Source organism: Shewanella sp. SM29 (genome assembly GCF_025654245.1).
Taxonomy (GTDB): Bacteria; Pseudomonadota; Gammaproteobacteria; order Enterobacterales; family Shewanellaceae; genus Shewanella; species Shewanella oncorhynchi.
On the sequence record NZ_JAKKRN010000008.1, the window covers coordinates 115,343 to 160,839 of the forward strand.

General features: G+C 47.6%; 39 protein-coding genes, 1 tRNA gene and 1 pseudogene (1 of these 41 cut by a window edge). 16 read left to right on the forward strand and 25 right to left on the reverse strand.

The features are described 5' to 3' along the window. Positions 1-279, forward strand: the 3' end of a protein-coding gene (locus L5L77_RS07770) for a hypothetical protein (RefSeq protein ID WP_263147194.1). The gene continues 414 nt to the left of window position 1, outside the view; the window shows 279 of its 693 coding nt (coding positions 415-693); its start codon lies off the left edge, out of view; its stop codon occupies positions 277-279. Between the two features lie 66 nt (positions 280-345). Here L5L77_RS07770 and L5L77_RS07775 read toward each other — a convergent pair whose 3' ends face one another. The 7 genes from L5L77_RS07775 to L5L77_RS07805 all read right to left on the reverse strand — a co-directional run bounded on the left by L5L77_RS07775 (position 346) and on the right by L5L77_RS07805 (position 8,745). Continuing rightward, positions 346-894, reverse strand: a complete 549-nt coding sequence (locus L5L77_RS07775) for an HPP family protein (protein ID WP_131524567.1) — start codon at positions 892-894, stop codon at positions 346-348. A 123-nt stretch (positions 895-1,017) separates the two neighbouring features. Further along, positions 1,018-1,428 carry an acyl-CoA thioesterase gene (locus tag L5L77_RS07780; protein WP_168826862.1) on the reverse strand — a complete coding sequence of 137 codons (411 nt, stop codon included), beginning with the start codon at positions 1,426-1,428 and terminating at the stop codon, positions 1,018-1,020. Positions 1,429-1,554: 126 nt separating this feature from the next. Beyond that, the gene (locus L5L77_RS07785; protein WP_263222504.1) at positions 1,555-4,011 is read right to left on the reverse strand and encodes a toxin-antitoxin system YwqK family antitoxin; all 2,457 of its coding nucleotides are present in this window, start codon (positions 4,009-4,011) and stop codon (positions 1,555-1,557) included. A 142-nt stretch (positions 4,012-4,153) separates the two neighbouring features. Further along, positions 4,154-5,962, reverse strand: a complete 1,809-nt coding sequence (locus tag L5L77_RS07790; protein WP_198573882.1) for an AMP-dependent synthetase/ligase — start codon at positions 5,960-5,962, stop codon at positions 4,154-4,156. 192 nt (positions 5,963-6,154) lie between these two features. Then, a complete protein-coding gene (locus L5L77_RS07795; RefSeq protein ID WP_263183923.1) occupies positions 6,155-7,471 on the reverse strand; it encodes a VIT1/CCC1 transporter family protein in 1,317 nt (438 codons plus the stop codon). Continuing rightward, a complete protein-coding gene (locus tag L5L77_RS07800; protein ID WP_263185053.1) occupies positions 7,468-8,331 on the reverse strand; it encodes an ABC transporter ATP-binding protein in 864 nt (287 codons plus the stop codon). The genes L5L77_RS07795 and L5L77_RS07800 overlap by 4 nt, the downstream gene beginning before the upstream one ends. A 42-nt stretch (positions 8,332-8,373) precedes the next feature. After that, positions 8,374-8,745, reverse strand: a complete 372-nt coding sequence (locus L5L77_RS07805) for a GntR family transcriptional regulator (protein WP_131524556.1) — start codon at positions 8,743-8,745, stop codon at positions 8,374-8,376. A gap of 93 nt (positions 8,746-8,838) precedes the next feature. Between L5L77_RS07805 and L5L77_RS07810 the strand changes: the two genes are divergently transcribed. The 4 genes from L5L77_RS07810 (at position 8,839) to L5L77_RS07825 (ending at position 12,785) form a co-directional block, all read left to right on the forward strand. Beyond that, positions 8,839-10,458: an alpha/beta hydrolase gene (locus tag L5L77_RS07810; protein WP_263222506.1), complete on the forward strand. Its 1,620-nt coding sequence runs from the start codon at positions 8,839-8,841 to the stop codon at positions 10,456-10,458. Positions 10,459-10,461: 3 nt separating this feature from the next. After that, complete coding sequence (locus L5L77_RS07815) at positions 10,462-11,196, forward strand: ATP-binding cassette domain-containing protein (protein WP_263185055.1); 735 nt, start codon at positions 10,462-10,464, stop codon at positions 11,194-11,196. 82 nt (positions 11,197-11,278) lie between these two features. After that, positions 11,279-12,427 carry an ABC transporter permease gene (locus L5L77_RS07820; RefSeq protein WP_263185056.1) on the forward strand — a complete coding sequence of 383 codons (1,149 nt, stop codon included), beginning with the start codon at positions 11,279-11,281 and terminating at the stop codon, positions 12,425-12,427. Between the two features lie 109 nt (positions 12,428-12,536). After that, positions 12,537-12,785 (forward strand): hypothetical protein, encoded by a 249-nt coding sequence (locus L5L77_RS07825; protein WP_131524549.1) that lies wholly within the window; start codon positions 12,537-12,539, stop codon positions 12,783-12,785. 73 nt (positions 12,786-12,858) lie between these two features. Here L5L77_RS07825 and mog read toward each other — a convergent pair whose 3' ends face one another. The 4 genes from mog to L5L77_RS07845 all read right to left on the reverse strand — a co-directional run bounded on the left by mog (position 12,859) and on the right by L5L77_RS07845 (position 18,621). After that, positions 12,859-13,392, reverse strand: coding sequence for a molybdopterin adenylyltransferase (gene mog, locus L5L77_RS07830; protein WP_131524547.1), 534 nt, complete (start codon positions 13,390-13,392; stop codon positions 12,859-12,861). A gap of 254 nt (positions 13,393-13,646) precedes the next feature. Then, complete coding sequence (locus tag L5L77_RS07835; protein ID WP_263222509.1) at positions 13,647-14,606, reverse strand: carbohydrate kinase family protein; 960 nt, start codon at positions 14,604-14,606, stop codon at positions 13,647-13,649. 119 nt (positions 14,607-14,725) lie between these two features. Next, entirely contained in the window at positions 14,726-17,122 is a 2,397-nt protein-coding gene (locus tag L5L77_RS07840) for a TonB-dependent receptor domain-containing protein (protein WP_263185058.1), read from the reverse strand. Positions 17,123-17,400: 278 nt separating this feature from the next. Further along, the gene (locus L5L77_RS07845) at positions 17,401-18,621 is read right to left on the reverse strand and encodes an MFS transporter (RefSeq protein WP_263192170.1); all 1,221 of its coding nucleotides are present in this window, start codon (positions 18,619-18,621) and stop codon (positions 17,401-17,403) included. A gap of 261 nt (positions 18,622-18,882) precedes the next feature. On the opposite strand from L5L77_RS07845, the gene gtfA reads away from it, so the two are divergent. Further along, a complete protein-coding gene (gene gtfA, locus L5L77_RS07850; protein ID WP_212601158.1) occupies positions 18,883-20,361 on the forward strand; it encodes a sucrose phosphorylase in 1,479 nt (492 codons plus the stop codon). A 114-nt stretch (positions 20,362-20,475) separates the two neighbouring features. Here the strand turns inward: gtfA and L5L77_RS07855 are convergent, their stop codons facing one another. From L5L77_RS07855 to L5L77_RS07885, 7 genes are all read right to left on the reverse strand, one after another. Continuing rightward, entirely contained in the window at positions 20,476-21,507 is a 1,032-nt protein-coding gene (locus L5L77_RS07855) for a LacI family DNA-binding transcriptional regulator (RefSeq protein WP_131524537.1), read from the reverse strand. A 92-nt stretch (positions 21,508-21,599) separates the two neighbouring features. Continuing rightward, positions 21,600-23,063 carry an MFS transporter gene (locus L5L77_RS07860; protein WP_263147234.1) on the reverse strand — a complete coding sequence of 488 codons (1,464 nt, stop codon included), beginning with the start codon at positions 23,061-23,063 and terminating at the stop codon, positions 21,600-21,602. 58 nt (positions 23,064-23,121) lie between these two features. Further along, the gene (locus tag L5L77_RS07865) at positions 23,122-23,586 is read right to left on the reverse strand and encodes an NlpC/P60 family protein (RefSeq protein WP_006083761.1); all 465 of its coding nucleotides are present in this window, start codon (positions 23,584-23,586) and stop codon (positions 23,122-23,124) included. Positions 23,587-23,722: 136 nt separating this feature from the next. Next, complete coding sequence (locus L5L77_RS07870) at positions 23,723-24,460, reverse strand: sulfite exporter TauE/SafE family protein (RefSeq protein ID WP_261272024.1); 738 nt, start codon at positions 24,458-24,460, stop codon at positions 23,723-23,725. 235 nt (positions 24,461-24,695) lie between these two features. After that, a complete protein-coding gene (locus L5L77_RS07875) occupies positions 24,696-25,940 on the reverse strand; it encodes an MFS transporter (protein WP_263192174.1) in 1,245 nt (414 codons plus the stop codon). A gap of 107 nt (positions 25,941-26,047) precedes the next feature. Next, complete coding sequence (locus L5L77_RS07880) at positions 26,048-26,779, reverse strand: LytR/AlgR family response regulator transcription factor (protein ID WP_263147244.1); 732 nt, start codon at positions 26,777-26,779, stop codon at positions 26,048-26,050. Further along, positions 26,773-28,446 (reverse strand): sensor histidine kinase, encoded by a 1,674-nt coding sequence (locus tag L5L77_RS07885; protein WP_317629578.1) that lies wholly within the window; start codon positions 28,444-28,446, stop codon positions 26,773-26,775. The genes L5L77_RS07880 and L5L77_RS07885 overlap by 7 nt, the downstream gene beginning before the upstream one ends. Positions 28,447-29,030: 584 nt before the next feature. Here L5L77_RS07885 and L5L77_RS07890 point away from each other — a divergent pair. From L5L77_RS07890 to L5L77_RS07915, 6 genes and pseudogenes are all read left to right on the forward strand, one after another. After that, entirely contained in the window at positions 29,031-29,954 is a 924-nt protein-coding gene (locus L5L77_RS07890) for a pirin family protein (protein WP_263192175.1), read from the forward strand. Positions 29,955-30,251: 297 nt separating this feature from the next. Further along, complete coding sequence (locus L5L77_RS07895) at positions 30,252-31,298, forward strand: ATP-binding protein (protein WP_105250906.1); 1,047 nt, start codon at positions 30,252-30,254, stop codon at positions 31,296-31,298. Next, positions 31,299-31,972 (forward strand): annotated as a pseudogene (locus L5L77_RS07900) (response regulator transcription factor). It abuts the gene before it with no gap. A 32-nt stretch (positions 31,973-32,004) separates the two neighbouring features. Then, positions 32,005-32,706, forward strand: coding sequence for a potassium channel family protein (locus L5L77_RS07905; RefSeq protein WP_105250904.1), 702 nt, complete (start codon positions 32,005-32,007; stop codon positions 32,704-32,706). 1 nt (position 32,707) lies between these two features. After that, entirely contained in the window at positions 32,708-34,072 is a 1,365-nt protein-coding gene (locus L5L77_RS07910; RefSeq protein ID WP_263164149.1) for a TrkH family potassium uptake protein, read from the forward strand. 151 nt (positions 34,073-34,223) lie between these two features. Next, on the forward strand, positions 34,224-35,435 hold the full coding sequence (locus L5L77_RS07915; RefSeq protein ID WP_263222513.1) for a DUF5677 domain-containing protein: 1,212 nt from the start codon (positions 34,224-34,226) through the stop codon (positions 35,433-35,435). A 309-nt stretch (positions 35,436-35,744) separates the two neighbouring features. On the opposite strand, the gene L5L77_RS07920 is transcribed toward L5L77_RS07915, so the two are convergent. From L5L77_RS07920 to L5L77_RS07935, 4 genes are all read right to left on the reverse strand, one after another. Beyond that, positions 35,745-36,929, reverse strand: coding sequence for an NAD(P)/FAD-dependent oxidoreductase (locus L5L77_RS07920; protein WP_263222514.1), 1,185 nt, complete (start codon positions 36,927-36,929; stop codon positions 35,745-35,747). Positions 36,930-37,114: 185 nt separating this feature from the next. Beyond that, entirely contained in the window at positions 37,115-38,131 is a 1,017-nt protein-coding gene (gpsA, locus tag L5L77_RS07925) for an NAD(P)H-dependent glycerol-3-phosphate dehydrogenase (RefSeq protein ID WP_220591593.1), read from the reverse strand. A 4-nt stretch (positions 38,132-38,135) separates the two neighbouring features. After that, entirely contained in the window at positions 38,136-38,621 is a 486-nt protein-coding gene (gene secB / locus L5L77_RS07930) for a protein-export chaperone SecB (protein ID WP_006083777.1), read from the reverse strand. Between the two features lie 295 nt (positions 38,622-38,916). Continuing rightward, positions 38,917-39,351: a rhodanese-like domain-containing protein gene (locus L5L77_RS07935; RefSeq protein WP_105253030.1), complete on the reverse strand. Its 435-nt coding sequence runs from the start codon at positions 39,349-39,351 to the stop codon at positions 38,917-38,919. Positions 39,352-39,618: 267 nt separating this feature from the next. On the opposite strand from L5L77_RS07935, the gene gpmM reads away from it, so the two are divergent. The 4 genes from gpmM to L5L77_RS07955 are packed head-to-tail and all read left to right on the forward strand — an operon-like array spanning position 39,619 to position 44,313. Further along, positions 39,619-41,163, forward strand: a complete 1,545-nt coding sequence (gene gpmM, locus L5L77_RS07940) for a 2,3-bisphosphoglycerate-independent phosphoglycerate mutase (protein WP_263222518.1) — start codon at positions 39,619-39,621, stop codon at positions 41,161-41,163. Positions 41,164-41,173: 10 nt separating this feature from the next. Next, on the forward strand, positions 41,174-42,307 hold the full coding sequence (locus tag L5L77_RS07945) for a murein hydrolase activator EnvC family protein (RefSeq protein WP_113941204.1): 1,134 nt from the start codon (positions 41,174-41,176) through the stop codon (positions 42,305-42,307). Between the two features lie 32 nt (positions 42,308-42,339). Then, positions 42,340-43,548 (forward strand): S41 family peptidase, encoded by a 1,209-nt coding sequence (locus L5L77_RS07950; RefSeq protein WP_263222520.1) that lies wholly within the window; start codon positions 42,340-42,342, stop codon positions 43,546-43,548. A gap of 9 nt (positions 43,549-43,557) precedes the next feature. Next, positions 43,558-44,313 carry a divergent polysaccharide deacetylase family protein gene (locus L5L77_RS07955; RefSeq protein WP_263186874.1) on the forward strand — a complete coding sequence of 252 codons (756 nt, stop codon included), beginning with the start codon at positions 43,558-43,560 and terminating at the stop codon, positions 44,311-44,313. Here L5L77_RS07955 and L5L77_RS07960 read toward each other — a convergent pair. The 3 genes from L5L77_RS07960 to L5L77_RS07970 all read right to left on the reverse strand — a co-directional run bounded on the left by L5L77_RS07960 (position 44,288) and on the right by L5L77_RS07970 (position 45,432). Next, positions 44,288-44,743, reverse strand: coding sequence for an Rrf2 family transcriptional regulator (locus L5L77_RS07960; RefSeq protein ID WP_105250838.1), 456 nt, complete (start codon positions 44,741-44,743; stop codon positions 44,288-44,290). The two genes, L5L77_RS07955 and L5L77_RS07960, sit on opposite strands and share 26 nt — an antisense overlap. A 22-nt stretch (positions 44,744-44,765) precedes the next feature. Beyond that, positions 44,766-45,020 carry a YkgJ family cysteine cluster protein gene (locus L5L77_RS07965; protein WP_131525655.1) on the reverse strand — a complete coding sequence of 85 codons (255 nt, stop codon included), beginning with the start codon at positions 45,018-45,020 and terminating at the stop codon, positions 44,766-44,768. Positions 45,021-45,355: 335 nt separating this feature from the next. Then, positions 45,356-45,432, reverse strand: a tRNA-Asp gene (locus L5L77_RS07970). Positions 45,433-45,497: the final 65 nt, after the last annotated feature.

Here is a 45,497-nt window from a genome sequence, read left to right on the forward strand (position 1 = left end):
GGTGATGCAACTCTGAATCTTTCGCCTCAAGGCCAAGCCGTGCTCGAATATGAGAGGCCCATTAATGATAATTTTGAATTAGAACAACACACAGGAACTTGGCAATTCGATGGTGCGCAACTCAGTGTCACATTAAACCGAGCCCAGCAGGTGTTTAAGTTAACCCACGAGCAAAGACCTATTTGGCGTGGTCTCAGCCCTGCGGATATCTACACGCCAATCCAAGATTCTAATTTCAAAGTGCTTAACTGCACCTTTTTGCTTATCTATCTTGAGTAGAGCCTTAAGCCGCATCCGAGCTTAAGCCTTTATTTTTACATTTAAAAACACTTGTACTGTACAGAGCTAAATCCAATACACAGGGTAATGGCGCTTGGGATCGGTGGAGAGGTTATTGACCACCAGCGCGACCAGTAAGAGTAATACGGAGCCGAGGAACACTGGCATTAACGCGTAAAGAAAGCCGAGTTGATGCACGTTTTCACCGCCAATCACGGCAATCAATGCCGTTGCGCCGCCCGGAGGATGAAGAGTGCGAGTCAGGTACATGAATGCGATAGACAGGGATACCGCTAAGGCGCTCGCCAGCACCACATAATCGCCACACACTTGGTACACTGCGACCCCAATTAAGGCCGATAACACACTGCCACCAATCAAGTTACGCGGCTGAGAAAACTCCGCCAGCGGTGCACCGTACACTAGCACTGCCGACGCGCCGAACGAGCCAATGACAAACATAGTGTCGACGAGGTTTTCACTCATATAATTTGCGAGACTCGCGACCAAGTAAATGCCACAGAAAGCCCCAACCCATGACCACACAATCTTTTTAAGTGGCTGTCTTGGTGGACAAATGTCCTTCGATCGCATGCGGGTAAAATAGAATCTCATGGTTAATCCGAACCGATAAAAATTAAGTGATACAGATAAGTGATCTGCATCACAGTTAGCGGGTCGACAAATTAACCCTTCAGCAGCGCAATTGCAATTACGCTGACCGAAAGAGTAAGCAGACTAAGCACTTTCACCATTCAGATTAGCGAGCATTTCGCGGATATCTTCAGGAATCGGGCGGCTTTTTTCACTGCTGTAATCGTAATGTACGAGTGTAGTTTTTACTTCGGCGGTCTTGTTGCCCGCTTGCCAACAGGTTTGGGTCAGCTCGAAGCTACTATTACCGATACGGCTGACATAGGTTTTTACTGTGACACTCTTGCCATAGTAAGTCGGCGCGATAAATGCCACGGTAAACCCCGCGACGATTAAGTTCCACTGATGCAAATCTAACTCGGGATTAAAAATCTCAAAGATTGGCGTGCGCGCCGCTTCGCACCATACGGGGATCACAGTGTTGTTGATATGGCCGAGGCCGTCGGTTTCAGTAAATCTTGGATTGATTTCGAGACTGTATTCTGTGGCTGACATGCAAACTTCCTTTTTATTATTTTATGAATGGAAGAGCGTGGTGATTATCGCAATGAAACCACACCACCAAACTCATCCATTATCCTAAGCCAAACAGGTTCTAGCCACTAGCCCAAACCTAGCATTTTAAAACTGACAACTCGCCGTTTCTGGGGTTTGCTTGCCGTTAGCATCGTACTTTTTAAGGCATCCAGCCTTACCCATATCATACATTTTCTCGTATTCTAACTTGCCATTTTTATAAGACTTATACACCCCATGAGTTTTTGGGTTCTCTAAGTGATAAATCTTACGGCCCTTAGTGATATGTGAGTAATCGGCAAAACCCGGCTCTTCGGAATAGATGACACCGTTAATGTAGCGCTTGTGTACCACATGCTGTTCATCGATACGCAGCATTTCATTCGCTATCTTGCCATTCATGTCGTAACACACTTTATCCACGGCATAATTGCTATCGAGGTCTTCAATACAACTCACGGCACCATTATCAAAGTACTCGCGCTGTATACCGCAGCGCGCAATGGCGTTATCCCAGAAATAAGGTTCACCGTTCCAGGTTTCGCCTTCTTGCTGGCAGTAGTTCCACAGGCTTCTTAATTGGCCATTAGGATAGAAACTGTAATGGGGGCCAGAGACACGGTTATTCACTTGGTGACCATATCGGGAGAGTGAGTAACCACCATCAGTGGAATAACTGATACTTGGGCCGTATTCCTTACCCGCTTTGTACGTTTTTAAATTTAATAAACGGCCATTGGAATCAAACTGATATTCTTTATCTACAGCGCCATTGGTGTAATAAGCCAATTTATACAAGGAGCCGCTACTATGATATTCGCGCTGCTCACCGTGTTTTATCGATGAAATTGCTTCATTTTTGCCATTAATCACCCCTTCACAATCATCTGAGTAGGGATTCTCACGCATAATACATTCATCGTGCGAAGGCTTAAGCGTCACCGCTTCATTGAATTTATAACTCGTTAGTTCAGTCAGCTCACCGTTCTGGGGATTAAAGCGCATTTGCTGGCCATCCAACTCTCCTTGGCGGTAATTAGCGATATCCACCACGACATTCGGACTTGAATACCAAATACTCTGACCATTAAGGCGACCCTGCTCATAATGACGGGTATTAAACATCAGATTATTTTTGTCGAATGATTTAGACTCTCCTTGACGTAAGCCATTGACATAGTTCACTTCGGTACGAGTCCCATCTTCGGCTTTAAATACCCAAAGGCCAGTGCGTTTTCCGGCAAGATAGGCGCCTTCACCAACTTGATCACGGAAATGTCCGCTCGTCACTTTATCGACCCAAGGACCTTGTTTGACACCCTTTTGATATTGGCCTTTGCTGCCATCAGCCTCAAGCCACTCGCCATCTTTTACGCCATTAAGATAAATACCTTTTGCCACTAATCGCTTATCGCCTTCTGCACTGGAGTCATAATCGGGCTCATAGACTTCGTAGGGGCCGTCGAGCACATCCTGATTGTAATGGGCAAAACCAAAGTTATCGGCCTCATCGAACATCGACTGTGCAATCCATTTACCTTGCTTTTTACCGTCAAGATATTCGCCTTCCCAATAAATGGCTTGGTTCTCTGTCTCCATCCACTTACCGACTTTTTTGCCCTGTTTGTAGTTACCAGAGTAAACCACGCTACCATTGCGACCATCGTAGGCCGCATACGGGCCATCAAGCACGCCTTGGGCATAATGACTTTCACTGGCAAGCCCTGCCCAAGTACTCGCCATGCTCATACTCATAAAATCGTAGGATGGGCCAGTTTTAGGGATCACGGCACCACCACTTTTAAGCCAATCAAAGTCATCGGCCTCAAAGGCCACGCTCACCAATACAAAACTGCCATCTTCTTCACTATATCCACTGCGATCAAAGGTGGTCACAAGGCTATATTGATGCTCATTACCTTGGGCATCTTTATCTTTACGAGTGAGTGGATAACGTAATTTATATTCGACGGCTGTCTTCACATCGACGGGGGAACCTTCGGAATTACGATAACCCACTAAGGTCGGCTTGAGCTTAGTAGAACCATCGACAATCGCTTTAATGGCGGGATCTTCAATCGCGTCAACATCATAGGTCATACGATATTGTTGCGGCGGAATTTGGCTTAACACTTTGCGAACGCTACCCACGGTAAACGAGGTTAAGGTTGGTGCCACTTCATCAAGCACAACCTGTAGACGGGGGAGTTTTGTGAGATCATCTCCTTCAAAACCATAGCCCCGTAAATGCTGACCATCGGCATCTTTAAGCATGACAACCACTTCTTTGGTGCCACCTTTATCAAAATCGAGGTAAAAAACCGCAACCACTTCAGCAGAACCATAATCATCAAGACGCACGCCGGGCGCATCGCCATAGAGCATTTCGCCCCACACTTTATGATCTTTTTGATAGAAATTGAGCCATTGCCCGTTAGGCAAGTCCACTGGGCCATGGACGATTTTGTCGTAATCCTCAGCGTCAGCTGCAGGAATGACAGTTAAAGAAGATAACAACACCGCACTCGCTGCAGTGAATAAACTACGAATCGAAAGTTCCATTTAACTACACCTTTTATACCGACGCCTCGCGCCTCATGCGCACCAGTAAACGGGGCGAATTTTAAGCGAAGAAAAGCACTTCAGGAAGTAGTAGATAAAAAAAAGGCCGCTTCTGCGGCCTTTAGCAACAACAAGTTAACAATTAGTTGTTGTACATAGCATTTATTTCATGGGCATATTTATGGTAAATCATCTTGCGGCGCAGCTTGAGCGTTGGGGTGATTAAACCCGCTTCCATCGAAAACGCTTCAGGCAACAGAGTGAACTTTTTAATCTGTTCAAAACCGGCCAACTCATGCTGTAACTGCTTTAAGCGTTGCTCAAAATGCTCAACCACATGACTATGGCGCAGCAATTCTAAAGGTGACTCATACTTCAGCCCTTTGTCCTTCGCCCACGCTTCCAGTGACTCAAACGCTGGCACAATCAAGGCGGTCACATAATTACGCGCATCGGCAATAATCGCCACTTGCTCGATAAAAGGACAACAGCCTACGGCGCCTTCAACCCTTTGCGGCGCGATATATTTACCGTTGGAGGTCTTCATCAATTCTTTAATACGATCGGTAATAAATAAATTGCCATTCGCATCGAAACGCCCTGCATCGCCGGTTTTTAACCAACCATCTTCAAACGCAGCGGCGGTATCTTCAGGACGATTGTAATAGCCGCGCATCACAGTCGCGCCGCGGACTAAAATCTCATCGTCCTTACCTAGCTTAATTTCGGTTTCCAGCAAAGGTTGTCCATTGGAACCCGGCACTCGATTACCTAAGGTATTGCAGGTCACAGTCGCGTTAGTTTCTGTCATACCATACCCACAAAGTACTGGAATATTAATCGCATGGAAGAAACTACCGACATTCACATCTAAGGCTGCGCCACCGCAAGGCATAAACTTCAAACGGCCACCAAGCACAGCCTGCAGCTTGCTATACACCAGCTTGTGCGCCAAACGCCATTGCAGCGACAACCACAATCCCCCCTTAGCACGACCTTGGCCAACTTCGAACTGACGTTGGCCAACGCGCATCGCCCAAGCAAACAACTTCTTACGACCGTCGGCTGATTTGGCGACTTTATCTTGTACGGCGCTATACACTTTTTCGAGGAAACGCGGCACCACACACAAGGTATGTGGACGCACGGCGCTAATCGCCTCTTTCACTCTTTGGGTATTTTGCAGATAGACGTTATGGCCGCCACGGCACAAGACGTAGAAACTCCAACTGCGCTCAAATACATGGCTCAATGGCAAAAATGCCAAAGACACATCGCCAGAATGGAAGGCCAGTTTTTGATCGTGCTGGCGTATGGTAGACGCCATATTACGGTAATCCAGCATCACGCCCTTAGGATCGCCCGTCGTGCCGGAGGTATAAATTAAGGTCAGTAAATCATCGAGATTTGCAGCTTGTAAACGCTGATTAAGCTCGGCTTCTTGCTCAATGTTTAACTGAGTGTCACCCGCCAGTAGGGTATCTAGATGCCAATGCTGATTGGCCTTATCGGCAGCGAGTGTCACGCTGGCATCGAATACAATCACATGCTCTAGGCTTGGGCATAAGGCTTGCAACTCACACGCCATGGCGTATTGCTTAGCGTCGTCGACAAAAATCACTTTAGCGGTGGCGTCGTTAACGATAAAGCTCGCCTGTTCGACGGTACTGGTGGGATAAATTGGCACTACAACGGCGCGAGTTTTGAGAGTGCCGACATCGGCACAAGTCCACTGCGGGCAGTTTTGCGCCAGAATAACGCAACGGTCTTGCACTTGTACGCCAAGTTCGATCAACACTTGTGCAATTTTACTGCTGATTTGGTCGAAGGCTTGCCAACTCACCTGATACCAAGGAGCGGCCATTTCAAAACCTTCCAGCGCTACTGCGTCTTTTAAAGACTCGCTCTGCTGCTGTAGTAGTCGAATAACATGATATTGATCGAGAGACATAAGAGACTCACCTTTTTAGCTTACAAGTGTACCGCTTTTGCAGCATTCTACCTGAAGGCCAAATAAAAACTAAGAGTTTTTGCTCTAATGTTGTGCAAATGTCGCCCAAATCACGCTGTAAATAGCCTTTAGCAGCGTACCACTCTTAGTAGCACTTACTTGCCAGAGCGAACAAAATTTAATCTCGAAACGTCAACATGCCCTCATAACATCGCCCTTCCAGAGGGTTTTCTTGCCCCAAATCAGTACCGCTTGCCCCAGCAGTATTAAGAGTAGATCCCATAGCAACCAATTAGTTAAATTGCCGCCATCACGTAAAGAGGTAAGGCTGATGGACACCCACAGGGAATGCCCCGCGACGACCATCATAGTAAGCGTGATATGCAAAACTCGGCGACACATACAGCCAAAACCTAACGTCAAAGCGCAGGCCCAGTAAGTGCTGAGCACGAGATGACCCACTAACTGCATATTCAGATCACCATTGAGCCAGCCCAACAGCAGACTACACGTCAGCATAATGCCGACGACCACATTCAGGAGTCTTTGCTGTCCAAGGCAAAATGCCGCTATGAGTCCTTTTCGACCATCAAACCCTGGCATCAACAATAAGGTTTCTGTCGAGCGCGAGCGTTGCACTCGGCTCCAATGCACCAACGAACAACTAATCACGCTGAACTGCGCCAAAAACAATAATACAGGGGCGTTCCAATGAAATTGATGCGACAACAGCCCAAGCACTAAGGCTAATATAGGCAGTAATAACAATAGAATGGTGAGCATAGGGCCAATAAAGAAATTGGTCGGATGCAAATAACGCTCGAAGCGACTCAAGATACGCATGGATTGCAGATTCGGCAGCCAAAACCAGCCCATTTCGAGACCATTGAGATATACCGTCCTCGCCTCAGCACGCCAAGGTAAAACACCGCATGCACGCGCAATCAGCATACCTAAAATCAGCAGGGCAATCGCACTTAGCCAAAGAGGAATGTGCTCTGCAATCAATGGGATAAATGGCATTAAGACAAAAAGTAAAAACGAAGCATAAAACCACTGAGTGCTGAGTAAACAAAGCCAAATAAAAGTTAAACTCATCACCAAAGCCAGCACTAAGCTCGCTAGGCTAGCCGTCAAACCTAAAGCCAAACAGAACAAGACTCCTATGCCAAAAACGCTGACTAAAACAGTGACACTTTGAATGTAGATATGGCGACGATAATGGGGAATTAACTGTGCACATTCATTCGCCATCAGACGTATGAGTTGCCATGCAACCGCCGCCGAGCTTGAGATAATCCCCATAGAAAACAACAGTTCAGCACTGTCATTTTTACCATAAACCGCGGCGATACAAGCTAAGATCACCCCCAGTATAGCCGTACCTAAAAAGCTCACACTGCCGATATCAAAACACCAAAAGCGCAGCATGCCCTTGAAAGGATTCATTCGTTGACTCGTTATTTTGCCCTTCGCGACTTGTATCTGCTTATGGTGCGCCGCACTCATCTGTGTAGCTCCATAAACAGTTGCTCCAAGTTTAAAGCTTCATTCTTTAACACGCCTGATATTGACGCGCTGTGCTCACCTAGATCCACCAGCACCGAATCGCCAACACGGTTCAGCACAGTAATTGACTCGGGCAAAACCGTTTCGGGCACGAGTGTTAACAAACGCACTTCTTCACGCAGGGCATCGATTTCCTTAAACAGCACTAACTCACCCTGTTTAATCAATGCCACATGGCTGGCAACTCGCTCTAAATCAGAGGTGATATGGGATGAAAACAGCACGGCAGAGCCAGATTCGAGGGCAAGATCGAACAAATCGACCATAAACTTGCGCCGGACTATAGGGTCGAGGCTGGCAACGGGTTCATCGAGGATTAACAACTCAGGGCGATAGGCCATCGCCATAATTAACGCTAATGATTGCCTTTGCCCAACCGATAAACGTTGCACCTGTTGGGTCACATCTAACTCGAAACGTACCAACCAATCTTGCTCTAATTGCATGTCCCAATTGGGATAAAAGCTGCGGTGTAAATCGAGGGCGCGTTCAATGGTAAAACCTTCATAACCAAAAGGTTGCTGCGGTACATAACCTAAACGCTCCTTTGCCTTTGAGGTTAAATTTTCGGGCGTTTCACCTAAGGTAACAATACTGCCAGAATCCGGTGTGAGCACACCCAAGGCACAGCGCATTAGGGTTGATTTACCCGCCCCATTTTGCCCCAATAACCCCACCACCATACCCGCCGACAAAGTTAACGATAAATCCTTAAGCGCCCACTTTTCACCTGCGCCTTTACCGCGAAAGACTTTATTCACTCGGTTAAATTCAAGTATTGGCGTGCGCTTTGGGTCCATCGAATTTCATCCTTTTTATGCTATTTATCGGTACATTACTTTCTAATCTTGCCAGCGCTCATTTAGCAGTTGCAGCAACTCGGGCAAGCTGACACCTAACTGCTTTGCCTGCGACAACAGGGCATAGATCTGGGGTTCGAGCAGGCTAATACCCGATGCCATAGTCTCAGTTCGCAACGCAACTTTTGTCGCTTGGCCGCGGCGACGTTCGAGCCAACCTTGGTCAACCAACTGTTGAATGGCGCGGGAAACTGTCATGGGATTTACCGCTAAATGCTCGGCAATCTGGCGCACTGAGGGTAATACGTCTTCCACTTGCAGTTGACCGCCCACAATTAAACGCACGACTTGTTCGTGTAATTGTTTGTAAATGGGTTCACCACTGCTGGGGTTGACATTTAAAAGTTCTAACATTAGCCTTTACACACTGTATTAATACATTGATACACCGATACACTGGTATTTAAATTAACACACTCGTCCTGAAATGCAAAAAGGAAAGCGCGCATGATACATAGCATGACACACAGGAAGTTAAGCAACACAGTTCAACGCCTTGTGCCAACTCAGCCACGGCATGGTGCCACATGGCGCACGCGTACTTTGAGAATGAGCGCCCTCATACTGGCAATGGCAAGTACGGCGACGTGGGCGAGTGATGTGAAAAGCCAACAGACACAAGCGACGGCAGATATCGCTAATAAGATCGAAACTTGTTATGTAGAAGGCGTTTCCGATCGCCTAAACTGCGGTTTTGTGACTGTGCCAGAAAACCCTAACAAACCCGATGGCAAACAGATCCAAGTGCATTACGTTGTTTTGCCTGCGGTGAAAAATGCCAACCATGAAGAAGCCTTGCTGGCAATTGCAGGCGGCCCAGGACAATCGGCCATAGAGAATGCGGCAGGTTTCGATGCCATGCTGAGCAAAGTCCGCCAACAGCGGGATATTTTACTGATCGATCAAAGGGGCACAGGCCGTTCGAATGTGCTGGCCTGCGATGAAGGCGCGCAATCTCCACTGTCATTCGATGATGACAATGCCGACACTTTAGCCGAAACACAAAAATGCTTAGCCAAAATCGATGCCGACGTCACCCAATACGGTAGCCTCAATGCGATTAAAGACTTCGAAGCCGTACGTGCGCACTTAGGCTATAAAAAACTGCATATTTACGGCATCTCCTACGGCACTCGCATGGCGCAACTTTACATGCGTTTATATCCAGAGCACTTAGCCACAGTGACCTTAGACGGCATAGTGCCCATGCAGCAAAGCGTATTAGAAATTGGCTCGGCGATTGATCGTGGCTTCGACTTATTGTTTAAGGATTGCCAAGCAACCGCCGCCTGTAACAGTCAATTCCCCGAGTTAAAGGCAGACTTTGAGCGAGTCGACGCTAAGCTCGCCACTGGCCCTGTGATGGAAAACGTTTACGATCCCGTCACGGGCGAAAAAACCATGTTGACCATGACGCGCGGTAAATTCTCTGGCTCGATCCGTATGGCACTCTATCAAGCCAATGTGCGCGCCCTCTTGCCCCATGCGATTCATCAAGCATCGAAAAACAACTTCCAACCCATACTCGGCCTATATGCCCTCACTATCGACAATGCTGGCATGGCGATGGGCATGCACGCCTCTGTGGTCTGTGGCGAAGATATGCACCGCATTACCCCAACCATGCGCGAGCAGGCCAAAAAATCCTTTATGGGCAGAACCATGCTTGAAGGCTTAGAGGCGACTTGTTCAGTATGGAAAGTCCCTGCGGTCGATAACAGCTTTAGCGAGCCCATCAACAGCAACATTCCGACCTTGTTGTTATCCGGCGAAATCGACCCCGCCACCCCACCAAGCTGGGGCGAGTTAGCCATGGAAAAACTCACCAATGCCAAGCACTTTGTCGCTCCTTATGCGACCCACGGTGTGGCCTATCAATCCTGCGCCAATAACCTGATCGCCGATCTCGTCCGCTCGGGCTCAGTCAACAATCTCGACGGCGAGTGTTTAAACAAAGATGTGCGCCGCAGCTTTTATTTAAATGCCAGCTCGGTGGAACCGCTTAATGCGACCAGCACAAAAACCACGACAACAGATGACCACGCCAGCACTGGAGCTAAGGAATAAGCCATGATTAAAGTATCCCATCTTTCCAAGCGCATCGGTGACGTGCAGGCGCTGAATGACTTAAGCTTCGTCGCACAAAACGGCCAAATCACAGGACTACTCGGCCCGAACGGGGCAGGTAAAACGACCTGTTTACGCACGATTTTTGGCTTGCTGAAACCCGATAACGGCAAGGCTGAAATCGAAGGCATAGATGTCGCCATCAACCCTATTGGCGCTAAGCAGCAACTCGGGCTATTCCCCGACCCTTTTGGTCTGTATGAACGCTTAACACCAAGGGAATACATTCGCTATTTTGCCGAGCTAAGCGGCTTATCATCCAAGGACGCCAAAGAAGCCACCAGCCAAGTGATTGCAAAATTGCGCCTCGAAGACATTAGCGATCGCCGCTGCAAAGGCTTCTCCCAAGGACAAAGAATGAAAACCGCCCTCGCACAGGCAATCGTCCACAGCCCGAGCAATATTATCCTCGACGAGCCGACCCGTGGGCTGGATGTGATGAGCACTCGCCTATTGCGTGACATTCTTATCGATCTTAAAAATCAAGGACATTGCGTGCTGTTCTCGAGCCATGTGATGCAGGAAGTCGCCGCACTGTGTGACCAAGTGATCGTTATGGCCCAAGGTAGAGTCGTCGCCATTGGCAGCCCCACCGAACTGTGCACCCAAACGGGTAAAGACTCGCTCGAAGAAGCCTTTATTCAACTTATCGGCACGGATGAAGGGATAGCGGCATGATGACTCAAACTAACAAGAATGCAGGCAGCATCAATGATGTACAAGCTCAGATAGATAAGATCATGGATAAGGGAATGACAGCATGAATAAAATAATCGCTATGGTTCGTAAAGAACTCATCGATGCCGCCCGCGATAAGCGCTCTGTGATGGCGGGTCTGTACTACGCCATAGGCACGCCGCTGATCATGTGCGGCCTATTTATGGTGTTAATTGGCCAATTAACCAGCCCCGATGATTTGAAAATCACCATTAAAAATCCCGATAAAGCACCGGATTTAGTAAGATTTTTATCAAATAAAGGCATCACTCAAGGCGCAGCCGATGGCTCTGACGCCAAAGACCTTAAAGCAATAGAACTGATCATCAGCACCGACTATGCCGCGCAAATGAACCAAGGCAAAAGCGCCGAGATCACTATCGTGGCCGATAACTCTGAGGAGAAACTACAGAACTCGATTCGCAGACTCGAGAAACAACTACAGGCCTACAGCGCAGAAATGGGCAGTTTACGTTTAATTGCCCGCGGTATCGACCCGCGCGTGGTACAGCCGCTTAAAGTGAATGTGCAAGACAAAGCCACCACGGACTCTAAGGGTGGAATGATCTTAGGTATCGCCATTTTCACTATGATTTACTCGGTATTTATCTCGGGGATGAACCTAGCTATCGACACCAGTGCCGGTGAGCGCGAACGTAACTCCTTGGCCCTGCTACTGAGCCATCCGCTGACCACTCGCCAATTAGTGCTGTCGAAAATCATCGCCGTGAGTCTGTTCGCTTTGCTCGGTTTAGTGCTGATTTTGCTGGTGTCTAAAATCGCTTACACCTTTGTGCCTTGGCAAGAACTCGGCTTTAGCGTCAACATCACCACGGAATTTATGCTGCTGATGTTAGTGGTCGGCATCCCCGTCGCGTTAATGGCCGCTTGTCTGCAACTGTTTGTGTCTTTTATGGCGAAAACCTTTAAGGAAGCTCAGTCCTATCTGACTATGGTGCTGTTTGTGCCCTTAGCTCTGTCGATGGCCGCCAGTTACAACATAGCGCCAGATATGCTGCAGTGGTTGCCCGTCTCGGGTCAGCAACAAGCATTAATGGACTTTATCAAAGGTAAAGACTTGCCCATGTTGCAGTTACTGGTTTCGACCTTAGGCACACTCGCCATTGCGATATTGCTCGCCTTTGGCATGGAAAGGTCGCTCAAGAGTGAGAAAGTGATCTTCGGTTTATAGGGCGCTTCGATTGATAAACTTGGGGACGACAAACTTAAACCGACAAACTTGAGGAGCGATAACTAAGTCGCTCCCAAGTTGAAAACCTCAATAGCTACGGGAGTTTGTTATGGAAAACGAATTTGTCTTAATGGTGATTATGGTCACCTTCATTATTGGCCTCAGCGCCACTGAAATGTTTAAACACTATCTAAAGGCGCGCCAACTTGGAGTGGGCACCGCAGACAATAGGCACCTTGAGGACAAAGTGACTCAACTCAGCCTACAAAACCAAACACTAATTGAGCGAGTACAAGTGCTTGAAAAAATAGTGACAGAGCCAGAGTACGAGCTAAAGCAGCAGATTAATCAGTTATGAACCCTAAGCTCCTCAAACAACAAAGCCACTGAATTTTCAGTGGCTTTATTTTTTTACAGGCTCGATAGCAAGATTACTTAGCCTTAGGCCTGAATGGTTTGATAACTAACTCATTGCACTCTAAATACGGGCCTTCCATCAAATCGATACAGTAAGGAATGGCGGGGAACACGGCATCTAAACATTCGCGAATCGATTTTGGTTTGCCGGGCAAATTCACAATCAATGAATCGCCACGTAACCCTGCAGTTTGGCGCGATAAAATGGCGGTAGGCACAAATTTTAATGACTCGGCGCGCATCAACTCACCGAAACCGGGCATCATGCGATCGCAGACGGCTTCTGTCGCTTCTGGGGTGACATCGCGTTTCGCTGGACCAGTGCCGCCCGTAGTGACAATCAAACAGCAATCCTGCTCGTCGGCCATTTTGATCAGCGTCGCTTCAATCACATCCTGCTCATCGGGGATCACTTGATAAATCGGCTCCCACTCGCTGGTGAGGTAGTCGTTGAGTGTGTCGATAATCGCCTTGCCTGAGATATCTTCATAAATCCCCGCGCTGGCGCGATCGCTTACCGTCACAATACCGATTTTTGCTTTGCTCATAGGAAATCCCCAGTGATGTTGAAATGAAACATGCCGAAGTGAAAATTGTCGACATCAAGCATGGAAGAAGCCGCTACAGCTTCGACCTTAAGCCGCAGCTAAAATAGCATAAATGCTCGGAAAAGGGGGCGACTAAAACGTGATGGGGTTCGCGCTATGCTATTGAAAAATGGTGGGCGGAAAATCTAAAAGATAAAAAATCCAAGGCAAACTCAACAGGCTCGCCTTGGATTTTATCGTTAATGCAGTAAAGTTTAGCTAACCTGCGCCAACGTAGGTAAGGAGGGAAACGCGCCCTTTTGCCCGCAGGTAATCGCGCCGCAGCGAGTAGCAAACACTACCGCCACCTCTAAGTGTTCTTTGCTTTCTAGCCTTTGTTTCAAGGTCAAATGGCTTAAATCGTATTCCAGATCTAAGCCTAAGGCGAACAGAAAACCTGAGATAAAACTGTCGCCTGCCGCCGTGGTATCGACGGCTGAGATTTTGGGAACGGGTACGCTAAACCTTTGCTGCGCTGTGATGCATTGTACTGGATTGGCACCATCGGTGACCAAAATCACCTCAACCCCTTGGGCGAGGCAAAACTGCAGATAATCTTCAAAACTCTTATCCCGCGCTAACGCTAAGTAGTCCGCTTCTTCGCGGCTCATTTTCAGCACTTGGGTGTAACGAAAACACTGCTCAACCCGCTCGGCCAACAAGGACGTGTCCTGCCACAGGGATAAACGCAGGTTCACATCGAAACTCACTAAAGTCGCGAATGCATTGGCACAACGCGCACCATAAAGGCTAGTGTTAAAGATGGCAGTTTCAGTAAAGGTATTAGAGCAAAGGTGAAAGATATCAATACCCTGCCATGGAATATGGTCGAAATGCTGATTGCTGTAGCGCATATCGGCGGTGCCATTTCGATTGAACTCAAAGGTGCGTTCACCCTGTTCTTCTAAATTGACCAGCACAGTCGCAGTAGCAGCGCCAGGCACTTCGGCAAGATAATCGGTCGCCACGCCCTGAACCGCTAAGGCTTGCTTTAACATAACGCCATAATGGTCCGCGCTGATGCCGCCGGCAAAATAACTCTTACCGCCGAGTTTAGCGTAACCCACGGCCACATTGGCGGGCGCGCCACCCGCAATCGGCTGATGATGTTTGCCCGTGGCATCGGTTGGCAGCAAGTCCACTAACACCTCACCAAAACTGAGTAATACCGTCATTTCCACTCCAACTTTGTATTCTATATTCTGCATTCTGTAGCAGGCAAAAAGCCCACTTTCATGGGCTGTTTTGGGCTTAGCATTTTTTCTGTAAAAACAGTTTCTGTAGCAAGATCCGCTTAGAACTCGTATTTAAGCGTCGCACTCGTGGTGTGGCCATTTATGGTACGGGCACGGATGATATTGTTATCAGGGATTGAGCCTTCTTCCGCTTCAGTAATACCTGTGACATTAAACAAGTTGTTGACGTTTAAAGACACACTCATGGCTTCGGTCAGATTGTAAGTTGCAAAGGCATTCACTTGGTTGTAGCCGTCGAAACTTAAGTCGTTATTATCTTGAGCATAAGAATCCGTGGTACCGATTAAGTTAACGCCCACTGAACCTTGGTCAAAGTTGTAACGGCCCATCAAAGAGTAGATAAAGTCAGCCTGTCTTCTTGGGGTGTTACCCACCACTTCTGGCGTCAATGCATCTTTAGCAATCTCAGCATCGGTCCAGGTTAGGTTACCTCTAAAATCGAAGTCACCGATGAAATAGGCCGACTCGATTTCAATACCTTTCGCTTTGTACTTACGGTCGAAGAAACGTTGGCTCGTGGCTTCAAAGTTTTGCTCTTCGGTTTCTGAGTAGAATGCCGTCGCAAATACAGACAAATCATCGTAACGGTACTTAACACCTAACTCGTACTGGTCAACGATATCAACCGCATCTTCCTTCGCCACTGAACCATCGGCACGCACTTTACCAAATAACAGACGGTCGGCATTGGCGCGTCCACCGTGACTCAAGCGACCGAAGGCGGCTAAGTCACTGGCAAATTGATAGTTAGCGCCTAATGAGTAAGAGGTGTAGCTCCAATCGTAATTTACTGGCTGAGGATTCGCATTGTCGATAGAAGACACGCTCTGCTCAGGGATTGAAATCACCCCATCGAGATTCATATCCACTTGCGATTGCACGCTACCGGCGTAGTTACCGCTCGCATCACCGCTGTCATAACGCACACTGGCATCAAGCGATAAGTCACCAAAACTCGAGGCTAACGCGAGGTAAGGCGCTTTAATGCTGTAGTCGGTATCGTAATTGCGTTGGCAACAATTTCCCCAGTAAGGCACGCCATAACCATAGAGGCCATTGTCAGAATAGGCAGTGCCATCGGTGGCAACCACATCTAATAGCGCGGCATTATCACCTTTAACTTCCATCAGATAAGAGTTCCACATCCAACTCATGCCGATGTTTTGGGTGGCATTGTAATAGCCTAAGGTCACGCTGGTATCGTCGAAGGTTTTAGTCAATTTAAAATCGTTTACGATTGAGCCAAAGTCATTCATCTGCACATCAAAGGTATTGATACGCATGGCTAAACCGTCCATCTGACTACCCGCATTAGGGCCATTGGCGTAAATCAACTTAGCGCCAGTGCCTGCAATACTGGTGGCAATGTCGCTACCGTTAGCCACTTCGGCTGGGAATGGCGCGATGAAGTTGCCGCTCACGTCGGAGAAACGGAAACGGTTTTCAACCTGCCAATCGTTACCTAAATCGAAGGATGCCTCTAAGCCGACAGAATCGACCACTGGATTCATGCCATCGCGCATATCGCCACGGCGACGTTCGCCATCGGCACCTAAGCTCAAAGTTGACTGGAAATACGCGGATTGAATCGCATCGGATTTCGCATCAAAACCTGGGATTGAACTGCCATCCGAGTACATAGGCATAGGTAAGTAACCAATGCTTTTATCGTCTAAATGTTTGAAATACAGACGAACATAACCTTTATCAAATTCTTTGGTTAAGTTAGCTTTGATCTGGCCGCCTTTGTTTGCGTTATAGCCAGCGTCGCGTGGGCCTTCACCCGTACGCACAAAACCGCCCACATGGAAACGCAGGCTGTCGTTGATGCTAGTGCCGTATTCAAAGTCGGTACGGAAAGTGTCGTAATCCAGCCCTAAAGTAGTAGCAACACTGCCCGAATCCGAGGTGCCCGTTTTACTGATCACATTGATAATGCCGCCGGGCGCATTACTGGCCGCAGTCGATGCCGAGCCACCACGGATAGATTCAATGGTTTGCACTGTTGAATCTAAGCGTAAAAAGATGTCTGCATTACCAAAGGCGATATCGCCAAACTGTAGGATTGGCAAACCATCTTCTTGAATTTGCAGGAACTTAGCACCACCAGACGCCACAGGTAAACCACGCACAGCTATGTTAGCGTTACCTTCACCGCCAGTAGACTCGACCTTCATCCCCGGAATAATACGGAATGCTTCGGCCGATGAACGCGGCGTACTCACTTCAAGCTCAGCCAGTGACACACTGCTGACTGACACACTCGAATCCATAACACGAGTGCCACGGGCAACACCAGTCACGGTAATTCTTTCTAAACCTAACGCGTCTTTCTTGGCTTCTTCCTGTTGTGGTGCGTCGGCTGCCCAAAGGTGAGAACTCACCAACACGGCCAATGTACTTAACAAGAATTTCTGTGATGTGCTTTTTATCATTTTTATGTCCCCACCCATATTTGAGATGCAGCCCTATCTCCCCATAGCTACATCTACCGAATTGTGATTAATCGAAGAACCATCTTAGTGATTGCTCAAGGTCATATTGAACTGAACCTCGAATCAACTTAATCGATTAAGTTAACAAGTTAGCAACTTAATAACAAAAAGCAAGTGTGTTTTTTGCACAATTTTGGTTCGCACTCTGGGTGTAACATATCAACATATTGATTAATTGAATAAATGTGACAGAAAAATATTTTCTGTCACAGCCCAAATTAGTGCGCATCGAAAGTTAACAAATGACGGGCAGGATCTTTAACGAGATTAAATCCGCTCAGAAAGCACAACAAAATGGCAAAACCAGTGGCGAGGTAGAAGCCATATTTAACATGACCGAAAATATCGCCCACTAACCCCATCAACAAGGGCCCAACGGCGGCGGACACGGCAGTAAAAAACAGAATCACCCCAGCCACAGAGCCGTGCTGATCCACGGGGAAACAGCTAATCCCCTTAGAATTAAGCGTGGGATACATCATGGACATAAACAGCCCAGACAAGGGCAACAAGACGACTGCCGCTTCAATGCCGTAGATCATAGAACCAAGATAACAAGCACTTATCGCGAAGCTAAACCAGAACATCACTTGCTGCCATGGGAAGCGATCGAGCACCCAGCCACCTAAAAAGCGCCCACCCGCACGCAGGGTAAAAAAGATCGTCAAGGCATAAGCGGCCAGTGTGGTGTAATCACCTTGATAGCTTTGCAGCAAGGTCGGCATCCACACGTAAATCGCCACTTCGGTGGCAACGTATAAACCTATCGCAAGCGAGAACCCTAATGCATAAGGGTTTTTCATCATCTTAAAGGTGCTGGCAAGGTTAATGGCATCCGTCGAGGAACGTTTGATTTGCGGATAATCCGCCCGATAAGCTAACCAACACAGTACTAAACAGAAGCAACCCGCGCCAAAATACAGATACTTCCAAGAGACGCCGCTGATCAGTAAATAACTAACGATGGCCGGCCCTATCATGGCACCGACACCAAAGTAGCCCTCTACCGTATTCATAGTGCTCGAATGCTGTTTTGAGGAAGTCGAGATATCGCCAATAAGCCCCAGCGCGCCGGTTTTAAAGACGCCAATCGCCGTGCCGACAAAGGCGAGTAGGAACAAGAAATAGTAAAACGATTCCCCCAGCGCGAACATGAAGCAGGCGAGCGCGAATAACAATAACCCCAATAGAATTGTTAACTTACGCCCTATCTTATCCGCCAAGAAGCCTAAAAACAGTCCACTCACCGCGATAAAAATCATCGGCATATAATGGAAGGCACTGGCCTGCGACATGGACAAACCAAACTGGGATATCAACTCAGGAATAATGACGCCCACGGCATCAGAGGTCATAGCGAACATGAAAAACATTAAATATGTGAGTACCCGAATACGGGTATGATTGCGGTTATCGCAACCTTTTGAATCACTTACCATACCATTTCACCTTATCGTTATTATACCTACTCGCTCTCAGCAGCTCAGTGACAGCATGCTGAAAAGGTTTCGGCTTTTGTGTACAGCAGTGAGCCAGCCTCCCCCAAAACTTGAGACTAACTCAAAAATCCAACAAACCACTTGAATAATGTTTCATATTGGTTAAATATACAACTTAATCGATTAAGTTTAGTTGTGCAATCAATTAAAGGATTGCCATAAACCTTTACTCTAAAAAGACAACTCAAGCGTGGGCAAAGTATGAAAAACCAAGTGCAACTGATCACCTATGTCGACAGAATTACCAATGCCGGGCTCAAGGAGCTCAAAGCACTACTCGATGACGAGTTGCAAGGTCTATTCGGCGGCGTGCATCTTTTGCCTTTCTATTTTCCCATTGACGGCAGTGATGCGGGCTTCGATCCGATAGACCATGTACAAGTCGATTCACGCTTAGGCAATTGGGATGACGTTAAACGCATTGGTGATGATTACGACATCATGGCAGACCTTATCGTTAATCATATGTCCGCCGAGTCACCCGAATTTAAAGACGTACTCAAGCACGGTAAGCAATCGGCTTACTGGGATTTATTTTTAACCAAAGACAAGGTATTCCCTGATGGATTAAGCGAGCAAGATCAAGCCGCTATCTATCGCCCACGTCCGGGAAGTTGTTTTAGCACTTACACCTTAGCCGATGGCTCGACCGAAGAGTTTTGGACCACCTTTACCCGCAATCAAATCGATATCGACGTTCATTCCACCGCAGGTAAAGATTATTTAAACCGAGTGCTGGCGCGTTTCGACCACAGTAAAGTGAATCTGATCCGCTTAGATGCGGCGGGCTATGCGATTAAAAAGCCCGGCACTAGCTGCTTTATGATTGAAGAGTCCTTCGAGTTTGTGGATAAGTTAGCCCAGCAAGCCAATGCGTTAGGTATGACAACGCTGGCCGAAATTCATTCGCACCACATGACTCAGGTCGAGATCGCCAAGCGGGTCGACATGGTGTACGACTTCGCCCTGCCACCGCTCATCTTGCACACGCTGTTTAGCCAAGATTGCCAAGCCTTGACCCATTGGCTGGAAATGGCGCCACGCAACTGCATTACCGTACTCGACACCCACGACGGTATCGGCATTATCGACGTCGGCCCTATGGATGGCTTGCGCGGATTATTGACCGAAAATCAAATCGATAATTTGGTTGAAACCATACATGGCAATAGCAAGGGCGAGAGTCTACAGGCCACAGGCGCGGCCGCCAGCAACGTCGATTTGTATCAAATCAACTGCACCTATTACGATGCACTCGGCCAGAATGACCTCGATTATTTGATGGCGCGGGCGATTCAGTTTTTCGCACCAGGGATTCCGCAGGTGTATTACGCGGGTCTGCTGGCAATCCCGAACGATATGGCGCTGCTTAACCGGACTCACGTCGGCCGCGATATTAATCGCCCTTATTTGAATCGTGAAAAAGTGCAGCAAGCCATGCACAAACCTGTCGTTAAGGCGCTAACGAAGCTGATTAAACTGCGCAATAGCAGCTCAGCCTTCGATGGCCGCTTTACAATGGCATCGGCAGAACGCACATTAACCTTGTCTTGGACAGCGGCCGATTCGCAGGCGAGCCTCACCCTCGACTTTGCCAATAAAGATGGCCAAATCATCCTTTTAGATAAGCAAGGTAAAGAGACACAAGTGTCGTTATCAAGACTGCTGGCTCAAGCATAAGCTTGCGTTCCTGTTCGGGCTTGAGCTTAGGTTTAAGTTCAAGCTAAGCGACATAGTTTTTAGATAGCAAAAAGGCGCATTGAATGCGCCTTTTTTAGTTAAAAGATGTAGCGATTAGCAGCTCTTACCGAGGCGTAATTCATAGCCCAAAACTTCCGCATGCACGGCATCACTGACAAACATTTGCGCCGCTTTTCGGCCCTTCTGCTCAGAGTATTGATAGACGGTCGTTAACGGCGGATTTGAACGTGTGCCTTCATCTATGCCATCAAAGCCCACGACTCGCACATCTTCGGGAACACTCAGCCCCATGGCCTGCGCCTCACCGAGCACACTCAAGGCGATTAAGTCACTCATACATAAAAATACATTCGGCCGCGGAGTCGAGTTCAGCGCTTCTTTTGCCGCTATCGCCGCATAGTCGGCATTGCTCTCGGGGATATTCCAAATGCGGTCCGGCCCCAGAACAACGCCCACTTCTTCAATCGCTTGCAAGTAACCCTGTAATCTTTGATGGGCAACAGAGGTATCGATTTCTAACAAATTTAAATCATACACGCGGCAAGTTAAGTGGGTATCGAGCAAACGTAACCCTAAAATGGCGACATTGTCTGCGGGCGATTGCAATGCCAGTTTTGCCACTTCATAGGCGGCTAACTTATTGTCTATGCTCACTGATGCATTGCGGTGGATATCAAAATCGACGGTGACGACCTTTTTCTTTACCTGCTTTAACTGCTCGGCTAACAGGGCATTGCGCGGGCGACCATAACAGATAAAACCATCCACAAAGTCAGCCACCGCATTCACACTGTCTGAGCTGCCCGAAAACAGCAGCAAATTGAGCTTTTCTTGCTCCAAGACAGAGGCCACGCCCTTCATAAATTTACTGGCGACGGGATCGGACACCATGTATTCCACGCTGTCCGACAATACCAAGGCGACAGTATCGAACTTGCCCTTACGTAAGGATTGAGCCGCTTTATTTGGTCCGAAATAACCCAACTTAGTGCAAGCCGCTAAAATTTCATTACGACGTTTTTCCGATAATTGATCGGGGCGATTAAACGCGTTAGACACAGTGGCATTAGAGACACCCAACTCGTTGGCTATGCTCTTTAGGGTCCAGTGTTTTGTTATTGTCATGCTTATGTCCTGGAATCGAATAAGGCCACAAAAATACGGCTCAGCGCAAATAGTACACGGCTTAAATGGGTCGTGCACCTGCAAATCTAGGCTTACTGCGCAGTTTCGCTATCATGATCTTTTAATGCCGTCGCAGGGGATAAAAAACCGACTATCGCGGCGCACAATGCCACACCCGCAGCGGCCATAAATCCATATTGGAAGGCGTGATGCACCACCTCTGTCGGCAGAGTTTTAATGGTGGCGATGCCAAGCTCTGAACCCTTGAGTGGCAGCAGACTATAAAGCAGCACACTAAATAACGCAGTGCCGATAGCGGCGCCCATAGAACGACATAGCGACACCATAGCCGTGATCTGGCTGAGTCGCGCCTTGCCCGACACGCTCTGCACCACGAGCTGCACACTCGGCATCACAGTCCCTAGCCCTATTCCGACCAATACACCTAAGCCGCCGATCACATTGGCATTGGGCGGAACAAAACTAATCAATAACAAGCCGATAAAAGCTAAGCTCATGCCAAAGGTCGGTAACCACTTAGGCGCCACATCTTTGCTTAACAGTCGGCCTGCTATCGTCGAGCCAGTGACGATACCGAAGGTCATAGGCAAGAGCAGTAAACCAGTTTTAGCGGGATTAGTATGTAAGCCCACCTGCAGATAAATCGGCAGGAAGAAGATCATCGCAAACAAACAGGCCGCAAACAGCGCCGCCGTTAGCAGTGGCATATACACGGCCTTCTTCGCCAGTAAATCTAACGGCAGAAACGGACTCGCCAATCGCCGTTCCCACAATAACAAGCCTAAAATGCCAACTACCACAAAGACGGCAAAACCTAAGCTGGTCGCAGAAAGCCAAGCAAACTCTTGCCCCGCCATAGATAACCAATACAACAGCGCGGTGATAATAGCCGGAAACAAGACCACGCCCACTAAATCAAACTTGCCTTGGCGAACGGGTTTAACGCTGCGCTTATGTAAGCCATTGAGCCGCCATACGGCCAGCATAGCCAGTGGAATATTCGCCCAAAACAGCCAATGCCACGAATAGGCATGCACCACAATCCCGCCAATCACAGGGCCGCCGACACTCGCGAGGGTAAACATAGCGGCAAAATAGCCTTGGAAACGCGCCCGCTGCCGAATGGGCACTAACTCACCAATTAAGGATTGGGACAAACTCATCAAACCGCCACCGCCCATGCCCTGCAAGATACGTCCGGCGATCATGTGGTCCATAGTGCCTGCACTCGCCGAAACGATAGAGCCCAGTGCAAAAATCACTAAGGCGATCATCAGGATTTTCGCGCGACCGAAGTTATCTCCTAACCAGCCATAAATCGGCACAGAAGCAGCCATCGCCAGCATATAGCCGATAGTGATCCACGAGGCTTGGCGCAGACCGCCAAGATCTTCAACTATGGCTGGCGTCGCCGTCGCGAGTAAGGTTTGATCAACCGCGGCCAAAAACATGGGCAAGAATACGGCGGAGAAAATGGCGAGGAAAACAGAAGTAGGTAAAGGGTCACTCTGGGATAACGCAGGCTCTAAGGACATATTGTCTCCGCTAACTCATCAGCCCAAGTGCAAAAAGAAAGTGCATAAAGAAGATGTGCTAAATTCGCCGTGCATTCCAATACTTAGACGCCCAATAACTGTTATGCAGGCTCGAAATCTTCACCCCTTGGCTAGTGGAAACATGGAGAAAATTATCGTCTCCCACATAAATGCCGACATGGTGTGTGCTCCAACCTGTCTTGAAAAATACCAAGTCGCCCTTGCGCAGTTGATTTCTCGGCACAGGTTTCCCTAGGGCTTGCTGTTCTTCAACCGTGCGCGGCAGTGTCATACCCAACATCTTCTGATAGGCGACCGACACAAAGGCCGAGCAATCTATGCCCCGCTTAGTGCCACCGCCTAAACGATAGGGCACACCGCGCCACTCAGAATGCAGTTCGGAGATATTGCTATCGTTCCAAACCGTGGCGGGTTCAACTTGCTTTACCACAGGCTTAGGTTCTGGCGCGCTAGCACAAGCGCCAAGGCCTAAGGCTAAGATAACTATCAGTAATCGTTTCATAGCTTCAAACTCATTGCAGGCAGATTTCACAGTAACGTAATTTTGAGTTTTTATCAGGTAAATTCAGGGCGGCTGGGGATCAAAATGCCCCAACACCCGCGCACTCTAGCAGACTAATGTAACCCAAAGCTTAAAACTATAACGCCGTCCACAATAAACGCACGCCCACCAGCACCATTAAAATCAAGATGATGCGCTTAAATAACCTGTCGTTAATTTTATCTTGAATAAACAAACCTAGCTTTACCCCTAGCCATGCCAGCGGCACCAGTAACAGAGAAACTAAAATATTCTCTTGGTTAATCTGCCCAAGCAAACTGTAGGGGATAAGCTTGACCAGATTTACCACAGCAAAAAACACCACGGCAGTGGCTAAAAATTCTGCCTTAGCCAAACGCAGCGGCAACAAATAAGCGTTGAGTGGCGGCCCGCCCGCATGGGCAACAAAGCTCGTAAATCCGGCGGTTAAGCCACACAAGCGCCCAACCAGAGGTGAAGGTGATGCTTGAGTTTTATCCCCAAGGATCAAACCATACAAACCAAAACCTAAGGACACACAGCCTAGAATCACCCGTAAGTAATCTTCGTTTAATCGATCGAACAACAGATAAGCGATAAAAATCCCCACAACCGCCGCGGGCAATAGTATCCATAAATGACGCGGATTATGTTGCCCCCACCATGATCGTACACTTAAAAAATCCATATAAATCAGCAGTGGTAACATGACTGCTGCCGCTGTAGCAGGGCTAATGGCCAGCGCCAATAGCGGGACAGTTAATCCGCCCACGCCACCCGCAAAACCTGATTTAGAAATCCCAGTAATCAATACTGCAGGTATCGCCACCAACCAAAAAAGAGGGTCCGTTAACATCAACACATCCTGAATAACGCTTTAAGGCTATCAAGTTACCTGTTGTTGGTGTGATAAAAAAGAGGCTGCACTGAGCTAACATCAAAAGTGTAATCACATAGATAAGTCAGCGAGCCTAAACGTGAGTAACAACCTCGCCCATAAAATACGGGATAAACAGTAAAAAATCCGCAGCCATTTGGCTGCGGATTTTTTATGTTAGCTTTTGGCTAAAGAAGAAAAGCTTAGCTTGCGCCTATGCAGATTCAGCCGTCATATTCACTAAGCGAGATGTACTCTTAGTCACTCTCTTAGCTGACGCAGGAATTTTGGGCTCTGGCATACGAATGGTTAATGACATGACTAACGCCACCACCAGTAGCACTAAAATCACGTTAAAGGTTGCAATAAATCCACCAAATAACGAGGCGACAATCGAACCGATAATACTGCCGATACCGAAACCTAAGTAGATAACGCCATAGTTTTTAGTCAGGTTATTCAGGCCGAAGAAGTCGCTCACCAGTGATGGATAGACAGTAATAGTGCCACCAAAGCTAAAGGCAACGCAGGCGACCGCGACGAAGAACAGGTTAGCATTCAAAGGAATGAACAACAGTAACACCATACCGACTAAGGTGATGATCTGCGCCAGCGAAATAACCCGAATGCGGGGGATTTTGTCCGACAGAATACCCAGCACTAAACGACCACTGAGGTTCGCCATAGCAATCACAGCAACAGCATTGGCGGCGACCAGTACAGGCAAGTCGACCATCTTCTCGCCGATATCTTTAGCCACACCAATCACATACAAACCACTCATACAGGCAGACAGGAACATCAGCGCCAGCATCCAGTATTGCGGCTTACGCATGGCTTCTGCGAGGGTGAAGTCGCGGCTTTCGGCCTGCTGACTTGCGGCTGATTGTGCAGGCGCATCTTTCATCAACATACCGCCACATAACACCAGCGCCATGGCGATCAGGCCCCACAGTTGGAAGGTGGTTTCAAGGCCAGTGTTTTCGAGTAACAGCACGTTAATGTATTTAAATCCGAGGCTACCTAGACCATAAGCGCCAATCGCTAACGCCGAAATCAGCCCTTTGCGTTCGGGGAACCACTTCACGCAGTTAGACAAGGTCATCAAGTAGCCAGTGCCATCGGCAAAGCCCACTAAAATCCCTGCGCACAGGTAAAGCATCATCAAGTTACTGGCTTGGGCAGTGAGTAAGAATCCAACGCCGAGTAACAGGCCTGCGCCTAAGGTGACATTACGTACGCCAAAACGTTCCTGTAATTTGCCCGCCATGGAAGATGCCACGGCCAAAGACAAACTCAGCAAACCAAACACAAATGCCACTTGGCTGACGGGTTCGTCGAGCTTAACGGCCAACTGCGCATTGAACAGGCTCCAAGTGTAAACTGAGCCGAGTGCAAACTGGGTGATAATAGTACCAACTAAGGTCAGGTACCGAGTACGGTTCATCTCTTTAGTCATGATGCATCTCGCTTTAGGGGATCAGGAATTGAGTCCACTATAAGAGAGATGCGATTCGCGCCGATCAATTAAGGCATGAAATACAGATCTGCAGGAATGAATGACAATTACAGCCTCATCAGCTGTCGAAAAGCCTTAATATTACTACGGCTAACGGGCACCTCGAACGACAAATCATGCAAGCGGATCAGGTAAGTACTATTGAACCAAGGCACGATTTCGCGGATCTTGTTGATATTGACGCAATAGGAACGGTGACAGCGGAAAAAGCCTTCAGCAGGCAAACGGCTGACAAACTCACTGATGGTCATCTGCATCACATAACGGTCGGAGCGGGTGTACACATAAGTGAGTTTTTCATCGGCCTCGGCATAATAAATTTGCTCGCAGGGCGTGACGATAATCCGCTCACCTTTGACTAAATTCACGGTTCGACTGGTGTTGCTCGCGGCCTCATGTTGCGGCTTTGGTGCTTGTCGTCCCACCTGTTCAATCTTCTGCAATAAGCTGATGATCCGCGGTTCATTGTAGGGCTTGAGAATATAATCGAAAGCTTCGAGCTCAAATGCTTCTACTGCAAATTCTTTATAGGCAGTAACAAACACCACATGGGGAGGATGGGTCGATTTATGCAGATTCTTCGCCAACAAGAGGCCATCAATGGACGGTATTTGGATATCCAAAAACACCACATCGACCTCGTGATCCTGCAAATATTTAAAGGCCTCTAAGCCATCCTCGAAGCTAGCCACTATGTCTATCTCACTGTGGCTCTTCACTAAATACTCTAGCTCCTCACGGGCGAGATATTCATCTTCAACTATGATGGCTTTTAACATACTTGCGCCTCATTTTCCGGTAAGTAAAAACTGACTTCAGTCCCCGGCTCGAGCCGTTTAAGCTGCAAACCTTCGCCGTACAATAACTTCACTCTCTGGTGCACATTCATCAGCCCGATACTGCTGCTTTCTACACGGCCAGCAGCTACACCATCAATCACCTCTTGGCGGATCCCATAGCCAGTATCGCGCACGGCGACGCGAATGCCTGCATCGAGTTTTTTCACTTCTATCGTCACTCTGCCCGGTGCACTACGCGGCTGAATGCCATGCAAAATCGCGTTTTCCACCAGCGGCTGTAACAAGAGGCAAGGTACACAAAAATGCACATCGTCGACATCGAAGATCACTTCAAGCTTGTCGCCAAAACGCGCCTGCTCGATCGCCACATAATCACGGACTTGCTTCACTTCTTCTTGGATATCAATCAGCTCATCGCCTTTAGCCAAGTTATAGCGCAGATAATCGGCCAGATTAGCAATCAACTGTCGCGCCTGCTGTGGCCGAATACGGATCAAAGAAGAAATCGCATTGAGGGCATTAAATAAAAAATGTGGATTAATCTTGCTCTGCAACGCCGTAAACTCCGCCTTGCGGGTCATCTCTTGCAGTTGCTCGATACGCGACACTTCCATCTGGGTCGAAATCAGCTGCGACAAACCCACAGCCATCTCCCGCAACGAGCTAGTGATACGATAGGTATTGCGATAGTAAATCTTCAGCGTGCCACTCACAGTGCCGTTTTCGCGCAGCGGGATTATGATGACCGAATGAAAATCCGATAAATGATATTGGCGTAAGTCATTGTTAATAATGTTTTGATCTTGCTCTATCGCCCTTTGAGTCATTTCGCTAATCGCTTGATGACCATCGACCTCGTAGTAATCTTTGCCAACGCCCATATAGGCTAATACATCGCGAGTATCGGTAATGGCCACGGCATCGGCGTGGATTTCATTACGGATCACACCGCACACTTGCTCTAACGCATGACGATCAATTTTGCGGAAGAAAGGTAAGGTTTTGTTGGCAATATCCAGCGCGAGCTTGGCCTGCTTGGCGGCAATGAGCTCTTTCTCATCGTCGAGGTCTTGCACTAGCTTGATAATCAGTCCGATACACACAGTGCCCGCAATCATGGGATAGGCAATGTGACTCACAATCTCTACACCCACCTGGTGCGGCTCTGTCAGCAGCCAAATCAACAACATGGTCAGTGTTTCACACAACATGCCAGCCACAATGCCATAAATCCATAACTTAGATTTGGGGCATTTGTAGTAAATCCAGGTAGCCATTAGACCGGCAATAATGCTGGCGATTAAACACGGGATAGAAGTATCGCCATCCATATCAATCAGATATCTATGCAGCCCCGACAACACGCCCGCGGGAATGCCGACCCAAGGGCCAAATAAAATCCCGCCGGAAATAATCGCAATAATCCGCACGTTAACCAGCGCGCCTTCAACCTCAATACCGGTATAAGTACTGAACACCGCAAATAAGCAAAATATCGCCGCCACAGAGACCAGCTCTGCGGGGGTGTGATTACGCTTTTGGAATAAACGCTGGAACGGTCGAGTGCGGGTTAAAAAGAACAAGGTCATCAGCATCAAGGCCGCCCGTTCAAATACCGCCAGTAACATCATTTGATTTTCGAGCACGCTTTCCCCTTGATCTATCACGCTGAATCACAGCCCAACGTTATATTTACCAATGATATATTTATGAGTGTTAAGCCTGTACGCTGAATGGATTAGGGTGAAGACAGGCTTTGCCGCCAACACAAGCTCCCATAAAAGATAGACTCGATTTTGCAGATCCAACGTAAGACATGGATGATAAAAATCACCGAGCCCCAAACTTGTCAAACACTCGTATTTAGGCTCGAGTAAAACATCAAACGCTAATGCCCACATAAATACAGGCTTGCTAAAGTAAAGGACAGATAAAAGTCCCATTCACGCGGGCTCAGTCACACATTCGTACTTGAATTAGGCTATCAAAGTGTATCGAAGGACAATTTGAAGATCCTAAAACACGTTAAGTTAACCACTAAAAAGTGCAATTGCCCTCTATCAGGTCACTGCCACAATTTGCAAAATCGACTGGAATACCCGAAGCTAAAACCTTCGGCTCGAATGCAATATGAGATCACCCCCATGCGAGATTCTAGGTTCACACTTAGCTGCGCTGAACCGAGCCAAACTGAACTGAGCATGCCCTAGTAATGGAATAAGGAGCGAACATGAGTGAACTACAAGCACAGTTTTATGGTGGCCCTAAGGAATGTCCTATTGAAAATGGCCGCATTCAAGCTCAACGGATAGCCCCTAAAATCAGTGATGTCGGCGGCATACCTGTCGCACGGGCTATTCCACAAAAAGAGCGCCGCCTTATCGGCCCTTGGTGCTTTCTCGACCATATTGGCCCAATCACCGACGGCCCGCAGTTAAACGTCGGCCAACATCCACACATTGGATTGCAAACCTTTACTTGGATGCTCGAAGGCGAAATCATGCACAGGGACAGCCTCGGCAGTGCTCAAGTGATCCGCCCAAAACAAGTTAACCTGATGACAGCCGGACACGGCATAGCCCACACCGAAGAGTCGATAGCGGGTCATCACACTATGCACGCAGCCCAACTATGGATAGCCTTACCACTGGAACACAAAGATACCACTCCGAGATTCGATCACTACCCAGAGCTGCCGACTTGGCACGAGTCAGGCGTCGAATTCACCCTACTGATTGGCAGTTGGCATCATAAACAGGCGCCCACATTACACTTCTCACCTATCGTTGCTATCGATCTGTTTGCCGCCCATGACGCTGAACTCACTCTGAATCTCGACCCTAGTTTCGAATATGCCCTCATGCCACTGGAAGGCCGCTTCCAAATCGAGGATGACAGTTTTGATAATAACCACCTCGCCTACCTTGGCATGCTACGCGAAACCATTACCATAAAACTCGAGGCGGGTTGTCGAATACTGCTGATTGGTGGTGCGCCACTGGCTGAGCCTGTCAGCATTTGGTGGAACTTTGTCGGCCATAGCAAAGATGAAATAGTCAAAGCACAGACAGATTGGGAAGCCGAAGATCCCCGCTTCGCCGCTGTTACTGGCTATAGTGGCAAACGCTTAGTGCCCCCACCAATACCTTGGTGATGCTTAACTCAATGACGGACAACTCAATGACAGGCAGGTCAATAACTCTGGGTTAGTGGTGGATAAGCGCTTTGGCATCTTACGTAATGGCCTGCGCCAGGGTTAAGGCTTACAACATAAGTGTATGCGGTAAGCCTTATCATTCACCCAAAGTGTGATGTGAACAAGCTCGATTTGCCTAAGCTAAGTGCAAGCTAAACCACTCACAAGGTTACAAATTTTACGACATTTTTACGCGCTATCTTAAAATGCCTTTGCTAAAGTACAGGCACTTTCTTTATATGCGTCTTTCTATTCATGACTTCATCCATAGCGGCTCCCATGACACAATACTGGCGCTCGCACCCGACTTTATTTACCTTCATAGTGCTAGTGACGGCCATTTTCAGCAGCGCCTTTATCGATCACTTTTCAAACTCGACTATCGCCGTACTGCTGATTTTACAATTGGCCGTAGTGGCCGTAGCCCTACAATGCAACGCCAACTTGGCCTATTTTGCAGCAGTGTTTGAGGCGACCAGCTTTAATTTTCTATTTACCACACCACGTTATTCACTACAGATGTTTAATCTTGAGGACATTCTCAATCTCAGTGTGTTTCTGCTTGTCGCCCTCACCACCAGCAAATTAGCCGAACACTATCGACGTCAGCAAGATGCTCTCGAACAAGCTCAGTTACGCAACAGTATTTTGCTGTCGGTTTCCCACGATTTACGCACCCCACTCGCCACTATCATAGGCACGCTCACCACCTTAAAGGAATACATGCCTAAGCTCAGCCCAGACCAAAAGGATGAGCTGATTGATAGCGCGGCCGCCGAAAGCCATCGCCTGCACCAATATATCGAAAACCTGCTGCAAGCCACTAAGTTACAACACGGCGCCCTCAAGTTTAGCTTGAGTGAAGACGCAATAATGAATGTATTGCATCAAGCTATTGCCCGTTTTCCAGCCACGCAGCCGCGCATTATCATCAAGAGTGAGGCCGATCTACCGTCACTGATGATCTGCAGCTCATTGATTGAGCAAGCTATTTTTAATGTATTGGATAATGCGCTGCGCTATTCGCCTTCTGATAAGCAAGTCATAGTAAAGGCGTATCAGCAGGGCGATGCGTTACTGTTAGATATCCAAGATGAGGGTCTTGGCATAGAACCCGCTCAGGCGCAGGCAATTTTTGAACTCTTTTATCGCCAGCATCCCTCAACCGATAGCGGCTCGGGCCTTGGGCTTGCTGTTGCTAAGGGCATAATTACCGCCCATGGTGGCCAGATCAGCGCCGAACCTGTCGCTCATGGCAGCCTTATTCGTATCGCATTGCCGATAAAAAAGGGAGAGGAATAAATGGCTTATAAGGTGCTGGTCGTCGATGACGAAGCGCAAATCCACACTTTTATGCGGATATCGTTAGAAGCGGAAGGATTCGAATATCATGGCGCCGCCTCGATTGCGTCAGCCCTAGCGCAATATCATGCGCAGCAGCCACACGTGTTAGTGCTCGATCTTGGACTACCCGATGGTGATGGCATCAGCTTGCTGCAAACCCTACGTCAGAGTGACAAAGTGCCGGTGCTTATCTTAACCGCCCGCGATCAAGAGGAAGAAAAAATTCGTCTTTTGGAAGCAGGCGCCAATGACTATCTCAGCAAGCCATTTGGGATCAGGGAGTTAATCGCGCGCATCAAGGTTTTAGTCCGCGATTTAGTCGATGAACCGCCATTAAGTGATTTACTGCAGTTTGGCGCACTTAAGTTGCAAAAAAGTACCCACCAGCTTTGGCTCGATCAGCAAGAAATCGCCTTAACCAAAAAGGAGTTTGCCCTGATGGAGACCTTAATGTCTCACCCTGGTCAGCTCGTTAAACAAACTGAGTTACTACGGGATATTTGGGGTAAAACCCATCAAGAAGACAGTCATTATCTGCGGATCTTAGTCAGTCAGTTACGTAAAAAACTCAATGACAGCAGCTCATTAAGACAGAAGCGGGCCTAGGTTATCGCTTAACAAACAATAGATAAGCATTTGTTATAAAATAGAAAAGGATATTTTAATGGCACATTTTACCGTTATTGGCTTAGGGCGATTTGGTGTCGCCGCTAGCCTAGAATTGATCCACTTAGGCCACACGGTCACTGGCGTGGATAGTGACCCTAAAATGGTGGAAAAATACGTAGAAGACTTAACCGAAGCGGTTATTTGTGATTGTTCCGACGAAGCCGCACTACGTGAGCTAGACCTCGCAAACAGTGAAGCCGTTCTGGTCGCAATTGGCGAAGATATGCAATCAAGTTTGCTGTGCACCTTGGCACTGAAAAATCTGGGAGTAGAAGTCATTTGGGTCAAGGCCAGCACTAAAGCCCATCACACTATCGTCTCTAAACTCGGCGTCGCCCGCATCATACATCCAGAGGAAGAAATGGGCATACGTGTCGCCCAGTCACTCAACTATCCTATGGTGAACAATTTCCTGCCGATTGGTGATGGTCTCTATGTAGTCGAAATCCATATCAAGCCTCACCTTGATCAAACTACTGTCAGCCAACTACTCGGCGCTGCACAGGATGATGTTAAAGATGATGCAAAAAGCAATGTGATACGCAATCCTAAAGGCAAAGTCGCCGCCATTATGGTTAAGCGGGATCTGACGGTTTTCAGCAAAATTGATAGTCAATTTATCCTGCAAACGAATGACGCCTTACTGCTCTGCGGTAGCCGTACTGAGCTCAAATACCTAGCGCCAAGGTTGGTGTAACTTGGTTCAATGGCATCCCTCCATCATGGCGATTGAGCATAAACCCAAGTCGACTAAAAAGCTGTTAGGCGCACCGCCCTTCATCCTAAGCGTGAGCTTTGCATTGTTGATCATCTTAGGCACTTGCTTACTCAAACTGCCCATAGCAACCGAATCGTCTATTACGTGGCTACAAAGTCTGTTCACGGCCACCTCGGCAGTAACAGTTACAGGGCTGGTTGTTGTCGATACTGGCACTGTTTTTACGCCCTTTGGGCAAATCGTCATAGCGCTGTTAATTCAATGCGGTGGACTTGGGCTGATGACCTTTGCCATTGTCACCTTGATCGCCATTGGCGGCAGAATTGGTTTTTTACACCAAACAGTCGCAAAAGAGGCTTTTAATCAAACAGATACATCTACTCTAGTGTCAACGGCAAAATCAGTGTTAGTGTTTTCCTTATTGGTTGAAGCCGTAGGCATGGCCATTCTTTCCGTGTACTGGAGTCAGGAACTCGGCTGGCAAACCAGCTTATTCCACGGTTTTTTCTACACCATCAGCGCTTTTAACAACGCAGGTTTTGCCCTCAGTGCCGACAGCCTAATGCCCTATGTTGCCGATCCTGTCATAAATCTCACCATCACGGGCCTGCTCATCATAGGTGGCCTTGGATTCTCGGTGTGGATAGATCTTCGTAGGAACAAACGTTGGTCAAAACTCAGCGTTTACAGTCGTATGATGATCACAGGCACTATAATTATCAACGCCGTCGCCGTAATTGCGATTTACTTTATTGAGTACAACAACCCCAATACCTTGGCGCCCTTAAGCGAACTCGGTAAATGGTTAGCCTCATGGTTTCAAGCCGTTACACCGCGTACCGCAGGCTTTAATACACTAGCAATTGACCAACTCGAAGATGGTACAACGCTACTCATGCTGGTATTGATGTTTATCGGCGGCGGCTCCCTAAGCACTGCCAGTGGCATTAAGGTGGTCACCTTTATGGTGCTCATCTTGGCCACTTATGGCTATTTACGCCGCGACGAAGCCATTTATGTGTTTAAGCGCGAGATCCCCAAAGACACTGTCAGCAAAGCCTTGGCGCTGACCATGATCTCCATTGGCGTCACTTGGCTAGCCATCTTCGCACTGGTATTAAGTGAAAACGCACCGTTAATTGATATCGTCTTTGAGGCCGTATCGGCACTGGGCACAGTCGGTTTGTCCCGCGGTTTAACCGGCAACTTAACCACTCTAGGCCAAGCCATCATCATTTTTATAATGTTCATGGGTCGCCTAGGCCCACTCGTACTCGCCTACTTCCTCGCCAGCCCAAGGACCAAGAAACTGCGCTACGCAGAAACCAAATTGGCGATTGGGTAAGGATTGATTGGTGGCACAACAAATTCAATAATCGCCCACAAAAAATGGCATAAGGTAAAAATCCCCGAATAACAGATGTTGTTAACCAGACGAGTACATGCTGTGATATCGAAAGTACCAGAAGATATTTCTAATACTAGGAGTAACTTAAGTGACAGACGAAACACCAACAGCCCTAACACACGATGAGATAGTTAATTTATCCTCCCTAGGTGACGAGCCAAGCGATGACTATATGCGCATTGTCGATATGTTGGACAATGTTGTTCGAGAGTGTATGTACGTGTCACGGAGCTATAGTGGGATAGCATCCCCAAGTGCCAAACACTACTATTCATCAGTCTTATTCACGGCACTTGTGACCAAGGGAGTGACTCTTGCTCAAATCATGCCCTTCACTCCTTGGGTGGATAAAAAAATTGAGCACTGGGATTACGCTTCTGCTGCTGGAATTACTCGAACTATGCTAGAGCTTAGGATCGCGTTTTACTATTTGTGCACTGAAGAATGTGATGAAAAAGAATGGGAGTGTCGTTGGAATATATTTAATCTCCACGACTGCACCTCTCGTATTCGCATGTTCACTGCGAGTGAAAGCAATGAAGAAGTAGAAAAGTTGTCGCAGGTGGCCGACGAAATACGTGAGCGAATAAAGGCGAACCCATTCTTTGAAACCTTGCCAGAGAAAAAGAAGAAAACTGCTTTGCATGGGCAATCAGCTTATCTTTTTCCGCTTGAGGACATAGCTGAGAAGGCTGGAATTGAGAAGGTCCTATTTAGGTGGTTGTACGTTCTTCTTTCATCTCACGTCCATGCGTTGCCGATGTCGTTCTTTCGCATCGGTGAGGAGCGCGGCAGAGGATTGCCTACGCCAGTAGAGGAAGGTTATACATCAATATGTTTGTCACTTGCATCCACATTCCTCGTGAAGACGCGTGATGAGGTTCATTCCTTGTTCCGAGATTACAAAGCAAGGGCTGATGAAATAATTGAGCGCGAAAACCGGAAAGCTATAGAAGCCATAGAAACCTTGGAGGCTAAGACAAAGGCCACAGCTTCTGACGGCATGAAGGTCGGCGAGACGAAATTATTGCTCTCCACTAAAACAATGACCATTGAAGCTACTCTAGTGCAGGAAGATACAATAGAGGTATATTATCGAGATGCTAAAACAGGAGCACTTGTGCTGCAAAGCACCGAGACGGAAGCGGGAACATATCTCGACCTTTACGATCTCTACTACTGGACGTTCATGTTGAATGGTGAACGAGTAAGCAATGATCAAATGGGCTTCATTGACAGTAATGATTTTGCGTTCAAAGCTGACCCATACACAAGAACACTACATTTCAAGTGGGGCTAAATATCAACCGCTTTCCATGCTTCGGTGGGGTAGATAGCTTTTAATCAACACTGATAACTATGTTTTTTAAGTAAATTATCAGTTCAACAGTTGCTAAGATTGCAATTGTTGAAACAGTGACCGTTGGCGACATGGATGACGCCGTCGAGCCTATATGGACACATTCACGGCGTGTCACTAAGGGAACAGTGGCAATTCATCCTGCACACCTAACGACAACGTTATCTGGCTTTTGAGTTGGCCAGAAGATTGGCTTTGATGAGTTCAAACAGTCAGAGTTTTAAACTCATTACTCTTGCAAGTTAGAGACTAAACCGCTTGTCCTGCAGCCACGCCAGATGCCCAGGCCCATTGAAAATTAAACCCGCCTAACCAACCACTTACGTCCATGACTTCACCGATAAAGTAGAGTCCTGCGACTTTGCTGGCTTCCATGGTTTTGGATGACAACTCATGACTATCGACGCCACCTAATGTCACTTCGGCGGTGCGGTAGCCTTCAGTACCGTTCATCAATACTGTCCAGCGGTGGAGATCATCCACAAGTTTTGCGCGCTCGGCGTGAACTAGCTGATTTAAGGCTTTGTTCAACAAAGCTTCATCGAATAGCACTTCAACCAGCCGTTTAGGTAACCACTGGCTGAGGGTGTTACGCAGGCTTTGCTTAGGGTGCGCGGAGAATTGTTGCTCTAGCAATTGCGCCAAATCCATATTCGGCAAGAGATCGATTTCTATGGTTTCGCCCGCTTTCCAATAGTTGGAAATCTGCAAAATTGCAGGGCCAGATAAGCCACGGTGAGTGAATAGCAGCGCTTCGCTAAATGCAGTGCCATCTTTGGCGGTAATGCGGCTCGGTACAGCAATGCCCGACAAGGGTTCGAAACGAATTTTATCTTCACTGTGCCATGTAAAAGGCACCAGACCAGCGTGAGTTGGCAATACTTTTAGGCCAAACTGCTCGGCCAGTTGATAGCCGTAAGGCGTGGCGCCGAGTTTAGGCATGGATAAGCCACCCGTGGCGATAACCAGTGAGTCGCAGCTCAGTTCGCCGTTAGAAGTATTGAGCTCAAAGCGCCCTGCCTCGGTCTTTTTAACGGCCAGAATATCGGTGCGCAGCTTAATCGTCACGCCCGCCCATTCACACTCGGTCAATAGCATAGTGACTATCTCTTTGGCCGAGTCATTGCAAAACAGTTGGCCGTGATCGCGTTCATGGTATTCAATGCCGTGACGCTCGACCATTTCAATAAACTGCTGCGACGGATAACGCGCGAGTGCCGATTTAACAAAGTGGGGATTACCACAGAGGAAATTAGCGGGCTCAACTTTAAGGTTAGTGAAGTTACAACGGCCACCACCGCTAATAAGAATTTTACGCCCCGCTTGCTTAGCATTATCAAGTACGAGTACATCACGGCCTCGGTAACCCGCTGTCGCTGCACACATTAATCCCGCGGCGCCGGCTCCGATAATAATGACATCATGATGTTTCACGCTCTTACTCCACACAGATAAATTGATTGGTATTGGCTGCCAACAGGCAGTTTGCTGACTCACGAACCTTTAGCAAGCAAGTCAGTAACCGCTAAACGGAGCAAAGATAAGCTCAAACGTTAGGCACAAAAAAGGGCGCTATTTTAGCACCCTTTCCTTTATTCAGCATCATCACGGCTCGCGGTTTATTGCGCCGGCGTTTCTGATTTCTTTTCTCTGCTGAGCAATTCTTTCGCAGCATCGACGGGCGATTTACCTTGGTACAAGACTTGGTAAATCTGCTCAGTGATTGGCATTTCAACCCCAAGGCGTTTCGCAAGCGTAAACACTTCCTTGGTATTGCGATAACCTTCAACCACTTGGCCGATTTCAGCCTGTGCCGTCATCACATCACAGCCTTTACCTAAGGCTAAACCGAAACGACGGTTACGGGATTGGTTGTCGGTACAGGTCAATACTAAGTCGCCTAACCCCGCCATGCCCATAAAGGTGGCCGCATTGGCACCTAAGGCTTCGCCTAAACGCGTCAATTCGACTAAACCACGGGTAATCAAGGCTGTTCTGGCATTCGCACCAAAGCCGATACCGTCGGACATGCCCGCGCCAATCGCGATCACGTTCTTTACCGCGCCGCCCAGTTGCAGTCCGGTAAAGTCGTCATTGGCGTAAACCCGCAAACGTTTAGGGCTGTGTAACAGCTCGACGAGATCGTTGGTGAATTTAGGACAAGTGCCCGCGACCGAAATGGCCGTAGGTAAACCCATGGCGAGTTCTTTCGCGAAGGTCGGCCCAGATAACACCGCCAGCGGATATTGCTCACCTAACACATCACGGGCCACATCTTGCAGCAAACGTCCGGTTTCAGGTTCGAGCCCTTTCGTTGCCCATACGATACGCGCATCGCTACGGAGTAACGGTTTAGCTTGCTCAAGCACAGTACCAAACACATGGCTTGGCACGACCACTAACACATTGTTGCTGGCGGCTAAGGCCTTGGCTAAATCGGCTTCGATCTGTAAACAATCAGGAAACGCAATACCAGGCAAAAAAGCTTGGTTGCACTTGTCTTGAGCGAGCGTTTGCATGTGGGCAGGATCGTGTCCCCATAACAAGGTCTTATGACCGTTGCTGGCTAAAGAAATGGCAAGGGCGGAGCCATAAGAGCCCGCCCCTAATACCGTGATATCGGCAGAGTTTTTCATGTAATTAAGCGTTAGCTTCTTCGGCAGCTGGTGCAGTCGCAGCAGCTTGACGTTGTTGCACGTATTGGGCAAACAGCGCGTCGAAGTTAACAGGTGCTAAGTTCAGTTGTGGGAAAGTACCACGACCAACTAAGCTGCCCACGGTTTCGCGAGCATATGGGAATAGGATGTTAGGGCAGTATGCACCTAATGAATGCGCCAGTTGTGGCTCAGTCAGACCAGTGATAGAGAAGATACCGGCTTGTTGTACTTCACATAGGAAAGCGGTATCGCCACCGTTTTGTGCAGTCACAGTTAAAGACAGGACAACTTCATACACATCATCAGCTAATTTAGCGCTGCGCGTGTCTAAATCTAACTTAACTTCTGGGTTCCATTCTTTTTGGAATACCGCTGGGCTGTTAGGCGTTTCGAAAGACACATCTTTAGTGTAAACACGTTGGATGTTGAATTGTGGGGCTTGTTGTTCGTTGTTTGCTACTTCAGCCATAATTTCCTACCTATCCTATCAATGTTGTATCGGCTTTTCGTTGAAAGCCAATTATTATTTGAAAGCCAATTACTATTTGAACGTAAATTGGCTCGGGGCTTATGTTACTCAAGGCCTATATCAGATCTCGGTATCATCCCAACTTGTACCCATATTCGGGTATCGATCGAACCAGTCTAAAAACTTACATTAAGCCCTTAGCGACCGTAGGATCAGTATGCCAAACAATGATGACTTTATTACTGCACTATCCTGTGGATTGAGTGCAGCTTAAATCATAACTGCCGCCGACAACTTATCTTTTGCTTTTTGAAACAGGCATATTTGCTGCCTGCCATTCACCCATACCACCTTTCAAGTTGTACAGGTTTTCAAAACCTTGCTTACTCAAAAGCTGAGCGGCTTGAGACGAGGTCATGCCAGCATTGCATACCAATATAATGGGACTGGCTTTATACTTTTCAAGGGCTGATATCTGATTATTTTTAATATCGGCGAGCGTAACGTTAAGTGCATCAACAATATGGCCCTTGCGGAACTCGTCATTCGAGCGCACATCAACCACTTTAGCATCCTGTCTATTCACCATAATCGTTAATTCTTGATGAGAAATACTTTTGATTTTTGACATGCTCGATTTGATGATACTCGCGACAAGCACAACAAATAATCCCACCCAAGCCAGACTGAGCATTGAGTGAGCTTTAAAAAATTCGATATATTCTTGCATGATGATTGCCCGCATAAATGGCGAAAATTCGATAAGGGCACAGAGTATACCGATTGCCTTGGCAGAATGCAGCAGTTTAGTCACAGTTCGAGATCGCACTTTTAGTGCAATTGACTCTGTACTTGTCACAAGCCACTCACAGAATCGGGCGAATTAGTGATTCGATGACCTTAATCGGGGTAAAGCGCTTTTTCATACCCCGCTAACGTAGTAATATTTGACCAATTTCAGATTTCTATCGCTTCTATAAAACTTAAAGGTATCACTATGACGACAGCTAAACGTCCGCTCGCGTTGTTGATCCTCGATGGCTGGGGCTACCGTGAAAACACGCATAATAATGCGATTTTCCACGCCAAGACTCCGGTACTCGACCGTCTCAACGCTAAATATCCCCATAGTTTGATTTCAGGTTCTGGCTTAGATGTTGGCTTACCTGATGGCCAGATGGGAAATTCTGAAGTTGGCCATATTAACTTAGGCTCTGGCCGTGTGGTTTATCAAGAACTCACTCGTATCAGTAAAGCCATTGCAGATCATGAGTTTGAAAAAAAACCTGCACTATGTGATGCGGTAGACTCAGCCATCAAAGCTGGCGGAGCAGTACACATTATGGGCTTGCTTTCTCCCGGTGGCGTCCACAGCCATGAAGAGCATATCGAAGCTATGTGCCGTATGGCCGTTGCGCGCGGTGCAACTCAGGTTTATCTGCACGCTTTCCTCGACGGCCGCGATACGCCACCGCGCAGCGCTAAGGGTAGCTTGAGCCATTTTGATGATCTGTTTACTACATTAGGCCATGGCCGTATCGCATCGATTATTGGTCGTTACTTTGCTATGGACAGGGATAATCGTTGGGATCGCGTGTCGCAAGCCTACGATTTAATCACCCAAGGCAAGTCAAAATTCCAATACGACAATGCCGTTACAGCATTGGAAGCGGCTTACGAACGTAACGAAAACGACGAATTCGTTTCTTCATCGGCGATCACAGATGCCAACGGTCAAGTTGCGACCTTAAAAGACGGCGATGCCCTGATTTTTATGAACTTCCGTGCTGACCGCGCCCGTCAAATCACCCGTAGCTTTATTCACCCAGATTTCGATGGCTTCGAACGCGCTGTTATGCCGAAAATGCACTTCGTCACTTTGACTGAGTATGCTGGCGACATCACAGCCCCTATCGCTTATCCATCTGAAAACTTAGTGAATACCTTAGGTGAAGTGCTGCAGAAACAAGGTCGTACTCAGCTGCGTATCTCTGAAACTGAGAAATACGCCCATGTGACTTTCTTCTTTAACGGCGGTAAAGAAGAGCCATTCGAGGGAGAAGATCGCATCCTAATCAACTCGCCTAAAGTGGCAACTTACGATCTACAGCCTGAGATGAGTTCAGCTGAGCTGACTGACAAGTTAGTCGCAGCAATTGAATCAACCAAGTACGACGTGATCATCTGTAACTACCCCAATGGTGACATGGTTGGCCACACAGGTAATTTCGATGCCGCCGTTAAAGCTTGTGAAGCTGTCGACGCTTGTATCGGCCGTGTGGTTGATGCGCTGGCGAAAGTGGGCGGAGAATGTATTATTACCGCCGACCACGGCAATGCCGAGCAAATGACCGACGAAACCACAGGTCAGGCTCACACGGCCCACACCAGTGAACTCGTGCCTTTCGTCTTTGTTGGACGCGATGCGACCATAGATGAAGGTGGTAAACTCAGCGATGTTGCACCTACCATCTTGACATTGATCGGCGAAGCCATTCCAGCTGAGATGACGGGCAAACCCTTAATCCACATAAAAGAGTAACCGTTACCTAGTGAGCACTCGACTCCTTGTTAAAGCCAGCATTATTGCTGGCTTTATGATGTTATCTTTCTCGGCACACGCTTCTGATTTGGAGAAGCGTAAGTCCGAGTTAAAATCAATCCAAACGCAAATAAATCAACAACAAAGCGCATTAAAAACCACCAGTAAACAAAGAGAAAAACTGCTGTCATTGCTGCGTAGCGATGAAGAAGCGATTGCGTCAGCTGCCAAAAAAGTCAACAGCACTAAAAATAGCTTAGCGCAAATCGACACTAAACTTGCCGAGCTAAAACAACGTCAAGATGAGTTAGAAACGCTTAAAGTGACTCAACAACAAACACTGTCGAAACAGCTATCGAGCGCCTATCTTGCCGGTAATCACGATTACACTAAGATGATGCTTAATCAGCAAAGTCCCGCCACTATCGAGCGTATGTTGGCTTATTACCAATACCTCAATAAAGCGCGGATGAAGTCGATCAACGAATTAAAGCAAACCTTGACCGAGCTAGATGAGATCAAGGTGTCGCAAACGAGTAAGCAAAAGCAATTAACGAAACTCGTGGCCGAACAACAAGTACAAGCTAAACGTTTGAGCCAAGAGCAAGATCAGCGTCAACTGACCATCAAAGAGTTGCAACGTACCTTAAATTCTAAGGGTGCAGAGCTCGAACAGTTGCAAATTGAAGAGGCCAGCTTAAAGCGTGTCGTTGAACAAGCGCTGCGGGCCATGAAAGATAATCCCTCGATGGAAGGCTTTGGTAAACAAAGTGGCAAACTTAAATGGCCGACAAAAGGTCGTGTGAGTGCTAGCTTTGGTAGCCAACGTTCCGGTCAAGTCGTGTGGAAAGGCACTATGTTGTCTGCACCAGAAGGGCAAAATATTCGAGCCGTTTCAGGTGGTAAAGTCATTTATGCCGACTGGTTACGCGGTTTTGGTCTTGTTATGGTCATCGATCACGGGAAAGGTTATATGAGTCTTTACGGTCACGCTCAAACCCTACTAAAAAGCCCTGGTGAGATGGTAAAAAGCGGTGAAGCGATTGCTTTAGTCGGACGTTCAGGTGGACAGAGCGAGCCTGGCCTATACTTTGAAATAAGGCATAAAGGGCAAGCCGTCGATCCAGCGAAATACTGTCGCTAATCATAACGGTCCCCTTATCACAGGGGACCGTTATGAAATACATGATCCGCTATATCAGTTGCGTTGGATTAGGTCTCACTTTAGGCCTATCCATCAGCCTCTCCAGCCAAGAGAACGCGAAATCCTACCGCGACAACTTTGACTATCCATTACTACAAGATGTACTTGAAACGGTTGAAACTTACTATATCAAAACCGTTCCCAAAGAAGAGCTAGTGCAAGCCGCCATCAAAGGCATTTTTGAACATCTCGACCCCTATTCCAGCTTCTTGAATCATCAAGAATTACTCGATCTTAAAGATTCTAATCGCGGCGAGTATTTTGGTTTCGGTTTCGAAGTCGCGGCCCAAAAAGACCACATCAGCATCATAGCCCCCTTTGCCCATTCTCCCGCAGAGCAAGCGGGAATACGTGCGGGCGATATTATTATTAAACTTAACGACACCCTGGCGACTGAAACGAATCTAGCCGATATCCTTACTGAAATAAAAAGACATAGTCTCAATAATCAGAGCATTAACTTAGAGCTAAAACACAGTAATGACGATGCCACCTTTAAAGTGTCACTCAAGCCAAGCAATATCACTATAGAGTCGGTCAGCACTCAACTGCTTGATGGCAATATTGGCTATGTCAGATTAAGCAACTTCCAAGAAAACTCTAACGAAGATATGGTGCGCTCGCTCAGCCAATGGCAAAAAAAACCGCTCACAGGACTTATCTTAGACCTACGTAATAATCCCGGCGGCCTACTCGACCAAGCGGTTAAAATTGCGGATCTATTTCTCGCCAAAGGACGCATAGTCTCGACCTCTGGCCGCTTCTTCGACGCCAACTCTGACTACTATGCCTCACCGCAAACCATGCTGACTAACGTGCCTATGCTAGTGTTAATCAACAAAGGCTCGGCCTCTGCATCCGAAGTTCTCGCCGCCGCATTACAAGAAAATGGTCGTGCCAAACTCTTAGGTGAGACCAGCTTTGGCAAAGGTACAGTACAAAGCCTGATCCCAATTTTAGAAGATGGTAACGCGATTAAACTCACAATTGCCCAGTACAATACTCCTAGAGGTGAAAACATTCACAACATAGGGATCATCCCCGACATAAAAATTGCCGCCGAAACTGGTTCCGGCGTTGGTAATTTAGCTATAATCGACGCCCTATCAGCCCATGCATCACTGGCCCAAGATCACCAAGTGACCTCTGCCATTGCATGGATACAGCACCATGATGAATAAGAAGAAATTGTGCGCTTACTTTATTCCTTGGCCCTATTGGCCCTAAGCATTTCTCAAAGCTATGCTGCCCAGCTTGCACTCATTATTGATGACATAGGTTATCGTCATACAGATAAAGCCGTGCTGGCACTGCCCAGTACAGTAACACTCTCAGTATTACCTCATACCCCACTTGGCAAAGAACTCGCTAACGCAGGACACCAAAAAGGCCACGAAATTATGCTACATCTTCCCATGCAGGCGCTTAATGGTAAGACATTAGGGCTGGGGGGATTAACCAATACGATGACTGAGGCACAAATTCGCACCAGTGTTATTGATGCGATTAACAGCGTTCCCTTTGCCAAAGGTGCCAATAACCACATGGGGAGTCTATTAACTCAACTAGACGATCCCATGCTCTGGGTCATGGAAACACTCAAACAAGAGCAGCTGTATTTTGTCGATAGTATGACAACACGATTCACTAAGGCAGGGGATAACGCAGATAAGCTAGGCATTCCTTTACTAAAACGCCAACTGTTTCTAGACAATGATACCAGTACCAATGCACTCGAGAGACAATTTAACTTAATGATAAGTCAGGCACATACCCAAGGTAGCTTGGTGGTGATTGCCCATCCCTATCCAGAAACTATGCGCTTCTTAGAGGCTAACCTACACAGACTTAAAACCGAGGGGATTGATCTAGTGCCAGCATCGAGTTTGCTCCCCATCGGTATTGCACTTAAAAGTGGTACTAATCCAGTTGCAGTACTGAAATAGAAAAGTCTGGCAGCAAGGCGACTAACTCATCACGGTTACTCACAATATCCAGCAAAGTATATTGATCCAGCACATTCAAATAAGCTTCAACAGCCTGAGCTAACACGCCTTTAAGCTTACAGGCTGGTGTAAATCGGCAGTAAGGTTTGCTGCAATCAATAGGGGCGAGTGAGTTTTCTAACACTCGAACTAACTGGCCTAGGTTAATCTCACTCGCAGGCTTACCCAAACGGAAACCGCCCATCTTACCGCGGATGGTTTCAAGGTAACCCATCTTGCCTAAATGATGCACTATCTTAGAGACATGATTTGGTGACAGATCAAACACCTGCGTAATTTCAGCAATCCTAAATAAAGTTGTTCTATCTGGCTGAACCGCTAAATACATCAGGGTACGAACGCCAAAATCGGTATAACGAGTTAACTGCATATTTCACCTGTCAGCGATAAACTTAATGAGAGGTCTGAGATTCGAGTTGAGTAATCAACCAAATCGCCTCTTCGTTTGAATGACCACAAACATCTTCAGATGCATCGAAATCACTACATACCGCAGGACGATCAGGCGAGCCGAAAATCAAACATAAATTGGCATCGCTCAATTGCACACAACGCTCACCCGCCGCCTTACCCTTTGGCATACCCGGAATACTGCTGCTTATTGAAGGCGCAATACAACAAGCACCACACCCAAGACGACAATTCATTTTCGTTACTCATGAAAGACATAAGGCATTATACCGTTTAATTTGTCCGAGATCAGTGTCACAGGTCAATACTGCCGAGTCGCGCACAGGAGGTTTTCAGAACGTGAAAGAAACACTATCGATAAAGTGGAATAAAGATCGGCAAAAAAGTAGGTTTTGATTTTTAACATTGAAGCGAAAGCGTCATATTCTGATAAGGATTTCGTCTACATGATGGCCGAGTATGATGATAACCATGTACTTCGAGCCCGAAGCATTAGCGTCACTGACACGAATTATCCACGACGCCATAACGAAAAAAGCCTCATCTTTCGATGAGGCTTATCTCTTAATGTTGGCGGAGCGGACGGGACTCGAACCCGCGACCCCCGGCGTGACAGGCCGGTATTCTAACCAACTGAACTACCGCTCCTTTAGCTTAACGTCTACACGTTAACCTAAATTAGGCGCTTGGCGATGACCTACTCTCACATGGGG

What these genes read in the sequence shown, in the direction of transcription:
- L5L77_RS07775 (WP_131524567.1), bottom strand. Translation starts at nt 894, where the DNA reads ATGAGATTCTATTTTACCCGCATGCGATCGAAGGACATTTGTCCACCA.
- L5L77_RS07780 (WP_168826862.1), bottom strand. Translation starts at nt 1,428, where the DNA reads ATGTCAGCCACAGAATACAGTCTCGAAATCAATCCAAGATTTACTGAA.
- L5L77_RS07785 (WP_263222504.1), bottom strand. Translation starts at nt 4,011, where the DNA reads ATGGAACTTTCGATTCGTAGTTTATTCACTGCAGCGAGTGCGGTGTTG.
- L5L77_RS07790 (WP_198573882.1), bottom strand. Translation starts at nt 5,962, where the DNA reads ATGTCTCTCGATCAATATCATGTTATTCGACTACTACAGCAGCAGAGC.
- L5L77_RS07795 (WP_263183923.1), bottom strand. Translation starts at nt 7,471, where the DNA reads ATGAGTGCGGCGCACCATAAGCAGATACAAGTCGCGAAGGGCAAAATA.
- L5L77_RS07800 (WP_263185053.1), bottom strand. Translation starts at nt 8,331, where the DNA reads ATGGACCCAAAGCGCACGCCAATACTTGAATTTAACCGAGTGAATAAA.
- L5L77_RS07805 (WP_131524556.1), bottom strand. Translation starts at nt 8,745, where the DNA reads ATGTTAGAACTTTTAAATGTCAACCCCAGCAGTGGTGAACCCATTTAC.
- L5L77_RS07810 (WP_263222506.1), top strand. Translation starts at nt 8,839, where the DNA reads ATGATACATAGCATGACACACAGGAAGTTAAGCAACACAGTTCAACGC.
- L5L77_RS07815 (WP_263185055.1), top strand. Translation starts at nt 10,462, where the DNA reads ATGATTAAAGTATCCCATCTTTCCAAGCGCATCGGTGACGTGCAGGCG.
- L5L77_RS07820 (WP_263185056.1), top strand. Translation starts at nt 11,279, where the DNA reads ATGAATAAAATAATCGCTATGGTTCGTAAAGAACTCATCGATGCCGCC.
- L5L77_RS07825 (WP_131524549.1), top strand. Translation starts at nt 12,537, where the DNA reads ATGGAAAACGAATTTGTCTTAATGGTGATTATGGTCACCTTCATTATT.
- mog (WP_131524547.1), bottom strand. Translation starts at nt 13,392, where the DNA reads ATGAGCAAAGCAAAAATCGGTATTGTGACGGTAAGCGATCGCGCCAGC.
- L5L77_RS07835 (WP_263222509.1), bottom strand. Translation starts at nt 14,606, where the DNA reads ATGACGGTATTACTCAGTTTTGGTGAGGTGTTAGTGGACTTGCTGCCA.
- L5L77_RS07840 (WP_263185058.1), bottom strand. Translation starts at nt 17,122, where the DNA reads ATGATAAAAAGCACATCACAGAAATTCTTGTTAAGTACATTGGCCGTG.
- L5L77_RS07845 (WP_263192170.1), bottom strand. Translation starts at nt 18,621, where the DNA reads ATGGTAAGTGATTCAAAAGGTTGCGATAACCGCAATCATACCCGTATT.
- gtfA (WP_212601158.1), top strand. Translation starts at nt 18,883, where the DNA reads ATGAAAAACCAAGTGCAACTGATCACCTATGTCGACAGAATTACCAAT.
- L5L77_RS07855 (WP_131524537.1), bottom strand. Translation starts at nt 21,507, where the DNA reads ATGACAATAACAAAACACTGGACCCTAAAGAGCATAGCCAACGAGTTG.
- L5L77_RS07860 (WP_263147234.1), bottom strand. Translation starts at nt 23,063, where the DNA reads ATGTCCTTAGAGCCTGCGTTATCCCAGAGTGACCCTTTACCTACTTCT.
- L5L77_RS07865 (WP_006083761.1), bottom strand. Translation starts at nt 23,586, where the DNA reads ATGAAACGATTACTGATAGTTATCTTAGCCTTAGGCCTTGGCGCTTGT.
- L5L77_RS07870 (WP_261272024.1), bottom strand. Translation starts at nt 24,460, where the DNA reads ATGTTAACGGACCCTCTTTTTTGGTTGGTGGCGATACCTGCAGTATTG.
- L5L77_RS07875 (WP_263192174.1), bottom strand. Translation starts at nt 25,940, where the DNA reads ATGACTAAAGAGATGAACCGTACTCGGTACCTGACCTTAGTTGGTACT.
- L5L77_RS07880 (WP_263147244.1), bottom strand. Translation starts at nt 26,779, where the DNA reads ATGTTAAAAGCCATCATAGTTGAAGATGAATATCTCGCCCGTGAGGAG.
- L5L77_RS07890 (WP_263192175.1), top strand. Translation starts at nt 29,031, where the DNA reads ATGAGTGAACTACAAGCACAGTTTTATGGTGGCCCTAAGGAATGTCCT.
- L5L77_RS07895 (WP_105250906.1), top strand. Translation starts at nt 30,252, where the DNA reads ATGACTTCATCCATAGCGGCTCCCATGACACAATACTGGCGCTCGCAC.
- L5L77_RS07905 (WP_105250904.1), top strand. Translation starts at nt 32,005, where the DNA reads ATGGCACATTTTACCGTTATTGGCTTAGGGCGATTTGGTGTCGCCGCT.
- gpsA (WP_220591593.1), bottom strand. Translation starts at nt 38,131, where the DNA reads ATGAAAAACTCTGCCGATATCACGGTATTAGGGGCGGGCTCTTATGGC.
- secB (WP_006083777.1), bottom strand. Translation starts at nt 38,621, where the DNA reads ATGGCTGAAGTAGCAAACAACGAACAACAAGCCCCACAATTCAACATC.
- L5L77_RS07935 (WP_105253030.1), bottom strand. Translation starts at nt 39,351, where the DNA reads ATGCAAGAATATATCGAATTTTTTAAAGCTCACTCAATGCTCAGTCTG.
- gpmM (WP_263222518.1), top strand. Translation starts at nt 39,619, where the DNA reads ATGACGACAGCTAAACGTCCGCTCGCGTTGTTGATCCTCGATGGCTGG.
- L5L77_RS07950 (WP_263222520.1), top strand. Translation starts at nt 42,340, where the DNA reads ATGAAATACATGATCCGCTATATCAGTTGCGTTGGATTAGGTCTCACT.
- L5L77_RS07960 (WP_105250838.1), bottom strand. Translation starts at nt 44,743, where the DNA reads ATGCAGTTAACTCGTTATACCGATTTTGGCGTTCGTACCCTGATGTAT.
- L5L77_RS07965 (WP_131525655.1), bottom strand. Translation starts at nt 45,020, where the DNA reads ATGAATTGTCGTCTTGGGTGTGGTGCTTGTTGTATTGCGCCTTCAATA.